Origin of the sequence: Zobellia sp. OII3 (assembly GCF_002211465.1) — a bacterium.
GTDB classification, from domain to species: domain Bacteria; phylum Bacteroidota; class Bacteroidia; order Flavobacteriales; family Flavobacteriaceae; genus Zobellia; species Zobellia galactanivorans.
In genome coordinates, this window is the sequence record NZ_MWRZ01000005.1 from 1 (window position 1) to 57,671 (window position 57,671).

Below are 57,671 nucleotides of genomic sequence, written 5' to 3' on the forward strand. Positions count from 1 at the left end.
AACCCCTTTTCGGTAAAGGTATATGTGGGACTATCTCCAATTCTATGGTATCTTTGTCAAGTACTTTGTACATGGGCTATGGTATTTGCGTGTGGTAACACAAATGTCCGTAGCCCTATCTTTCGATCCAAAAAAAGTTTAAATCACTTCATTATCAATATGGGTTAACGGCTACCCCTTTTCGGAAAAATAATGATGAAAAACTATTGTTCGTCTATTTGGGAAATATCATTTCTGAAATCAAGCCCCAAGAAATTGAACATTACAAAAAAGCACGGGTTGTAATTCGGGAAACCAACCTTAATGTTCCCTTTAACTCAAAAACTGACCATTTTGAAACCCTTTCCAAAATATTGGTCCACGATTCCGAAAGGAATAAACTGATTTTAAGCGATGTTCAAGATGAACTGAACAAAGGTAGGAAAGTAGTAATAATCACAGAGCGAAAGGAACACATCCAAACGCTGTATCAATATTTGAAAAATCAATATGAGGTTATTCCGATTTCTGGTGATGACAATGCAACTTCACGTGCCATAAAGTGGAAAAATATTGAACAGGGCAACTATCAAGCTATTATCACTACGGGGCAATTTTTTGGGGAAGGAGTGGATATTCAAAGTATATCCTGTTTGTTTTTGGTCTATCCGTTTGCCTTTAAGGGCAAATTAATTCAGTATATCGGGAGGGTGCAGCGTTCAGAATTAACACCTATTATTTATGATTACAGGGATAAGCATATCCCATATCTGAACAAGCTCTTTTTAAAACGGAACACTTACTACCGAAATCTGGACCGACAAGCTACCTTATTTGAGGATTTACAGGAAACCATTGAAAACAGAATGCCTCTAAGTGACATTGATAAGATTATCAAAGTCGCAATCCACGATTTGGATTTTCATTACGGGATGGTTTGTTTTTCATACAAATTATCAAATGGTGCTTCACTTGAATTTGAAATCGAGAATGAAGAGGTTCAACCTGAATATGAGGTATTAAAACCTTACTTCGCTAAAGTTTTAAATTCAAAATCCATTACAGTCCGTATCCAAATAGGGTTTGAAAATGATACAGTTGTTTCACAACTGGCCACTTCGGAAGATATTGACCATATCAATAAAGAAATAGTGGATAGCGTAAAATTTCAGTTTATTGAACAGAAGTTTATAAGGAGTGGAAAGTTCGGCAACAAGGAAGATATAGAAGAGGGCTCTAAAACAATAGGTTCTTTCTTCGGCTCTGAAGAAAATCTATTGGAAAACCTTTTGAAAAACAGCGATTATGTTCATCACAAGCAGTTATTATACTTGTCAAATAAGCATTTGTATGAAAAACTGAAAATTCGATTTGTTCTAAATCCATTTTCATTCGTTTTCCTTTTAGAAGGAGAACAAAAATTTCACATTGTTTTGGAAACATTAGACACCAAAGAGGCGACCTATGTTTGGCATCTTTCAAAAGAACATTCTTTTTTCAAAATAGAATTGGAACACATCAACCGGAAATTGAACTGGATACGCAACAATGGGCGCCAATCATTTTTGGAAACCAAAAGAGAAAATTTCAGTAGGATAATCCATGACTATAGCGAAGATAAAAAAGGGTTCTATAAATGGAAGAATGCATTGGAGGAAAGGTTAGTCTAATAATTATGCGCTTATAAAACTTACGGTTAAATAGATTGTTTTAATATTTAACAAGTTTTATCTTTGTAGGGTCAGAAAGTAAAGCGATTTACTTTGAGTTCATTTAAGTACCGTCAACAAATCGGATAACAGTTGTTTCTTTAAAACTGTAACTGATTGATATATAAATTATTGCGTGATAGGGTTCAAACCCTGCCACCCCGACTTTAACATTTTGTTAACATTTTAACCCTGATAATCAATTGATTATCAGGGTTATGTTTTTTAAGAACTTTTCTTAAAATTTACTTTTTCACTCTAAAATCACCTGAATGAGTTAACAAATCGGTCAACAGAATTTTATTATGTTTCTTAACCCTCGGTAAATAGGTTGCTATAGAAATAGGTTCGTCGGGCAACTCGGATTAGAACATTTGCCCAAATCACTTTAATCAATAGTGTTTTTGGTAACCTTTAACTATTTTAAATTTATCATAAACAAAATTCTAAGCAGTAACAATTGATTTTTGTTAACTTACCTATACATTGATTTGATTTTGCAGGCAAAGGACAAACTCATAGCGCATTTGAGGGGAATCATTCAATTATCCCCTTCAGACGAAGTTATTGTAAGAAATAGCTTCAAGGAGACACTTCTGGAAAAAAAAGAAGTTCTCTTGTTTGCAGGAGAAACCTCCTCGCACATGCAATTCATTGCGGAAGGCTGTCTACGGGCCTATTATATGGATAAAGAAGCCAAAGAGCATATTGTTCAATTTGGTATAGAAGGGTGGTGGGTGAATGACCTATATAGCTACCTTACCAATACCCCTGCCAAACAATTTGTACAAGCTTTGGAAAAAAGCACCATAGTGCAAATACATCGGGACACCTTAAATGGCCTCTATAATGAGGTTCCCGCAATCGAACGTTTCTTCAGATTGAAATTTGAAAAAGCATATGTTGCTTTTCAATATCGTACCATTGATGGTATGGCCAAAACAGCGGAGGAACGTTATTTAGAATTCCGCACAAAATACCGTGATATTGAACAACGGGTTCCTCAATATATGGTTGCTTCCTATTTGGGTATAACCCCTGAATTTTTGAGTGCCCTTCGAAAAAAATTGCGCTAAAAACCCTTTCTTAATCCACCTTAAGATTATTAAAATTGGTTCCTACTAGGTTTGTACTGTAATTCGTAAACACAGTACAACATGAAAAAAATAATTGCATTTACAGGCAGCAACAATCCGGCTTCTATCAACGAGAAATTGATAAAATACATTATTAAGGAATTTCCGAATAGCCGAATTGAGTTCATCGATCTTAAAAAATACACACTGCCTATTTACAGTCAGGAAGTCGAACTAAAAGGCATCCCCAATCAGGCGAAAGAACTATTTCAACGATTTACCTCTGCTGAAGGTTTTATTCTAGCCTCTCCTGAGCATAATGGTCTTCCGTCGGCTTTTTTAAAAAATACCATTGACTGGCTTTCAAGAATAGATCAACGTTTCTTTGGGGACAAACCCATTCTTCTTTTAAGCACCTCACCAGGAGCAACTGGTGGCAGCACACATTTGGAAATCTTGGCCAACTTGGTGCAGCGATGGGGAGGACAACTCACAGGTAGATTCTCTTTGGGCAGCTTTCAAAGGAATTTTGATGAAGACTCGAAAAGTCTTACTAATTCAAAAGAAGAATACGTTTTGAAAAATATTGTAGAAAGCTTTTTAAGGAATCAACCTGTTAGTGAGTAAAATGACGCCAAGGATGTAGAAAATCTAATGAATAAAATTACCACTCAATTCAAATCAAAAGGGTTTTTATAGTTAAATACCAACTCCCTTCGAATTTAAGTTACACGATTTAAAAAACACATGACAAAATGAACAAAAAAATAATTGAACATTTATTCGAGTTTTGGAAACATATAGGCCATAATGGTGGCTTTCTCAAAAAAGAAAAGGGTTTTGACAGTACCGATCCTTCTGAAAACTCATGGCCCAATAAAATTTTCAATGTCAACGTTGAAAAGTTAGACCTAAAAGTTCTCCAACAAAATATACAGTCCAGAAAGCTACCCAATTCAGTAGCGTTTTATGAACAGGAGTTCCTTGAAAAAATACTGACATCCAATGGGTTTGGATTGACTTCTACATTAAAGGCCATGGCATTGACAACTAATAGAATTTCATATGAAAACATTAAGGAATCCGATTTTCTAGAGGTTTGTTCGGAGTATGATGCTGGGCTATTTGCACAAGTAGCATCCGAGTCCTTTGGATACCCCGTTAAAACGTCCACAATCATTTCGCTATATAATGACCCCGCATTTAAACTTTTTTTGGGGAAACACCAGAACTCCTTTCCAAGCTGTGGGATGGTCTATCTGGACAAAAACGGCATTTCGGGTATCCACATGATTGGTACAAAAGCTGGCTATAGGGGCTTGGGGCTTGGAAGAAAAATGACACAGCTTTTAATCAACGAAGCCTTAAAGAACCAAAGCAAGAAAGTATACTTGGTTGCTTCGCAAGCTGGAGAAAGAATATATACGAAAATGGGGTTTGAAACTTATGGAGTTTTGGAAAGTTACTCGTTGCGAATGGATTGAATACGAGAAGTGATTTTAATATGACTGGGTAATTGTTTGACTAAATAAGTAGAGGACAGTTATCCTTTTTTTATACAATCAGCCGAATGGGTCTTAAAGATTTCTTTTAGCCCTTCACATTTCTTAAGATACCTTAATCAACGCCTAATTACTTGACTATAAATTTGTTGTGAATAAAAAATAGCAACAATGCTTAGAAATACGACTTTACTCATTTTGATTTATATGACCGTTCTAAGCGCTGCGGGTCAAGAATTGAACTTCTCACCGGATTTAGTACTTGGCAACCGATCTGTTGCCTACAAACATCTTATTAAATATTCGATCAGCCCAAAATTATCTTTGGACAATCTGACACTATTCGATACTGAATATGAAGAGGATACCAACAATATCTATTTTGTCCGAAATAATATCTCTTATCAATTCAATCAGAAAATTAAACTCAATACAGCGATAGGGATTAAAAACCCTGGGGCATTCTGCACTATATCCTTAGGGTTTTCTTCCAAGACGACTAATTTTTCCTTCGCCTACACAGCCGGCAGTACATACCAAAAAGGGTTTTCATTTGAGCAATCCTTGGTATTAAGTTATACCCCCAATTTAGGTCGTAATCATAGCGGTTATATAAATCTGCTTGCAACCGCCAATATCAATTCGAATGGTTATATAAGGGGATTGCAACAGCTTAAAATCGGAATACGGAAAGAACAGTTGATAACCGGATTGGCTGTAAATCTGGATCAGTTCAACAACGCTCGAAAAAAACTACAAAACATGGGCGTATTTCTAAAGTATAATTTTTAACCTTAAATATTCAATACAATGAAAAGAAACAAAAACCTTGCAATTTTTATATTAAGATTGGCAATACCATTTACCATGTTGATTTATGGTATCAACAAAATAATTGATGGTACTGGATTTATTGGAAGTCTCTTAGAACAATATGGTTTGCCGAAGATGATGGCAAATGGGGTATTTATTGGCGAGATAGTGGCACCTTTAATGCTCATGATAGGATATAGGACCAGATTGGCCGGATTGATTTTCTCCTTTAATTGCTTATTGGCGATTGTAATGGCGCAAACCCAAAATTTATTTAAATTGAACCAATTTGGGGGGTGGTCTTTGGATTTATTATTTATTTATCTCATCGCTGGAATCGTATTTTACTTAAGTGGCGCTGGCAAATATGCCTTGTCAAGATCCAATCATTGGGATTGACCCTTTGCTTAAATAAATTTTGTTAACTATTAAAATAAAACAATGCATGCTGTAATCTATAAGTTCAATGTTACCGAGGGTTTTGAAAGTGACTTTGAAATTGCCTGGAAAAAATTGACCGAAGCATTTATGACCTATTCAGGTGGTCTAGGCTCACGACTTCACAAAGATGAAGTAGGTAATTATATGGCTTACGCGCAATGGCCCGATAAGGAAACGTGGGAGAAAGCACCAAACAAGCTTCCCGAAACCACCGATGAACTTATTCAAGCAATGAAGAAAAGTTGTGAAAGTACGGATGTACTTTTCCATTTGGATGTTACAAGAGATTTGTTGAAAAAGGACTAAAAAATAGGGTACTTAAAAAGATTCTATAAATTCTTAATTTAGTGTCCTATGGAAAATGAGATAGTAAAACTGATTTCAAGATTTCTCGAACTTATTGACGAAGAGGCACAAGCCTTTGCTGAATGTATTCCGATAAGATGCTTTAAAAAAGGTCATATACTTTTAAAGGAAGGACAGATTTCCCGGGATTCTTATTTTGTTATTGATGGCTGTATCAGAAAATATTACATTATTGACGGTGAAGAACGAACAACGGAGTTTTATGTTGAAGACGAATCCATAGCGTCGTTACAAAGTTATAAGAACAAAACACCGGCAAACCACTATTTTGAATGTGTTGAAGATAGTAGATTGGCTGTTTTAAATGACGAAAAGGAACAAGAGTTGTTTAAACGTGTTCCTAGATATGAAACCTTGTGCAGGATGTCAATGGAAAGTGATTATGGTGAGCAACAAGAAGCCTTAGCTAAATTCATAATCTCTAGCCCAGAGGCACGTTATAGGAATCTACTAGAAACCCGCCCCGATTTACTACAACGGGTGCCACAATATCATTTGGCCAGTTATTTAGGGGTAAAACCTGAATCTTTGAGTAGAATTAGAAAACGATTAGCTAAAAAATAGGTTTTATTATAAACGATTTTACCTGTCTTTAGTCAGACCTTTCTAAAAAGAATGCCCCAGAAATGAATCCCAGGGCTTCGAAATAGTTGAGATTAATTAAGTGTTGCTATTTATCTCTTTCGATTACTTTTACAGTTTTATGATCTACCATTCCCAATGAAAGAATACGAAGCCATAAACTAGACTTTGTTTCAATGGTGTACTTTTCAGCATCCAAATCCGTAACAAGTGCTTCTACATTACTTTCCTTAACATTAATTCCAAGTAAATGTAGATCACTTGTTTTTTTAAAGGTTAACTCCCTTGTCTTTTCTCCAAAAACTTTTCCTCCATTTTCAAATGGTTTTGTTTCTGTATTCACTGCAAATTGTTGCACTGAGCAGGATGATATTGATGCGAATACCAACACACCTAATATTACTTTTTTAATATTCATAATGTTATTTTTATTATGAAACAAAAGTATTTTAGAATTAAACCTTATTCATTGACTTTAGTTAAGAACCATTTTCTATTCAACTACCATGGTCTAATCTTTCCCTGATGCCAAAACTTTCCAGTTTCTACTTCATTGTTTAATAAGTTCAAAATATCTTCAGCTACATCTTTAGGCAATCGAGGTGCAATTTTACCTCCCATGTCGGTTTGTGTCCAACCTGGGTCTATCGACGATACCGTTATGTTATTACGCTCTAATCGCTTTGCCAACAATTTTGTGTACATATTTAAAGCAGCTTTAGACATTTTATAGTGAGGCTGAAAGGCATCAAAGTTTTGTTCGCTAAATGAGCCCCAATCAGACGTGATATTGATAATATGAGCATTAGATTTAAATAATGGCAATAGTTTTTCGGTGAGTTTAATAGTACCAAAAACATTGATATCGAATGTCTTTTTCAATTGTTCCATATTGATTTTTGAAGCATCCCATTTTTCTAGTAATATGCCTGCATTGTTGATTAAAAAATCAAGTTTTATATCTACTAAAGTCTCAACGAATTTGTCAATGGAATCACTACTGGATAAATCGAGTTTTAAACATTGAAAATTAGGTTGGTTTAATGTTTGGTTTCCAGAGGTTGAACTTCCTATAACATGTGTATCTGCATTTTTAGTCAAAAACTCTGCCGTTGCCAAGCCAATACCTCTACTGCTTCCTGTAACTATTCCATGTTTCATAAGCTTTTTGTGTTAATTTTTGATATAATCCCCTTGAGTTAATACATTAGACAACCAACCATTTTTTTCTAATATTGGTGATACGCCTAGTACTTCTCTATTGGAAGATATCTTAAATTTTAAATAATCATTGGAAGTTGGTCCTTTGAAATCGAACATACGCTTAGAAATGGGATTCAGTTCAAAATAAAATGCACCTTCCTGTCTTGCAAATAGATTTCCCTCTTCAAAAACAATTTCAATTACTTTCGCATCTGCTAATTTGTAAATCCCAACATAAGACATAAATTCGTTATGTGTTAATTTATAGCCTTTGCTTAAATCTACTTCCAACAACTCTTGTATTTGATATTTTAAATAAGGTTTTAAAATAGGGTAAGCCTCTAAGTCTTTTACGATATCATTCAGTGCAGCATCCAATGACATCTCTTCTGCATTTAATCCATTTTCATATAATTGGCCAACACGGCTAGCAAATTTGGCATAAATTTCTCTATTGGTTATTAGTCGATTTTTGTTGCCATAATAGAAACGAGGGTTTTTTGAAGTGTTTCCAGAAACAATAATGGTATTTTTATCGCTAAATGTAAGAGCCTTATCTATTCCTGCTTCGACGCCTTGTGATCCATTGGGACCCGTATAGGTAAGCCAATTGGTTCTAAAACCATCGCTCATAAACAACACATTGCTTTTTTCTAAATGAATATCAATATGATCAAGGGTATGTGATGGTGTATGGTATGCAGTAACCACCTCATCACCTATAGGAATAGATATAGAATCTTTAAAAAGGATGTCGTGATATGCTGTTGAATACTTCATATTGTAATGCGATACTATTGTAGCTCCTTTATCTGCAAAATAGGTATTGGCATGATGGTTATATGGATCTGAATCACCATTAATGATATACGTTATAGGCAAGTCGGTAATTTTTCGGATTTCCTTTTCTAAAGATGATGCACTATTCATCATCATAGAATTAATAAGCAACACTTGATCATTACCTATAACCATACCTAAATTTCCATTGGCATTACCTTCCCATAGTTCCGTTAAAATATAGACGTTCTCATTTACTTTTTTGACATCGTATTTAGCTTGCGCAACTAATTGTGGAGCAAACAAAAAAGCATAATAAATACTTAAAATATGTGCCAATTTCATAATTATATAGTCCTTTTATTAAGTCTAAAATCCATATGCTACCAATATTCTTTAATCATAAATATTTTCCCATTCTTAAATTCAAAAAGTGCCATTTGTTCGTCACCTTCAACCATTTTAACATTTTCTTTTGTAATGAAGCGTTTGCTTACTGTAATGGCATTTAAGCCATAAATAATGTTCTCAATTTTTATGTCAATAACACTCCCATCATAGCCTCCATTCTCTTGGTTACGTTTGTAGCCTTTATAGAGGTCTTCACGTGTATAAACGCCACCATAATTTGGATGTACATAGGTAAAATCATCGGTAAACAGTTCAAAGATTTTACCGATGTCTTTTAAGGTGGAGTTTTGTTGAAATACTTTTAGGTTGAGCTCATAATACTGATTCAAAACATAGTTGAGCGAATCTTTATGGGTATTTAGGTTGTTTTCTTGTGCCTGAGCCAAATGAAGACCAATAAACGATAGCGTTATTAAAAGTGCAGAATTGAATTTCATGCTTTCTGTTTTTTTAATTTCATGTGTAAAATCGGGTAGGGTTTTCCGGAAGCATCCAATTGAGATTTCCCAATGATTTCAAAGTCAAAATGTTTATAAAATCCAACAGCTTGTTCATTCTGTTCATTGACATCTACTTTGGTTACATTAAGGCTATTAATTGCGTATTCCAATAAAGTTTTACCGATGCTTTTTCCTCTATGTGTTGGGTGAATGAACAGCATTTCTAAGTTTTGATCAGCCACTCCTAGAAACCCAATAATTGCATTATTCTCATCCCTATAACATCTCAATTCAACAGCATCTAGATATGTATTTAGAATTAAAGGCTTGAAATAGGCGATGTCTTCTTCTTTCAAGAAGTGGTGCGTAGCCCTTACAGATGCCCCCCAGACACCTGCAACTTCTTTATATTCAAATTTGTCTATACAGTCTATTCCATGTTTCATTTTAAATTTCCTTTAATAATTTATGATTTCCCGAGGATCCAATTAGAAATCCCATCTAAAAAGCCATCCACAAATTTCCTGTCAAGTGTTGCATACTCATCCCTGCTCCCAGTTGTAGCCTTTTGGAAAAAATGATTGGCCTTGTCAAACGTTATAAAATGATAATCGGTACCAGATTTAAGAAAGGCATTTTCCATTCTATCCTTGTTTTGGAAAATAGGCACCTGAAAATCCAAACCTCCAAACAAACCCAATACAGGTACTTTTAGTTGTTCGTAATCTTTTGAAGGGTCTTGATAGAGAAATGAGGTAAGTGAAGGCAATCCATATATTATTTTGAATTCATCAGCTTTTGCAATTGCTTGTTGTTTTATTTTTAAAGAGTCTACATCATGTGACGAACTCATTTTAGACAAAATGTTTTCGGTTGTTTGTTTGAATAAATGGTATACTTCATCAATATTCTTATCATCTTCAATTGCTCTCATCAATTTATTGTGTGCTGACACATCAGCTTCAATTAAATATTTTGGTAAATCTGTATGCTCATAATCTTGTCTCACCTGGTAAGTAACAACCTCTATTAGCGGTACGGCCGGTGCACCCATTAAAATCACTTTTTTTACAGACATATTTCCAGCAGCAACCTTTCCAGCAAGAATACCCCCTTGACTGTGCCCAAATAATATGAAATCATAGAATGGATGCGCTGCTGAAGATTTAAAATAAGCCATAATATGCTCCAAATCCCTTGAATGATCTTCGAAGGTACTATTGACAAAATCACCAGTACTTACGCCTACTCCTCTATCGTCATAACGGAACGAAGCAATTCCCTTTGATGCCAAATGGTGGGCAATAACTTTAAAAATTTTGAAGCCTTCTAATGTTTCGTCTCTATCCTGGTCACCACTTCCTGAACTCATAATAACTAAGGATGATGCATTTAACTTTGTTGGAATCGATAAGGTTCCTCCAATTTTAACATCATCCGCTTGGATGATTAAGTCAATCTCTCGCGAATTTTGATCATTACTGTCAATTTTCTGGGCAATTGTATTCTGATGCCACAGAAGAAAAATAATTACTATGGTTATTAATTTTTTCATTTTTTTATTTATCGAATTCAATATCTTTTGCATAGGACGCTAAACTTAGAAGGTCATAAGATTTTTTTAAATCTCCCTGTATTACTGATACCGCACTATGATCAACTAGCAATGATCTAGAAACGGATTGTTTATTTCCCTGAACAATTTGTTTTATTGCTGCTTTAGCATCTTCTTTGCCTTTTGTTTCGTAAGCAAATAAGACTTTAACAGCGTTTTCTTCAGCAGTTATGGCTCTATGTTTAGGTGTGTATCCTATTTGCTTTACCATGGCTTCTGCCATTGCCCATACGGACCAAGGATTTTGACCAGTAATTACATTATTATCGTGACTTATTCTTTCAAGATACATTATGCCTTCGTTAAATACCGCTCCTTGAGATATCAGTTCGTCTTGTAATAAAAAAGGAAATATGGATACTGCATTTGGAATTAGTAATAACTCTTCCTTATTGGTAAAGCTACTTACCTGCTTATTTTTTAAAAAGGACTGTCCATCATCTAAGGTAATATTTACAAATGCTGCAGGTCCATGACAGACTGCACCTATTACTTTGTTATTCTTATGGAAATCTTGTATTAGAGATTGTATAAATCTATTGTTTGGAAAATCAAACATCGCTCCTTTTCCTCCAACAAAATAAACAGCTTCATATATTTCGGGATTCACATCTTTTAATGATATACTATTATTGGTTTTGGATTGTGCAATTGAATCATTCAAAAATGCATAATCGAATATTCCCATATCATCATCATCTAACACCACAGGCGGTTTACCTCCCAAAGGACTTGCTACATCAACATCAAAACCATTGGCTTTAAAAACATAGTAAGCTCTTGCTAATTCTGTTAGTTCATATCCTGTGCCTTTACCACTTGTACCCATTGTATCCGTGCTGGTTACAACGGCCAGTATTTTTCCACGATAAGCTGGTGCATCTTTAGTAATGTATGTGATATCACTTGCTCGACTATGAACTAGGGTTTCATCTACTGCTGGCAATAGACTCGCTATATAGATTCCAATAACAATAAGGATAGCCACAATGAGGGATAGCGTGGTGAGTATCCATTTAATAATTTTGTATTTTTTAAACATGATTTATTTTTTAAATTGAATTTTACAGTCTTTAATTTCACATTGTTTTAAACAACTCGTCAATTTTAGATTTAGCGCTTTCATCTGGTGCGACTTTATATAATTCCTCAAGTAAATCTAAGGATGTTGGCTTTTTGGGATATTTATTGTTTTCCAAGAAATTTTTAAGCGCTTGGTTTACTTGTTGCTCCCCTATTAATTCGCTCAATTTTACCATGGCAATTGCGCCTTTAGAATAAGCAATATGTGTATATCCAGGCTTTACTTTATAAAGTGGTTGGTTGTCATACAATCCTTTCTCGTTATCATAAATTTGCTGATGAATCTCTAATCGCTCTTTCATTTTTTCATGACCATGCATTTTCTTATACAACATCATTTCAGTGTACATAGCCAAAGTCTCAGTGAGCATTATAGCACCTTCTCTGTAATCAGGATTTATTTGGCTATTACCCCACCAAAGGTGTGATAATTCGTGTCCTGCCAATTCATTAATGACATCTTGTTTTTTATTACCTTCTAGGTTGGTATGAAATATCATATCTTCCGTCATAAATATTGCAGATGGGTAAGCTGTTGCCGCAAAACCTTTTGTGAATGCCGATATTTCAACAAAACTGATGGTTTTAAAAGGGTATTCACCAAAATTATCAATACAATAATCAAGGGTTATTTTAGCATTTTTGATAAGATGATCTACATTCTCAAAATGATTTTTTGAATAGTAGACATTAATAGTTTTGTCTTTATGTTGAATCGATTTATACTCATATTCAGCAGACGCCAATGCAAATCGAAAAGGTATAGTATCAGCACTATATATAGCGTAATCTCTGTTGTTTTCAGACCATTGCTTTATCAAGTCTCCAGTACCTAAAGCTGTTTGAAATTTTTCTGTAGAAATGGTCATTTCTAAATTGATAAAATCATTTTTGAATACTTGTGGACTTTCTAATGCTTTCAATTCTGAAGCTTTTCCCAAATCAAATTCACTACGCTTCTCTGCATCATCAATTTCTCTATCGATTTGATACCCAAAAGTTGGATAGTAATTACTGATTCTCAGAAAAGAACCGTTATTTACTATGGAATTAAAGGATTGGTGTCCGTTTACTGCAAACCATTTGTAGGATAAACTAAAGCTTAAACTAGCTACTTCGTTAGGCTGTAATGGTTTATCCAAACTAATTTCTGTGACATGTTCTTCAATTTGTGTTTTTTCAAAACTACTTTCAAACAAAGCTGTTTCAATTTCTAAATCCGGATGAAAATTGACTAAAACTTTATGAATAGCTTCATTGGTTTGGTTGCTTAAAACATAATGTCCACTTATTTCATAGGCGTTTTTAGAAGGGTAAAGATGAATATCTGTAGTTACATCTGTAATTGTTGGTTGTGGGATAGCTTCATATTTTCTATAAGACTTTTCATAATTCACCGCTTCTAAAATTGTTTGTTCTTCATTTTTGGGCATATAACCTTTCATGAAAAATATACCGCTAGTAGCACCTACAATTAGTAAAACTAAAACGAGTACGGACGTCTTTTTGTTTAACACTTTCGTCTTTATAAAACTGTTTATCAACCAGATAAACGCTATGAAGCCTAATCCAAACAAGAGGCGTTGCGAGAATGCTGATAAATAAATTCCATAGCCATTAAAATCACTATAAATACCATTATAACCTGAGAATATGTGCAATAATGGGTAAGAAAAAATATATTTTGATAAGGGACTAGCCAAAGCAAAAACGCTCAACGTAGAAACACCCAAACTAACATATCGGTTATTAAGGATATCATTTATTAATAGTAAAAACGCTGAAAATAGAATTAAAGGAATTACATTGAAGATAAAGACACCTAAATAGGCTTTCCAATCAATACTAAAATAGCCATAACTAAATTGAAAAATCAGTGCTTCAATAATGAGAACTATTGTAAAAAAACAGACTAGTACTATTGATGAAATAAAATGACCCTTTAATTTGCTCTTTGAAAAATAAATGCTTTTTTCAATTAATGTGAAATTTGACGTGTGACTTCTCCAATATAAATCATTAACGAAATAGGCTAAAATCAATAATCCAAATAGATGGAAGTTTGATGAAATGGAAGTCGCTAAAAGACCAGATGTTGCATATTTTTCTGGTAGTCGTATACCCTTATCAATATCAGCATACATTTCCATGCCTATATAAAATATGAGTAGCAAGGAAACAGCCGCAATAACAACGCTTTTAAAAAGATAAATTAAGTCTAATTTGGTAAAGGATAATGCCGATTTAAAATCCATTCTACCTCCAAAATTTAACTTTGGGGTCTTTATTGATTTTAAATTCACCACAGCATTAATGGCATTGACTTTTATACTCTTTTTAGATTTATGACTTTGTTTTCTTGAGAATGAGAACCCTCTATAACTAGACCATAAAAAGAATGCAGAAATAAACAGAAAAATCCCTCTGTTTAATAAAAACATATTGGTTAGTGGAACAATACCATCATTTTTTTGAAGTACGGAAAATGATCTCGATTCGAAAAAGTATGCTGATAATCCAAACGGATCCAAGATAGCAGAGATTTGTTGCACTTCTAGCGATTGTGGCATACTCCCAGACATGAACGGTGAGTTAGAAAACACCAATAATACCATGTAAAGAACATAAAGTAACAGTCCACCAATGACTACTACTAATTTTTTATGTGTTGAATAGGCAATAAAAAATAAAAAGCTACAAACAAATAATGCATTGAGTATTCCAAAAACAAGTAATGGATACACATAATACCATAAATTCAAACCCATCTGCATTTCGTCACCAGTTCGTAAATTTTGACCTATGACAAAACCTAAAATTAATAAGCTAAAACTTAAAAATGTTTTCAGGTAAAAAAACCAAAACTTACCAGTTAGGTAGGTCAATTTGGAAAAAGGAAGTGAAAAAATCACCAAATCGAACTTGGCATCCCATTCCTTAAATAAAATTTGATTGGAATATAGAATAGCCAGAAATATAATGGAAAGACTAAACATACCCATCATAAACCCAATCGTATATGGTGAGTTTAGGTATATGCCTTCACCAGCAGTCATATTGAATTTATTTCCGCAAAAAACGCCTAAAAGGAGAATGATTAAAATCATAGGATATAAGGTCCATCTCCTTGTGGTTTGATTTAACTCGTATTGAAATATAGCATTCATGATATATTAATTTTAGGCTAGTGTTTTAAAATACACATGCTCCAGTAAAGGTGTTACGGCATCAAATCCTTCAGGTTTTGTTTCAGAAAAGATGGTAATATTCAGTACACGCTCAATTAATTGCTTGCTAATAATCTGGTATTTTGATTGGTAATCTTCTAGTTCATCATTTTCAATAGCCTTTGACCAAATTTTATGTTCCAGTTCAGAAATAAGTTCTTTAGGTTTGCCTGTTTTTAATATTTGCCCCTTGTTCATAATGGTCATTTCTGAACATAGATTTTTTACATCTTCCACCAAATGTGTAGACAGAATTACAATTACCTCACTACTGATGTCGCTCAACAACATATTGAACCGGTTACGTTCTTCTGGATCCAAGCCTGCTGTTGGTTCATCCACAATAACAATTTTGGGCTTTCCAAGCAAAGCTTGCGCCACCCCAAAACGCTGTTTCATACCTCCTGAAAATGTATGTACTTCTTTATCTCTAAAATCCCATAGATTGACTTTTTCTAATAGATATTGAATTTGAGTTTCGCGTTCTTTTTTATTTTCCAAGCCTTTTAAAACAGCAATATGACTTAATAAATCATAGGCATTCACTTTAGGGTATACTCCAAAATCTTGCGGCAGAAATCCTAAATTCTTTTTGATGTAATCAGGATTGTTAATAATATCAACATCATTAAAATCAATACTCCCAGACGTAGGTTTTTGCAATCCAACAATGGTTTTCATTAGAGATGATTTTCCAGCACCATTAGGCCCTAATAAACCAAACATGCCATTCTTTATTTCTAAAGAAATATTCTGTATTGCTTGGTGACCATTTTTATAGGTGAGTTTGAGATTATTAATTGTTAAAGTGTTCATCTTATTTTTTTTTAATCGTGCTAATTGCTCTTGCTTTCTTTTTTAATAATTTTTCTGAATCCGGATACTTTTTCAGTAAAAGATTGTAAAAGTCAATTGCCTCTTTAAAGTGATTGTGTTTCTCATAAAATGAAGCAAAGTCAGAAACCACATATCCCATGTTACTATACATCAACTCATTAATAAATCCCTTTTTATTTAAAGCGTTTAACAGTGTTTCAAAGTGATAAAAATCGTCTGCACGCATGGCACTTCTGATAATGGTAAATTTAGACCATAGTCCAAGTTCTGGTGAAAAACCATGTCTTTTGGCTCTTTCTTTAGTGTATTGGTAGGCATAGTCAATACCACCAGCATTTATAAACTTTTGAAGGTTATTGACTTCAAATTCTTGATAGTATTTATAATAATTTCGAAGCCCATGATACAGGGTTGGGTAACCTGTTGAACGGTGTTGTTCTATATCAAGTTTTAAGAAAGACCATTGTAATCCTTCTATATTTTTTTGAGTTAGTAATGAGTCTAATTTAACGGCACTGTGTTTTACATCATATTCATCTGGGCTTACAGAAAAGTAGAGGTTTGTTGGTAATGCTGAAACATCGTTTAACTTGTCTATGGCATCCATTATAGGGAAGGCACTTGCCATGATATGGGCATCAAATAATGTTGGGTTAGATAGCATCGTGTTAAACACCAAACTTGCACCATACTCCCAACCAAAAATTAGGTTTTCATTATTCGTTCTAAAGCTTTTATTTAAATATGGGATCAGCTCTGCACTCAAGTATTTTATTAAAGTATCTTTTCCTTCACCTAATTGTTGAAATCGTTTGGGATACTCGGTATGGATACCGACCACAATAAAATCAGGCGTTAATTGAAATTGTTTAAAAGACTGACTCAAGCTAACGGCATAATTAAAAAGTCGTTGCCCATCTAACACATAAAGTACAGGGTAGTGTTCTTTTGAATCTTCATAATTAACAGGAAGATAGATTTGAATCTGCCTTTCTTCATTTAAAACTTTAGATTTAATCAAGTGGTTTGTGCCTACAATATTATGGGCGACGCTGTTTTGAGCATTACCGCAAATAACAGATAGATAGCAAATTATATATACAATGGTTCCTTTTTTCATTGTCGCTATTATTCTAATTGATCACTGTACGTTAAAAGGGCGCGGTATATTTCCCTAACTGATTGCATATCGTTTTCGGTCTCAGATGAATTGACAAAAACGATGATTCCACGTTTATTTTTCTTCATAAAATAGGCATGGGATATAACTCCAGGGTCGTTACCGCTATGCCCTATTTTTTCGTGGTCAATAGTCCAGAACATATTCTTTTTAAAATCATTATCACTAGGGTCTTTTAACATTTTTTCATAGCTAGAAGCTTGTATAACATTTTGTTCTCCACTATACCCCTTGATTACAGCAGACAAAAACTTACTAAAATCCTCAATATTTGTCATAAAACCGCCATCACCATAGGTGATGAACTCATAATTTGGAATGGGGTAACCATACCAATATAATGTTGACATATTTTCTAACGGATTGCTTTTTGAATGCCATCCTGAGTCATCCATTTGCAATGGGTTTAAAATATGCTTTTGAAGAAAATCTGTGTAGCTATCGCCGCTTACAATTTCAATGATATAGGCGGCGATATTAGCGCCCATATTACTGTACTTATAAGAAGTGCCGGGTGAATTGCTTGAAAAGTTTTCAGGAGTGAACCATTTTCCTGCTGTACTGTACTGATTTTTGATAAAGCGTGCTGCAGGAATCATTTTATTGTTGTTAAAACGATGGATGTCTTCTTTCACATTTGGCTGTATATTTTCAGGAAGGTGCTTATAAAAACGAGGTATTTTTTCCTTAAAAACATAGATTCTATTATAATATTCAGAATCCAAAATACTAGAGGTATGGTTGGCCAATTGCCGAATCGTAATGTGCTTATCTTTGAATTTCGGATTGTAAATTTTAAAAGGCAAATACGTATTAACAGCATCGTCAAGCTGCAATAAACCAAGTTCCTGAGCTTTCATTAAAGCCATTCCGAGTAATGTCTTAGAGATAGACGCTATAGGCTGTACAGTAGTAGTTGTATATTGTGTTTTTAGTTCTTTGTTTGAAAACCCAAACCCTTTTGCATAAACAATACTATCTTTATTTACAATAGCCACACCAAAACCAACCAAATTGCTATGGTTTTTTATTTGCTCTAACTCACTGGTAATTAAATCATTTGGGTTTTGTGATACACCGGAAACAACTATTAATAGAAAAACTATTAATACGATAAGATTTTTCATGCTTACTTAATTATGGATTTAAACCATCGATTTATTACAATAGGTAGCTTTCTCGAAATCTCGTATGTTTATAGAAATAATAGGTACTTCAGGAAACATCTCTTTAAGTTCAGTAACTATTCGTTTTGAAAGTTCTGCTTTCTGTTCTGTATTTCGACCTTCCATAATATTCGCAAATACATGGATAAAATGACCACTTGTATTTCCAGTCATATAGTATTGGAATGGATTAATACGAACTTTAATTTCCTCAGGAATGAATAATTCCGTCGATTTAGCCGTATCATATACTTTCTGTATAATCTCTTCCGGAGATTTTAATTGGATGACCTGTTCTGAACAGTCTATTACAAAATGTGGCATATATTTTCGTTTTAGTCTATGTAATGTTCAAGAGTTACTTTTGTGATGTCCCGGGTTACTTGTGTTGGTGAGTTACAATCGCAATTGCTAAAGCCAACCACATAAACATCTAGACTTGGCACATAAACACCCATGGATTTAAAACCAAAGATGCTCCCACCATGCTCTCTTGTTGGTATGCCATCAATATCTTTTAAATGCCAGCCGTACCCATAGTTAATATGTTCACCATTATTTAAGGTATAATTAGTAAACAATTTTTTCTTTGATGCTTCGGTTATTAGGGAATGAGTGTTAATGGCCTCTTGCCATTTCAACATATCATCAACCGTTGACATTAAAGAGCCTGAAGCATAAGGGTTACTTAGACTAACGTGCATTTTGTTTGTAAATTCACCTCGGTTGTGATAGCCGTAGGCTTTATTTTTTACAATATCCCTATCACTGGCGTAACGTGAATCATCCATTCCGATTTTTTGGAAAATTTGTTTACCAATAAAATTCTCGTAAGACTCCCCGGAAACAAGCTCAGTGATATAACCTAAGACTACATATCCTGAGTTGTTATACTCAAACTGTTCTCCAGGTTGAAAATTCTCAGGTTCTTCTTTGAAGAAATCCAACAACTCTTCAGGTGTAAGATCTTTTTTCGCGATGCTCATAATAGACTTCATTTTAGTGAAGTCTTTAATACCTGAAGTGTGGGTCAATAACTGATGGATGGTAATATTATTTCCGTTCGGGTAATCTGGAATATATTTTGAAACTGCATCATTCACATTTAATTTTCCTTGTTCTTCTAACTTCATGATAGCCATAGCTGTAAACTGCTTGGTCATGGATCCTATTTGAAATACGTTTTCGGGTTTCATAGAAACATCTAATTCAATGTTAGCTTGACCAAATGCTTTCCGATAAATAGGCTTTCCATCTTTGGCTACTAGAAACACTGCTCCAGGTTCATCAGAGGCTTTAAATAATGTAGTTAAAACACTATCAATTTGAGTTTCTAAGGATTGTGAATATGTGGCTTGCATCACTAAAATGGCAATGACAAAAGGCATGATATTTTTTAAATAGCTTAATTCCATAATGTTCGTTTTTTGATTGATTATTTACTTGATGTAGTATTAAATCAAACTTAGCCAGTTAAATAGCCAATAATCTTAAGGTATCTTAAGAACCCCCTTGAGTTAAGTTGAGAGTTCTCATTGATTAGGGTAATACCCTTAAATAGGCCTAAAACTTTTGTGGTGTTTCGATTGTAAAAGGTCTTCTTCTAAACCCTTTGATCAACAGCCAAATGGTAAACGAGAACTCACCGATTACCGAAGGCAGCACCACTATACTTTCGAAAATGGATTTATAATCGCTATAATTCGGCATCAAGAGTTTTGCTGTTCCATCTATGATGTAGCCAACGGCTGCAAGTATCAACAGTACCCCTAATGCATTTGGAATAGTGGTGGATTTCAAGATTAAATATCCCAATACAATCAAATGAATTCCAAAAAATATTAATCCGATAGTCCAAAATGTGTCAAAATCTAACAACAACTTCGTTACTAGTTGTTCTAATTTTATAGAGCTAGAGAGGTTACTTGTTAATTGATAAATGTGAAATAATTTTAATAGAGCAACACCAAAAAACAAAGCGTGTAGTAGTCTAAAAAAGGAAGCTAGATAAGATAGATTTTTGCTTATCGGTTTTGTTAAACCGAAAACTGACCAAATCAATACTACATCAAAAAAAAACATGATTACAAACCCAAGTATACCATTTCCGAATTGTGAATGATTATTAATAAAATTTGAAGTCGTAATTGAGGCGTTGTTACCCACTATGAGGCTTTCAAGCACTGAAAAGTTGGCGTAAAAACCAGATAAAAAAATCATCAAATAAGCGATTCCCGATATTTTTGCTAATTGTTTCATAATTGCACCTATTATTTTTGCACAAAATTATTGGTCCACAAAACAGATTTCATTGACTTTAGTTAAGAAATCATTTGTGTGTATTATTCTGATAACCAGATACAAAACTACCTCGAACTCTTAAATTGTTTCTTAAACTACCTTAAGTTTTCTAAGAAATCTTCTCGATATTTTTGTGCAATTATTTAGAGATATGAATCAAAACATCAATACCATATTGGCCATCATAGGGGGTGTATTTTTGGCCATGCAAGGTGGCTTTAATGCACAGCTTGGGGTTCAACTTAGAAATCCATTAATGGCGTCTTTAGTGGCCTTCTTTTTTAGTATGGTATTCGCTTTACTGATGTTGCTATTAAGCCTTAAAGGCTTACCGAAGGCATCGATATTAATGGGTATACCTAAATATTTGTGGTTTACAGGGGCACTTTTTAGTGTTTTTGGAATTTGTCTGTACTACTACACCATTCCAAAACTGGGAATGTCAACAATGATATCACTGGGTTTGTTTGGTCAACTTCTATTTTCGGCAATTGCAGGACACTTTGGATGGTTTGGAATGCCACAAGAACCTATGGAATTTAAAAGGATCCTTGGAATAGTGGCAATGTTTATTGGAATACTCCTGATCAAAGAAAATTGAGCTATAAGGTGATTATAAAATACGAATCTTAAAACCAGTATTATGAGACTATTAGAAAATCTAAAATGGCGTTATGCTACTAAAAAATTTAACCCATCAAAAAAAATAAGTGATATTGACCTTGAAAGGCTAAAGGAAGCCATACAATTATCGGTTTCATCATATGGCCTGCAATTATATAAGGTACTGGTCATTGAAAACCAGGAATTAAGAGCACAGCTTAAAAAGGCTTCATGGGATCAGTCGCAAATTACAGATGCGTCACACTTATTTGTTTTCTGTAATTATACAGATAGAAGTGAAAAACATATTGATGATTATATTCAAACCACTGCAAAGACCCAAGGCACTTCTTTGGATAAACTTTCTGCCTATAGTGAATTTATCAAAGGGAGTTTATCTCAAAAAACTTATTCGGAATGGATAAGTTGGTCGGAAAAACAAACCTATCTGGCATTGTCAAACCTTTTGATGGCCTGTGCGGAGTTGAAAATTGATGCATGTCCCATGGAAGGATTTGAATCGGACAAGTATAATGAAATTTTAGGGTTAAAAGAAAAAGGTCTGAATGCAGCTGTGATTGCCCCAGTTGGCTTTCGATCAGAAGAAGATCATACTCAATTCAGGAAAAAAGTTAGAAAGCCTAAAGAGCTACTTTTTCAATCTTTATAAACAATCTTTGTCTTTCAAAGAACCGGGTTAAAAAAATCAATTTCCATTTTATTGGAGTGGGAAATACAAATTAGGGTTGGGAATCTTTAGCCTTATGGCTTTTGAAAAATCTGAATTATAATATTGAATCTATTAAATCTTGCAAAGTGAAATTATCAAAAATACATAGTGTCATTATTTTTCTCTGCCTTCTCATTACTATCTTTAGTTTTATGAAAAATTCTCAAGGCAGAAATGCATCGCTTCGTTTGGAGCTATTCAGTTCTAATGTAGAACGATCAGTTAACTTTTATAGTAAAATTCTAAATTTTTCTATAGAAGGAGATTCAATTAATCAATCCTATCAGCAAGTGATAAATGGTGCTGTGATTTTGGGAATAGGACCTGAAGCTAAGTTGCCGGGAGACCATTTTTTAAAATTAAAAGACGGTGACTCACGCCGTGGCATCGGTGTAGAAATTGTACTGGAAGTTGATGATGTATTGTCCGTTTATCAGCGAGTAAAGCGAAGCGGATACCCAATACATGCAGAGATTAATGATAGACCTTGGGGGCTTACCGATTTTCGATTGATTGACCCCGATGGTTATTACATTAGGATAACTTCTAGAAAGGATTGATTTATTGTAGTCCCATTAGAATACGCAGTATTAGTTAGAAAGTTCAAATGAATGTAAGGCTGCTTTGATGTTAATTAATAAAATATGTTGGCGCTAAGTGGAATCTTTAATTAGGCAATTAATATCTTTAAACTATCAGAAAGTAAGTCATCTTACTTTAAGTTCATTTAATTTATCGTCAACAAATCGGTCAACAGTTAAGTTTATATAATTATAACTTATTGATATGTAATTGATTATGGGGTAAGGTTGTAATCCTGCCACCCCGACCAAGAAAATCCGATCACGAAAGTGATCGGATTTTTTGTTTTTAAGGGTGTAGTACCAACGGCACTTAAACCGGAAAAAAAATATGGACAGGCGATAGCCTGTGTCGGATTGTCTTGAGCACCGACCCTCTTTCAGGTTCAGCGCAGCTATTCCTGCCGGCCCGACAAATAGGGTGTTAATTTTTTTAAAATACGCAAATAAATGAAAACCGGCAAAATACACTTTTGCTGGTTTTTTTTGTGCCCGTTTGGCGGCAGATTCGAGTTCGATTGTCCATATCTAAGTTCTAAACCAAAATTAGTTTTTATTGCCGTTCCATTTTATAAAGCAATGTATTGTGGACGGCCCATTGCTTTGCAGTCAATATTACTGGTATTTTTTTGTTTAAAAGTATAATATCTCGTACAGGGTAGTAAAGAAGGATTAACTAAAAGGGTATTGCCAAACCTGCAATTTACTTGTTTAGTTGTGGTATGTGTTAACTAAAAAGGGAAGGACTATGGACTTTCTTAATAATTACATTTCAGGTTGATTTGTGCATGATTGACTTTAGTCGAACTAAAGTTGCCCTTTGCGTCGAAAAATACTTTATGTAGCAATAATGCTACAATTTTTCTGTTTTAACTATCTCTTTTATAATCGAGTTTACTTTAAATATTTTTGATGCTCAAGGCGCTATGCTTTTTCGTAAAAGTTAATTACTTCACCTTTAAGTTATCTATATTTAGACCTAACTAACGACGTAAATTTTTAAACAAGAGTCTATAAGCTTATTTTTTTTCTTTTAGATATTTGATTTTCAATTCAGTATGGTCAAGAGTTATAGATTTTTGGTGTATTTTTTTATGATGTTGGCCATCCTTATCGCGTGTACAAAGGAGGTTAATCTTGTAACTGAAGTAGAGTTCGATCTATTGGGGGACAATACGGAGGAAGGATATGTTAAAGAATCTCTTGCAACGGTATTAACTATATCTCCAGAGGAAATTTTGGAAGAAATTACCTATGGTTTTAAGTATACGGTAGAGGAAGGCGAAGGCTTTTTTGAGGATGATAACGGAGAACCCTTGGCACCGGGAGAAATGTATCTTTTTGAAGGGCTGTCCCAAAACCTGCATTATATAGGTTCTGAAGCCGGAGAGCATAAGGTTCTCTTTCAAGCAGAGGATTCATATGGTTTTGCCAAGGAACTTGAACTAGTATATACTCTTGAAAATGTGCCTGCAACATGGACGGCCACCGCTGCCGATGAGGAACTTCTTGTGGGAGACGAAACTACTATTACGGTTACCCTTGGTGATGAAGGGGCCGGGTATGCCTCATACGAACGTAATTATAAGATTACCGTTGGATCGGGGGAATGGACTAAGGAAGACGGTACGGGACTGGAAACTGACACCTTTGTTCAAATCGTTCCTGGCACTTACCAATATAATTTTATAGCACAAGAACTAGGCACGGTAGTTCTCACGTTTGATCTTCAGGATGGCAACGGACAGAAAATTACAACAGAGGTAGCGCTTGAAGTAGTGGAGGAACTCTCATCGGGAGAGAATAACATTCTAAGTTTCTCACTATCGGAACAGATTGGTACGGCTATAATCGATTCTGAAAACCACACAATATCTGTAACAGTTCCGGAAGGAAGTGAACGGAATATTGCACCATCGGTACTGACAGTGTCGGAGGGAGCTACAGTCTCACCAGGAGCTGAAGAGCAGCAAGATTTCATGAACCAGGTGGTCTATACGGTTACGGCAGAGAACGGTGATGAAAAAGAGTGGACAGTAACGGTAATGGAGCAAGCTATTGCTATTGAAATAACTTCGTTTAGTATTAATGGAGTAGAAGGGAGTATAACGGACACGGAAATCCTCCTAGAATTGCCATCTGGTACAGATGTTACGGCATTGATTCCTACGATAGGGATTGTTGGTGAATCTGTGAACCCAATGTCCGGAGTGGAACAGGATTTTAGCAATCCAATTACATATACGGTCATGGAAGGTAGTATGACTAAAGCGTATACGGTTACGGTCACTACGGTTGCCAACCAACCACCTACGGCCAGTGATGTTACGGTTAACGTTATTACAAATTCCGCTAACAACAGTATAGACATGGAACCCCATATTGGCGATCCAGAAAACGACAATATTACCGTAGGTATAGGAAGCGGCCCTACAAACGGCAATGCGACCATCTCCGGGACGATTATCAGTTATACCCCGAACAATGGTTTTTCCGGTGGGGATGAAATCATCTACACGGTCAATGACGGGAACAACCCTACAGAAAGCGGAACGCTAAGCGTACAGGTCAATGGGGTTGCGAACGAACCGCCTACGGCCAACGATTTTACGTTTACGGTAGATGCCAACTCCAGCAATAACGCTATTGAACTGTCCGGTGAAATCAATGATCCGGAAAACGACAATCTTACCGTAGGTATAGGAAGTGGCCCTACAAACGGCAATGCGACCATCTCTGGGACGATTATCAGTTATACCCCGAACAATGGTTTTTCCGGTGGGGATGAAATCATCTACACGGTCAATGACGGGAACAACCCTGCAGAAAGCGGAACGCTAAGCGTACAGGTCAATGGGGTTGCGAACGAACCGCCTACGGCCAACGATTTTACGTTTATGGTAGATGCCAACTCCAGCAATAACGCTATTGAACTGTCCGGTGAAATCAATGATCCGGAAAACGACAACCTTACCGTAGGTATAGGAAGTGGCCCTACAAACGGCAATGCGACCATCTCCGGGACGATTATCAGTTATACCCCGAACAATGGTTTTTCCGGTGGGGATGAAATCATCTACACGGTCAATGACGGGAACAACCCTGCAGTAAGCGGAACGCTAAGCGTACAGGTCAATGGGGTTGCGAACGAACCGCCTACGGCCAACGATTTTACGTTTATGGTAGATGCCAACTCCGGCAATAACGCTATTGAACTGTCCGGTGAAATCAATGATCCGGAAAATGACAATCTTACCGTGGCCATAGGAAGCGGCCCTTTTAATGGCAGTGCAACCATCTCCGGGACGATTATCAGCTATACCCCGAACAATGGTTTTTCAGGTAATGATGGTATCACCTACACGGTCAATGATGGAAACAACCCTGCAGTGAGTGGAACACTAACGGTAGAGGTAAATGGAGTGCCAAACGAACCGCCTACGGCCAACGATTTTACGTTTACAGTAGCTGGTAACTCCAGCAATAACGCTATTGAACTATCCGGTGAAATCAATGATCCGGAAAATGACAATCTTACCGTGGCCATAGGAAGTGGCCCTACAAACGGCAATGCGACCATCTCTGGGACGATTATCAGTTATACCCCGAACAATGGTTTTTCAGGTAATGATGGTATCACCTACACGGTCAATGATGGAAACAACCCTGCAGTGAGTGGAACACTAACGGTAGAGGTAAATGGAGTGCCAAACGAACCGCCTACGGCCAACGATTTTACGTTTACAGTAGCTGGTAACTCCAGCAATAACGCTATTGAACTGTCCGGTGAAATCAATGATCCGGAAAACGACAATCTTACCGTAGGTATAGGAGGCGGCCCTACAAACGGCAATGCGACCATCTCCGGGACGATTATCAGCTATACCCCGAACAATGGTTTTTCCGGCGAGGATGAAATCACCTATACGGTCAATGACGGAAACAACCCTGCAGTAAGCGGAACCCTAACGGTCACCGTTACGAATATTGCTCCGGAAGCGGTAGCTTCGGGCCCTAGTAGTGCTGCGCCTAATTCTGTGGTATTATTTACGGGCAGTGGCTCTTCAGACCCTAACGGAGACACTTTAACCTATTTATGGGATTTTGGTGATGGCAATACTTCAAGTCAAATGAATCCATCCCATACCTATACAAGTTCAGGGGATTATAATGTAGAACTAACGGTTAACGATGGTAATGGGGGAAGTGATTCAGTGATAATTAGCATAACAATAGAAACCCCAACGACATTTGATCCTCTAACGGGTAGGTATACTGCCCCAGCAGGTACTTCAATTAATGTGAATCTTGAATCGTATGGTACAGGCAAAGGTGGTGCCACATTAAGTGCACATACAGGCAGTAATCAGACGGGAACCTCTCTTCTTACTTTACAAACTTCATGGAACGAATCATCTAGTTCAACATTTTTTGATGATGACAATGGTAGTTTTATAATGCCTTCTAGCGGAGAGGTTTATTTTTATGGAAGACATACTTCTATTATTCCTATAGCGGATAGCTTTGTTGCTATAAATGATGGATCATCAACGAAATCACATAATTTGAGCAATACTCCAATACAGTAGTATGTATTTTTTTTAGAATAAAAACAGCAAAACTATAAAGTACTTCCCTTTTGAAAATAGGATTTTAGACGGATTTTTCATGAGTGGTTTGATACTGAAAACTAGTGCAATGCTAGCGCAACCGGACTCCATTAACAACAATGAGAGAGTCATCCCAATGCTCACCAGCTTGAAAATAGGCATCCATATGATTCAGGCCGACAATTTTATCAAAACCGATTATATTTTCTACTTGTGCCAGTACAGAGCATTCTCCAATAAGTAGGACAGCTTTAATACAAATCTCGGTTAATTTATGCTACTTTTTTAAACATGTCTATCGGTCTATGACAAGCTATGGATTCATGTCTTTTTTCCTTGTTGTAATGTTCAAAATACCCCGTTAGGAGTAGGAACGGTACCAGTCCATCACTTTGGTGGGTTCAGATATATCTTATATTGCCTCTTCCTTTTGGAGGTATGCCTTCCGGGCAATACGGCCCGCAGGCCCATAACATGGTAATATAGCCGCTTTATTCTGTTCTTGCTTACTTTGTATCCCTTTGTCATGGGTAAGTCATACATGGATCTATAATAGTATGACCAATGAGATTTAAAGCATTATTATATACCCTACCTTATCTTTATGGGACAGCAACAGCAGATAACCATCTGGCTATCAAATGAATTTCACTCTACTTAAATAATTAACAAGTTTAACAAGGTTGAAACAAAGTGGTTTTTAATAAAAAACCACCTATTTAGGTGCTTTCCGTATTTCTTTGGACCATGCCAAAAACCAACATTAAAATTGTCTCATACTTTTCCCCCATCTTATCTCTTAAAATACGGAAAGCTTTCGTTATTTGGTTCTCGACAGTTTTCTTAGAAAGGTTCAGGCATTGAGATATCTCAATATTGGTAAGTCCTTCTTTTTTACTCATTAGAAAAATTTGTTTACATTTTGGGGGCAACTCTTGAATTGCAGCGAAAAGGACATTCAATACCTTTTGTTCCTGGACCTCGTCTTTTTCTTCAACAGCAAGTTCTAAAGCTGTCAAGTATTTTTTCTCTAAAGCCATAACGGCTTTACCTTTTCGATATTCATCAATGAATTTATTATGAACAGATTTATACAGGTAACTATCCAAAGAAAGTTCATGGTTTAGTTTTTTCCGTTTTTCCCAAATCTGGACAAATACATTTTGCACTATATCTTCTGCCAGCAAATCATCACGCATAAGACTGTTGGCATAAGCACATAATCGGTTGTGGTAGTTCTCTACCAGGTAAACATATGCCTCTTCGTTCCCTTTTTTTAAACCCTCAATCAATAATGATTGATCATTAAAATGTCTTTTCATATGGTGGTTTGGTTGTTGTTGGTCTATGGATTATAACAAATATTAAAAAAAAATGTGAAAAAAGTAGGGGTATCGTAATTTGAGTTCGTATTAATGTGAATTGTATAATGAATGAAACCGAAAAAACTACATAGACTGATTGTCAAATATATTACAGCTGCAATTTCGAAATCGGAATTGGATGAATTGGAAATTGAACTCAAACAACCTTCCAATATTCAACTTTTTAATGAATATGTAAAACTAAATTATAGAATTGACAGTAAAATGAAAATCTACGATACGGAGAAATCAAAACGTCTTTTACTGGATAAGATAAGGGAAGATAAAAGGAAGCCCAAAAAAATCAAACTGAATAATTACCTCAAGTATGCTGCACTTATTGTGTTATCTATGACTATTGGATACTTGGTAAAAGAAGTAGCTTTTGAAAAACCGAAGGAGGCCGAATTTACTCCAACGGAGAACTTTATAACTCTAGAACGAGAAGATGGAAATATACAAGTTATTTCAGAAGATGGCTCTACTGAGATATTGGATACCAAAGGAAATGTAGTCGGCTCTCAAGTAGGTAATCAATTAGTGTATAAAGATAACAATGAGTCTGAAACGAGTGAACCGGTTTATAACACGTTACATGTGCCTTATGGAAAACGGTTTGAGCTTAAATTGGAGGATGGTTCCATAGCATACTTGAACTCGGGGTCATCCTTAAAATATCCAGTAAGATTCCAAAAAGGAATGGACCGAAAAATTTATTTGACGGGAGAAGCTTTTTTAGAGGTAGCAAAGGATAAGGAAAGACCATTTATTGTCAATGCATCTGATTTGAACGTTAAGGTGTATGGCACAAAGTTCAATGTGTCAGCCTATCCTGAAGACAGCATGAAACAAGTTGTTTTGGTCGAAGGGTCAGTAGGTATGTATTCAAAAATAAAAAGTTCTGATGTAATTAAAGAAACAGTATTAACACCAGGAACCTTAGGGAGTTACGACAATGCTCTTGGTGATGTATCTACTCAACCGGTTGTAACAAGTATTTATACATCTTGGGTTCAGGGAGTTTTGGTGTTTAGGAATATAAGTTTTGAAGATATTCTCAAAAAGCTAGAACGGCACTACGATGTTAAAATAATAAACCAAAATTCAAAAATGGCATCGGAAACATTCAATGCTAGTTTCGGTGATATGCCAATCGAAAAAATACTAGAGTATTTCAAGAGTCAATATGATATAGATTACATCATTAATAAAGAAACAATAATTGTAAAATGAAAAAATTAACCGTTTAAAATCCCAGCCAATGAAGAACTAGATTAACCAATTATTCACTTTTTTGTTTATTTCTCAACTGGGCAAAAAAAATCGGAAAATGTGTCACCATTTCCCGATTGGTAGAAGTGATTAGCCAATTTGTATAACCACAATCAAACATTATAAAAGTATGAAAAAATTTCTTGATCAAACAAGAAGGGGACTCCCATTGCTTAAACTCAATTTGAAGATGAAAATTAGTATGTTGTTTATGTTTTTGGTCCTGTTTACCATGCAGGCCAAAACATCATATTCGCAGGGGACAAAGATTACACTAGATTTGAGCAATGTCACTGTTATAAGGCTTATTGATGAAATTGAAAGCCAAACCGAATTTCATTTTGTGTATCAAATCAAAGATGTTGATTTGAATAGAATAATAAGTGTAAAAGCGAAGCAAGAAACGGTACCACAGATTCTAACTAGAATTTTCGCAAAAACAAGAACTACTCATCGGGTAGTAGATAAACAAATATTTCTTAAGCAACGTGCATTATCTAATAATGTCCAAAACAGTAATATTTCTATTATTGAGGCGGAGATTCAAGAAGTAGTGTCCGGAACGGTTACGGATACTAACGGTCAACCATTACCAGGTGCAAACATTGTCGAAAAAGGAACAACTAATGGTGTTACCGCAGATTTTGACGGTAATTTTTCGCTTGAAGTTGGCCAAGATGCAATAATAGTGGTGAGCTATATTGGATTTGCGGCTAAAGAAATTCCTGTAAATGGACAAACTACTGTGAATGTTTCATTGGAGGAGAGTGCGGCTGGTTTAGAGGAAGTTGTAGTAATTGGTTATGGTACAACCAAAAAGCGAGACTTGACCGGGTCTGTAGCTTCGGTTAAAGGATCGGATATAGAGGGTTTTGCAGGAAGTCGAGCCATAGAGTCTTTGCAGGGAAAAGCTGCGGGAATAAACATTGTCAAGGCTTCTGGAACTCCTGGTGATGGTGTTAAAGTCCGTATTAGGGGTATAGGTACAATTAATAATTCTAATCCATTATATGTAATTGACGGAGTTCCGGCCGATAATATGGATAATGTGGATGTAAACGACATTGAAAACATTGAAATATTGAAGGATGCGTCAGCAACTGCAATTTATGGTTCTAGAGGGGCTAATGGTGTAGTTATGGTCAGTACGAAGTCTGGTGATAAAGCTACAAAGCCTATTTTTTCCTTTAACCAGTATTATAGTATAGACACAATTGATCAATATGATTTAACTGCTGGTTATGAGTTTGCCGAGCTTTACAAAGAAGCTATGGAAAATGATGGAACCCCTTTTACGGGTAATAAATTAGAGCTTTTAGATGATGCAATAGCCAATAGAACTGTTGGTACTAACTGGCAGGATGAAATCTTTCAGACAGGGAGCCAAGAAAATTATCAGTTTTCCGTAACAGGAGGAATGCAAGGAAAAGAAAATCGAAAAATTGACTACTATATTTCTACGTCATACAATGAAGTAGATGGTACAGTAAAAAATACATCGTTTAATCGTTTAAATTTAATTGGAAAATTGAATCTTAAGTTCAATGATTTTGTAAGAGCTGGAATTGATTTAAGATATACTTCAGAAGAAAGAAGTGGGCAAAGAGGGCAACAGGATTTTTGGGGATCTCCTATCTCTCAAGCCTTGACTGCGCATCCTTTAATGCCTGTATATATGGAAGATGGTAGTTGGGGAGATATGTGGTTCAATGAACAACAAAGTAATCCTGCAGCGAAAGCTGATTTCGATAAAACCCAAAATTTGATCAATGCTAACTTTAACCCACGAGCATGGTTAGAACTCGGGATTTTTAAAAGCTTAAAATTTAAAACGATTTTTAGCTACTCAAACAGTTTTAGTAAAAGAAAAGATTACCTACCCTCTTATAGAGTAAACTCGGTTCAAGTAAATGAAAATAGTACTTTAACGCAGGCCAGAACTAACTCTCAGTCCTGGTACTGGAATAATGTACTAACGTTCAATAAAAGTATTGCTGAAAAACATGACCTGACATTAACATTAGGTCATGAGGCTCAGGGAAGTAAAAATGATGGTATTTCAATCACTGCCACGGCCGGTGTTCCTGAAGATGAAGCTTTGCGTTACATTAACCGTGGTACCGAATTCGGAAATCCATTGTCTACGGTTGGGCAGTCAGGATTGGAATCTTACTTTGGAAGGTTAAATTATGTATTTAACGATAAGTACATACTTACAGCAACCGTTAGAACGGACGGCTCCTATAAATTTGCGCCCGGTAACAAATGGGGAACTTTTCCATCGTTAGGTTTTGCTTGGAGACTTTCAGATGAAGGATTTATTGAAAACCTCAATCTATTTTCCAACCTAAAATTTCGTGCCGGATGGGGCCGAGTAGGTAACCAGTCCAGTGCTGCGGCATACACTTATCTTTCTACAGTTAATAGGGACAATATGTATTATTCTATTGACGGAACAAATGCCATTCAAGGTGGTATACCAACTGCAACCGTAAATCCAGAGTTGAAATGGGAAACAGTGGAGAGTACCAATTTTGGTTTAGACTTTAGTTTTTTGCAAGGTAAGTTGGGATTCACGGCAGACTATTTCCTTAAAGAAACAAGGGATATGATTGTACAGGTACCAACGCCGCAATACACCAGTAATACAGATCCATTTCAAAATGTCGGAAAAATGGAAAATGAAGGATATGAGTTTTCAACATCATATACTAGTAGCATTGGAGACCTTAATTTTAATATTGGCGCAAACATCTCATTCTTATCGAATGAAATAACCGATTTAGGTACTAAAGATTTTATTCAAGGCGGTAGGACCAATAATAAAATAAGCCCTGAGTATATCACAAGGACCGAAGTAGGTGAGGAGTTTGCCTATTTTATAGGTTATGAAGGAGATGGTATATATACCTCTCAAAATCAAATAGATAATAGCGGTTTAAACAATACTGAAAATATTACAATTGGTGATGCTCGCTTTGTGGACAAAAACAATGATGGGGAACTAAATGAAGAAGATTATATTAAATTAGGTAGTGCTATTCCAGATTATACATGGGGTTTTAATGCCGGGTTAAATTACAGGAGTATAGATTTTGGATTTACCCTCATTGGAGTAGAGGGAGTAGAGACTGTTAACGCATTACGTCCTCACCTATTATCAGGGGAAGGGTTTCGAAATCTATTACCTTCAAGATTAAATAGATACCATCCGGTAAACAACCCCAATGGAACGGAACCTAGAATGACGGTACAAGATCCAAATGAAAATTTTTCAAGAATGAGCGATCGTTATGTAGAAGATGGGTCTTTTCTAAAAGTAAGAACTATTCAGCTGGGTTATACTTTGCCCCTCGAAATAATCGAAAAAATCCACCTGAGTAAGTTTAGGGTCTATGTAAGTGCTCAGAATATGTTCACTATTACTAATTACTCTGGATTTGATCCGGAAATAGCAGAACTGACAACAAACAACAGCAACTCTTCGCTCGCATCAGGTATAGATCTTGGTAATTATCCAATTCCTAAGTCCCTGATTTTGGGAGTAAATCTATCTTTCTAAGACAATTTTTGTCAATTCAAATATTTAATAGTTCGAAATGAAAAATATTATATACAAGTTAACTTTTTTGTTGTTCATTGCTGGCCTTTGGTCGTGTGAAAAACAAACCCTGGACCTAGAGCCTTTAAACAGCGAAAATTCAGAAAATTATTACGAAAGCGATGAAAATGCTTTAAAAGCGATAATTTCTGTATACCGATCGAACAACAGTGATATGCTTCTGTTATCTTTTGGGGATTTGCCAAGTGACGATGCCGTTAAAGGAGGCAGTGGAGTAAGTGATGGACTTCAGTTTCAAGAAATAGCCGACTTTACCGCAACCTCTTCTAATCCTTTGATAGGACCTAAATGGTCACAGTTGTATGAGGTTATTACACGTTCAAATGAAGTCATTGGAAGTTTAGAAGCGCAAGCCACATTATCCGATAGTAAAAAAATAATTATCGGTGAAGCTAAGTTTCTTAGGGCATTCGCTTATTCTAAACTAGTTGAAATTTTCGGTAAAGTTCCACTGTTGGATCATGTGCCACTCTTTGCAGAGTTTGAGACCATTACTAGGTCCAATACAGAAAAAGAGGTTTACGATTTTATAAAGAAGGACCTTGATGATGCAATTGCTATTTTACCCATCAAAGGTAATATTGATATAGGGCGTGCAACCAAAGGAGCGGCACAGGCCCTTAAGGCCAGGGTAGCCCTGCGAGAAACGGGTTATTTTTATAATAGTATAATGCAAAACCGCGCACCGGAGTATTCTAGTAGTGGTTTAAATGTGAATGATTTATGGAAAGAAGTATATGATCAAACACTGGCGGTTATGAATACTCCAGGGTATGCATTATTACCAAATTATGCCGAAGTGTTTGAAATAGAAGGTGAAAATAAATCCGAAACTGTGTATGATCAGCAGTACGTAAACGATTTGACGGTTACAGGATGGAATGACTTGCCAGGCAATGAGGTGCCTGTTAGATTAGGAGTACGTGGTTTTGGAGGTTGGGGGTTTAATCAGCCTAAAGACAATTTGTTCCACGAATTCTCTAGAAATGATGATGTTGACCCTAGAAGAGAAGTTACCATGCTAAGTGAAGAGTGGCCTGTTGGTTGGGGTTATAATATTGTTGAAGATATTATGGCCGGATCACAAATTGATGAATATGCATGGATAAAAGCTGACCCTAAGTACGATTATTCTATTTTTAAAACCTTAAGAAAAGCCGTTCCGACTACAAAGGTTATGCCCGGTGGCAGAAGGCAGATACCCACTAATATAAGAGTTATTAGATATTCTGATGTTCTTTTAATGAATGCAGAAGCCGCGTTTCATTTAGGAAAGGAGCAAGAAGCTAGAGAAAGGGTCAACGAAATTCGTGAAAGGGCTCGTAATTCAACTTTCCCAACAGGATCACAAATAGGAGATGTAGATGCAGATGGTTACCCTACGGAATATAGACCGTTTACTGGTGCAAACTTGCCAGATGTATCAACAACAGGGCAAGCACTTCTAGAAGATATTAGGCATGAGAGACGTGTAGAATTAGCATTAGAAGGGCTACGATATTTTGATATAATTAGAACAGGTGAATTAAGCAAGCTTAACAATGAGGAGGGTTATATAGCAAAAAAAGGCTTGTGGCCTTTGCCGGACAGTGAGGTAACGATTTACAACCTAGAACAAAACGAGGGATATTAGTTGGGTTAGTTTTTTAGGTACTGATGCGCATTGCGCATCAGTACCTAACCTATTATTGGACAGTAAATATATCTGTCAGACTTCCAGATGTTAACTCAATATGATTTCAATTTATATAAATTTAGAATGAAAAAAAGTCTTCAATTAATAGTTTTTACTATAGTTTTTCTAGTGTCCGGTAGTAAGTTACGAGGACAAGAATCAAAAAAGCCCAATATTATTTTTATTATGTCAGACGATATGGCGTCGCACGCTGTAAGTGCATATAATGGGCTATACAGCAAAGTGGCCCCTACGCCAAATATAGATAGGGTAGCAAAAGAAGGTATGATGTTCAATAACGCTTTTGCTACAAATAGTATATGCGGGCCAAGTAGAGCATCCATACTCACGGGAAAATACAGCCATAAAAACGGATTCTATAAAAATGAAGGGGGCGACCCTTTTGATGGTAGCCAGGTTACTTTTCCTAAAATATTAAAGAACGCGGGGTATACTACCGCAATCATTGGAAAATGGCATTTATGGAGTGAACCTACGGGTTTTGACTATTATAAATATCACACGCTTAATGGCGAACAAGGAAGTTATTGGAATCCAGTTTACAATGAAAATGGCAAAAAGATTCAAGAAGAAGGGTATGCAACTAATCTTACGGGGGACTTTGCCTTGGATTGGTTAAAGAATGAGCGAGATTCTTCGAAACCTTTTATGTTGATGTATCAGTTCAAAGCACCGCATAGACCATGGAGTCCCGATAAAAAATACCTGGATCTTTTTGAAGATGTAGAAATGCCATATCCTTTAACTTTTAACGATGATTATAAGACAAGGGAACTTACAGCTGGTGAAACTATGATGACCATTGAAAATCACCTGACTAATAAAGATTTAAAACTGACGCCGCCTAAAGGCTTGGTGGGAAAAGAACTGGCAAAATGGGAAAGGTTGGGAGATAAAGGAGAGCACATTTCTCCATCCCCAGAGCTAAAAGGTGAAGCGCTCAAAAAATGGAAATACCAAAAGTATATTAAAGATTACTTAGCATGTATAAAGTCTGTAGATGATAATGTTGGTAGGCTACTTAAGTATTTAGATAAAGAAGGTCTTGCAAAGAACACAATTGTCGTTTTTACTTCGGACCAAGGCTTTTATTTGGGTGACCATGGTTGGTATGACAAGCGTTTTATGTACGAAGAATCATTAAGAATGCCTTTGTTGATAAGATACCCTGATAAATATATCGGCGGACAAATAAATGATGATATCGTGTTAAATGTAGATTTTGCACCAACGATATTGGATATGGCCGGTTTGGAAAAACCCTTGGAAATGCAAGGTGAAAGTTTTGTGCCTGCTTTAGAAGGACAAAGTAAAAACGATTGGAGAAATGCCATGTACTACCATTATTACGAATTTCCAAAATGGCATAATGTTCAGCCCCATTACGGCATACGAACAGATAGATATAAGCTAATTCACTTTTACTATAATATGGATGTTTGGGAATTTTATGATTTGGAAAAAGACCCAAATGAACTGGTTAATGCTTATGCAAACCCTATGAATAAAGAAACTGTAGATGAGCTTAAGATAAAGCTATACGAGTTGCAAAAACAATTTGGTGATAATATACCCCTTGAGGATATGAGGGATATAACTAGAAAGGGTATGGTAAAGTATTAAAGGTCACGTGTCAATTTAGAATTTAAGTGAATCAAATTAGTTTTAAGTCAAATGATTTCAATTTACAAGTATAGTGTAACTGGTCTTTTACTATTCTTTTTGTTAGTGGCTTGCAACCAAAAAACCGTAGTAGAAGAGAAAAAACCAAATGTGATTGTTATTTTATCTGATGATCAAGGGTGGGGAGACTTTAGTCTTCACGGAAACACCAATTTAAGTACGCCCAATATAGATGACATGGCAAGGAGCGGTGCTCAGTTTAGAAATTTCTATGTTCAACCTGTATGCTCTCCTACCAGAGCTGAATTTCTAACAGGTAGGTACTCGCCTAGAGGCGGGGTGTATAGCACATCTGCGGGTGGCGAACGTCTGGACTTGGATGAGGTTACTATTGCGGACGTTTTTAAACATGCTGGGTATAACACTGCGGCTTATGGCAAATGGCATAACGGTATGCAATACCCTTATCACCCCAATGGACGTGGTTTTAACACTTTTTATGGATTTACGTCTGGTCACTGGGGAAATTACTTTAGTCCAGTTTTGGATTTAAACGGGAGTATAACCCATGGTAATGGATACTTAACTGATGATTTAACGACACACGCTATAAGTTTTATAAAAGAAAATAAAACGAATCCATTTTTTCTTTATTTACCCATGAATACGCCACATGCACCAATGCAAGTTCCTGATGTTTGGTATGATAAATTTAAGGATATAGAGCTCACTAATTTGGCGGTTGAGGAGTACGGTGAAAATATAGAGTTCACCAAAGCTGCTTTGGCTATGTGTGAGAATATTGATTGGAATGTAGGAAGAATTTTAGAAACCCTTTCGACATTAAATCTAGAGGAAAATACCATCGTTGTTTACTTTAATGATAATGGACCTAATGAGTATAGATGGAATGGTCGTATGAAAGGTAAAAAATCATCAACAGATGAAGGAGGTGTGCGATCACCTTTATTTGTAAAATGGCCAAAAAGAATAAAAGGAAAAAAAATTATAGACAACCTTTCTGGCGCAATTGATTTGCTGCCTACTTTGGTAGATTTGGCCAATATTCAATATAAGACCAATAAGCCTATTGATGGTGTAAGCTTGAAAGAAGTTTTACTATCTGAAGATAATATTTTGGAAGATAGAGTATTAGTAAACCAATGGAAAGATAAAATAAGTATCAGAAATCAAGAATTTCGCTTAGACCATAATAATGCTCTGTTCAACATTGAATTAGACAGAGAGCAGGAAAATGATGTGAGTAACCAGTATCCGGACATGGTAAAAACCCTAGTTGATGTCAAAGAAAAGTATATAAACGATGTTCTTTCCGAATTACCTGAATACGATACAAGGAGCTATCCTTTAGGACATCCTGAAACTAAGTTTACCCAATTTCATGCTGGAGATGCTAGGGGGCATGGTAATATTGTTCGCTCCAATAGATTTCCCAATTGTTCATTTTTAACTAATTGGAAAGATATAGAAGACGTTATTACATGGGATGTTGAAGTAATGGAAAGTGCTGAATATAAGGTTACACTATATTATACTTGCAAACAAGGAAACGAAGGCTCCGAATTGACATTATCTTTAAATGAAAGCCAATTGGGGTTTACCATAGAAGAACCTCATGACCCTCCTTTAGAAGGAATGGAAAATGATAGGGTAAAAAGAAAAAGTTCTTACGTAAAGGACTTTAAACCACTAGAGATAGGAACAATACCCTTACGAAAAGGATTTGGTGAGTTAGTTTTAAAAGCAGATAAAATGGCTGGAAGTGAGGTCATAGATGTTAGTTTACTCCTATTTGAGAAAGTAGGCGATTGATTATTGATATATCATTAATCATTCTTTTAGTGCAAAAAAATCTACTCTCATTATGTTTCTATGGCGGTTTTACCGATCATAATCTTTATTGATGTTGAGTAGATACATGTGCATACCATACTTGATGACATAATCATTATACAAGAAATCAAACAAAAAATTATTTAAAAATGAATATAAATATTAGTTCTAAAAAGAACCGAACATATGATGCTATTGTAATTGGTTCAGGAATTAGTGGGGGGTGGGCCGCGAAAGAATTGTGTGAAAAGGGCTTAAATACACTAGTTTTGGAACGAGGCAGAAACGTAGAGCATATAAAAGACTATCCTACCGCTAATACGCCTTCTTGGGAGTTTCCCCATCGTGGCAAAATTCCTTTGAAGACCAAGGAAGAAAACCCTATAATTAGTCGTTGTTATGCTTTTTATGAAGCAACGGAGCATTTTTTTGTAAAAGACAATGAGCATCCATATCAACAAGAAAAACCATTTGATTGGATAAGGGGATATCAGGTAGGAGGAAAGTCATTAATGTGGGCACGACATACACAGCGTTGGAGCGACCTTGATTTTGAAGCTAATGTAAAAGAAGGTATAGGCGTAGATTGGCCTATTAGATATAAGGATATAGCCCCATGGTACAGTTATGTGGAAAAATTTGTTGGTATTAGTGGGAATAAAGATGGTTTGCCTCACCTACCTGATGGCGAGTTTTTGCCTCCTATGGAAATGAATTGTATAGAGAAGTATGCTAAAGAGGCTATCGAAAAACATTATAATGATAGGCATTTAATTATAGCTCGTACCGCAAATCTTTCAGTTAGTCACATGGGTAGGGGACCATGTCAGTATCGTAGTCTTTGTAATAGGGGATGCCCGTTTGGAGGCTATTTTAGTAGTAATTCCTCAACCTTGCCAGCAGCTTTAAGAACGGGTAATATGACGTTACGACCATTCTCTGTTGCGCAATCAATTATTTATGATGACGAAAAAGGAAAAGCTACTGGTGTTAGGGTAGTAGATGCAAATACCAAAGAAACTATGGATTATTTTGCTGAAATAATCTTTGTTAACGGCTCAACGCTAAATTCTACATTGTTATTGATGAATTCTAAATCATCACGTTTTCCAGACGGCTTGGGTAATGATAGTGGGGAGTTAGGTCATAATCTTATGGATCATAATTACAATGCAAAGGTACGTGGTGAATATGATGGTTTTGAAGATAAATACTATAAAGGAAGAAGGCCAACTTCCTCTTATATGCCAAGGTTTCGTAATTTAGGAAAGGATGTTCAAACAAGTTTTAAGAGAGGTTATGCTTTTGGCTGTAGCGGTTCAAGGTCAGCCGGTTCGGAAATTAAGAAGACGGCTATCGGACCTGCATTAAAGGATGATTTAACTTCTTTAGGACCTTGGGAAATGACAATGCATGGTATGGGAGAGTGTCTTCCATATTATGAAAATAAGGTAAGTTTAAGTGAAAATAAGGTAGATGCTTGGGGAATTCCTCTTTTAAACATAGAAGCTGAGTATAAAGTAAATGAAAGAAACATGGAGAAGGATATGAGAGAAACCGCTATGGAAATGATGGATAAGGCCCATTTTAAAAATATTAAGGATTTGAAGGAAGATAGAAATTTTGGATTGAATATTCATGAAATGGGAACTGCAAGGATGGGCAAGAATAGAAAAACCTCAGTTCTCAATAAACACAACCAGGTATGGGGAGCAGAAAATATTTTTGTTACAGATGGGGCTTGCATGACTTCTAGCGCATGTCAGAATCCTTCTTTGACCTATATGGCATTAACAGCTAGAGCTGTTGATTTTGCAGTTAAAGAACTGAACAAAAGAAATATTTAAAAATGCAGAGAAAAGATTTTTTAAAAGGGATTAGTGTTATGGGAGGTGTGGCACTAATTAGTCCATTAACAATTTTACAATCTTGTGATTATGTCCCTAAGGTTAGAGTGCAGTTAACAAATGATGATATATCAATTTTGGATTATCTAGGAGAAACCATTATACCTACAACAGATAAAAGTCAAGGAGCAAAAGCAGCGGAAATTGGTAAGTATATGGTTCTTATGGTCAATGATTGTTTTGAGCCTGAGGAAAAAGAAATTTTTATTGGAGGCTTAAATAGTCTGGACCAGATTTGTGCTGTTGATTTTAATAAATCCTTTGTTGATTTATCAAAAGACCAACGTTTAAACCTTTTAACTGGTTTACAAGATGAAGCTATAGAATTTAAGTTGAAACAGAAAGGTCAGAAAAAAGTGCTGCCCCATTATTTTGACCTACTTAAAAGTTTGACGATTAGTGGATATTTTTCTTCTAAAGTGGGTATGACCCAGGCGAGGGAATATTTGCCCTTACCAGGAAGCTATGCATCTTGTATGGAAATTGGAGAAGGTCAAAAAGTTTGGGCCATATAGTTTTTAAGATAATTTAAACACGCATGTGAAATTCATAATCTTAGTTATGAATTAGATGAGAAAGCACGAAAGAGATAGTAATTGCCTACTATGGTAAATCGTGATGTAGTTACATGCTACAATCCTTTTAATAATAGAATAATTTTATGAAAAGTATTTTCACCTTTTTTCTCACGTTATACTTGGTTGGTTGCAACAGTCAAAGCAAGAGTAAGGTTGAAACGATGGCAGAAGTAGATCCACGTCCCAACATACTTTGGATAGTGGCCGAAGACTTAAGTCCGGTATTGCCATCGTTTGGAGACTCCACAGTGGTTACACCCAATATTAGCCGTTTGGCCGAGGAAGGTGTAAGATATACGAACGTGTATTCACCGTCTGGTGTCTGTGCACCTAGCAGGGCCGCAATTGCAACGGGTATGTATCAGAACCATATTGGGGCGCACCACATGAGGACCAGAGGAAATAGAAAATTCTTGCCAGAAGTAATTCAACCATATGGAGCAATGCCTCCCGCCGATGTAAAGATGCACAGTGAGCATTTAAGGCTTGAAGGTTATTATTGTTCCAATAATAGTAAAGAGGATTATCAATTTATGCCACCTGTCACAGCATGGGATGAAAGCAGTAAAAAAGCTCACTGGAGAAACCGTCGGGCAAATCAGCCATTTTTCTCAATATTTAATCTTGGCATTACCCATGAATCCCAAATATGGGTAAAGGCCAAAGATTCGCTTTGGGTGGATGAAAATTTAGATGTGCCTGTCCCTCCTTATTTACCGGATAATGAAATTGGGCGGACCGATATCAGAAGAATGTATTCCAATGTTAAAGAAATGGACCATCAAGTAGGTGAAATACTGGCCCAGCTGGAAGAAGACGGATTATTGGAAAATACGATTATATTCTGGTATACCGACCATGGCGGACCCTTACCACGGCAAAAGCGTCTATTATATGATTCGGGAATGAAATTGCCATTGGTGATACGGTATCCAAAGAAGAAGAATGCGGGTACAATAGATAACCGTTTAATAAGTTTTGTGGATTTTAAGCCCACTTTATTGTCCTTGGCGGGAATCCAACCGCCTAAAAATCTAGACGGTAGAGCCTTTGCTGGAGAATTCGAATCCAAGGCAAGGAGAAAGTATGTATATGGTGCAGCGGACCGGTTTGATAAGCAGTATGATATGATACGAGCGGTTCGTGACAATCGCTTTAAATATTTAAAAAATCTCCGAACCGAACAGGGCTATTATTTGCCCGTAGCTTTTCGGGAGCAAATGCCGATTATGCAAGAATTACTTCGAATGCGGGATAATGGAGAACTTAATGAAAATCAAGCGCAGTGGTTCCGGAAAAAAAAGGTTCCCGAAGAATTATTCGATACTTGGAATGATCCCTATGAACTTAATAATCTAGTAGATAATCCTGAATATGAAGATAACTTAAAGGAATTAAGAGCTGAATGTAGTCGTTGGATGGAAGAAGTAAACGATAAAGGCCTGATGTCCGAAAAAGAATATTTAGCATCCATTTGGCCTTCAGGAGAACAGCCTAAAACACAGGAGCCTCTAATTGAAAAGAAAGATAGTCGTGTAGTAATCAGTTGTAAAACGAATGGGGCATCAATAGGGTACCAAATCTTAAAGGATAAAGAAGAAGTGGGGAATGTATGGAAAGTTTACAAAGAGCCTTTTTCTTTACAACAAAATGAATGTGTCATAGCTTTGGCCCATAGAATAGGATACCTTCAAAGTAATCAAGTATGGTTTAATAAATAAAAAGCAGAGAAATCAACCTTTAAAGTAAAAGACTTTTCTAATAGTTGAGTTGTAAACTTCCCCTAATTAGAACTGCTTAGTTTTCTAAAACTTCATTAAAGTGACCTCCTCCCATCTTTAGGTACCGGTCATAACTAGGGAATCAGGGCTATTTTCATTCATTGTGATGTACTCGTAGGGAGAGGTCCAAATAAAATGGTATGGCTATATGAGGAAGCGCTGTGATGGTCAATGTCACCTTGCCCCGAGATTTTTAAAGGGCAGGTTTCTAAATGGCTAGGGTGGTGGTAATCCATTTCAGGCCTTCTTCCTGTCCGGTAGAGTCGCTCCGTTTCTTCACTTTTATAGATATAGTGTTACCAATCCAATTTTATACTACTATGATATTATAGGTAGGTGGGTTCACAGTGAAACGGGATTCTCTCCACAATGGTTTCTACGAAGTGAACTTGGGCGAAATACTAGGTAAGGGTACAAACATTGCCAACGGTAAAACAATTATTTTGATCAGGATAACGAAAAAATTGTGTAAACGGGACCAGAGGTGATACTTTTGTATGGCTGTATGTTTAAATGGCAAGGTATGTTATCCCAAATTACCTTAAAAACCTACTTGTTTATGAAATTGAAATGGATGTTTTTCATTTTGTTCATTGCATATACTACTGTGGCAATGAAAGCAAGTAATTTACCCATACCTGTATCGGTAAATGAAAGCATAACGATTACGTTATTTTTTCCTTCGGAAATCAAAAAGGTCGTAGAACCTGCTCCCCACTATAAGTTCGAGTATGAACCCAATGGAAAAATAGCGACCCTCGTAGCCAAGAAGGGGGCTACCAGTAACCTCACCGTAATTACCAAGAATGGATATATTTATTCGTTTTTACTTCAATATGATAACGAGGTCAATAGCTTTACCTATGTGCTGACAGAGGATCAAGCTATTGGGAAATTGAATGAATCTAGTGTTGCTGAGGTAAGTAACACAAATGGAGGGCTAGCCAGTCATGACGAAGAAACTGTCGTGGAGCAAACTGTCGAGGAGCAAACTGTTGGACAGGCCGAATCCGATACCTTTGAGGAGCCATCTTCGAATGAAAATAATGATACTGACAATAAGGTAGAAGCTGATTTAAGACCTAACGACCTAACCAGTGAGGAAACCCCAGAAACAATAGAAAGCAGTCTTTACGATTCGGATAGGGAGGGCTATTATCGGATTTTTTGTGAAAACAGTTATTTGCAAAAATCTAAGTTCAAAAAAATTTCCAATACGGTAAATTTAATCGGGCTACAGTTAAACAATATAATAAAAGATCATGATGATCTACACTTTGTATTAGAGGTTAAAAATGATTCTTGGAGCGATTATAAGGTAAAGTCGTTGAGATTCTTTATCAAATCCTTGGAAGGGAACCGCGAAATACAAATAAAGGATTTGTTTATCTACAATTTGCAAGAATCCATTCCTGCGCACAGTAACAATCATCTTGTATTTGTTTGCAAAAACTTTGTTATGGGCAAAGGCCAAAATATTTATGTATTGCTTGAAGAGGACGGGGGTAGGGAACGCTCTGTAATGTTAGGGCTAAGCTCACAGCAAATCAAGCGCGGTAGATAAGCGATAAGCTGCGGTATATAATGTATGGCAAAGCTTGTTTTAGTTTACTCCCTAGCTTTTATATTTTTGGTCCCATCCGGTAAAGCCACTTGTAGCAAACGAGTGGCTAGTCGGAAGTGAATTATATAGGGTATTAGGTGTTCTTTTATTGGCAAGTCTCTGCTAGTGCTTTTATATCTTCAACACCCATTTTTTGTGATTCTATCATGGTGGGATAGTTTTCCATCATTTTGTCAAGAATACAAGAGCATAATTCATTTGCTTTTTCTTCGGAAACTTTTCCATTGTTTGCACCAATGCAACCCTTTAGAAATCCGTTTTTATCATCTTCAGACCATCCTTTGGTTTCTTGGCAGGAAATTCCTAGAATTATGAATAGTAGTAAGACGAAACCTTTTACTTTTACGATTTTCATGTTAACATTTTATTTATAGATTATTTCTTACAAGTAACGGTGGGTTTGATGGTTTAGTACATATGCCTAATAGAAAAACAAGTATTTGTGTTTGATGGTTTCTTGTAGATTTTTGTAAGGGAAACTATAATTGAAAATTGCGTTTTCTCTTCTATTGGTGGGGCAGCTACCAAGGAGTGTTTACGTTCTTTTTACGGCGTTTTGATCTTTAGAGCCGAAAATGGCCGAAGAATAAGCCCAAATACCGACGAGCATTCCACCGACAAAGAACAGCACCAGAAAGGGTAGCCAATCGGGGTGGTCATCGGGGTTTTCTAAGAGGATCCATCTCTTGTACAAATAACTTAAGAGTCCTAAAGTAAAACCTAGCATCATCAAGGGTATGATAAGCTTGAGTCCCAAAATGCCCAAAATATTCTTGGGCCTGGCAGTTGGTTTTCCTATGGCGTAATTGTATCCCGCCCATAATAGTGCCAATAACCAGATACAAGTAAGCCAAGCCACGAGTTTTGTTGCAACAGAAATTATTCCGAGGGTAAGTACTTTGTCGTTTTTGGCATCGTAGTAGATGGTAATATTGCTTCCTATTTTTGCTCTATCCCCAGAGCTATAGTCGAGTTTGCGCTCCAGTTTTCGTCCGTTGTCCAATTCAATTTCTACAATGGGGGTAAACATTGCTACTTCTCGCTCATGGCCATCACTGTCCTTAACGGTATCGTAATGCATTTCTTCAAAAACAATGGGAACCTCCATTTTATTTCCTGTAAAAAGGGGGAAGAAAGAGTGGGGTATAATGAGTGTAAACGGAATAGCAAGGTTTGAAATAATGACGGTCAGGATAAAGATATAAATTGCGGAACAACCTGACTTTTCCCCTTTGTTCTTTGTTTTGCGTCGGCTTATGATGCCCCAGCCCAATACCAAGCCGAGAAGACTGCTGAAAATAAAAAGAGATGCATAAAGAGACATAGAATATATTTTTGGGTATCGGAGGTTTTATGAGTCCGAAAAAGCGACTCATTCCTCATTACTTATTTCTTTTACTCGATAATCGAGATTAAATGTTCCGAAGCTTGCCTCAAAATCAAGGTGTATTCCTTTTAATGCCTCGCGGGCTTGCACCGAGGTAGTTTACTTTAGTTTGATAAATCTTGTACAAGAGGGAATGATTGGTCAAAATAAATATGAGGTTAACGAAGGCTATAGCGGCCCAAACTAAAAACAATTTCAGCGTTGCTTGGTCATTGTACTGCATAATACCAATGATGATAGCACCGAGGAACCATGTAGCAATGAAATAGAGTAGGCCCAGGATGTTCATTTTGCCATCGGGTGCTTGTTTGAAGAGGCTAATCAAGAACCTGTAGGGTATATACAATACCAAAATACCGATATACGCCAAGGATTGAATAATAGCAATATTGTTGTTGATTCCTTTTAGAAAATCAACATACTCAAAACTGAACTCCATCGTACTGTTTTTCTTTTTCGGAAATCTGCAATAGTTGTTTTTTACCGTATCCCATGGGTTTGGCCAATAACAGGGCGGGAAATTCATTGATGCCTATATTGTACAGGTTGACGCTGTCGTTGTAAAGTTCCCTCCGGTCGGCCAAGTGGTTTTCGAGCTCCGATACCCTTTGCTGTAGGGATAGGAAGGAGGAATTGGCCTTTACATCGGGGTAGTTCTCCGAAACCGCCAATATATTCGCAAAGGCCTTGTTCAATTCATTGGCGGCCTTTACCTTGTTGTCGTTATTGGAAGCGTTCAAATACCTCGTTCTCAATTCGGTCACCTTGGTGAGCAGGCCTTCTTCGTATTCCATATACTTTTTGACGATTTTTACCAGCTCGGGAATCTCCTCGGCGCGCTGTTTTAAGAGGATGTCGATATTGGCGAAGTTCTTGTCGACGTTCTGGTTCAACATCACCAGGCGGTTGTAGATCTTAACGCCGCTGGAAACGATGTAAACCAAAATCAGGGCCAGTACTATAATTAAGATAATGTGGTTCATATTTTTATGTATTAAAATTCAAATGGTAAAAATTGTTTTAGGTCAAACGCCTTAAAAAGAGAAGTAAACCTTACGATTACCTTTTCACCCTCTATATCTATATCGCAAAGTAGTATAATACTGATTATCGCGATTAAAAATATAAAATGTCTTATAAGCGAATTACGTAGCGGTCGTAAGACGTTCCAACGTTGAACATAATCAAAGGGGGCGATTGCGAAGATGTCTTTCGAAGGTTCTTTTTCTATGAACACTTGCTGTCCCCTGTTGATAGCCTTACCTACCAAGAGTACGTGCATACCTTCTTTCAACAAAAATAGCTGATAACGTTTGCCATTGGATTCATAACTGTGTTCCGATTCGGGAAAATTCAATATACTTATGTCTTCTCCCTTAATGGTCACCGTGCCCGTATCATCGGCTATTTCAAAGGTATTGCATTGGGTTTCCATGGAGATATTGGTATAGCTTTTTTTGCCATCCTTATCCCTACTTATCGTATCGATTTTATAAACATATCCGATGCAGGGTTCTTTTTTTATTCTAGATATTACGGGGTCGAGCATTCTGGTTTTTCCGGAAATTTCTACCAAGCCCATGGCCATTGAACGTACCTTGGAGGTGGCGAGGGTGCCTTGTAAATCGTAAAAGACATTCTTCTTACTAGGTTTAACGATATCCAAGAAAAGAGGAACGGCAAACAACAGAAAAATACCCCAAGGCCATGTGAGCATTATTAGGGGCATTCCCAATAAAAAAAGAAAAATACCTAAGAGTGATTCCTTTTTACGAATTGATTTATATATTCCTCCGAAGATCATAAGGAGCAAAAGAAGGGGGAAATTGACCAAGCAAGCGAAGAGAACGTAACCAGGGTCGAAAAAAGCCGTAATCAAGACCACGGCAGGGGGAACGGCGAATAAAGGCCAGCCCGGTTTAACGGTGATCTTATAAATACCGTTTAATACCAAGAAATAAAAGATACCGAAAGCACTTGAAAATAATACCATAAAAATGATTATCGGGGTATCTATGGTATCTACTCTGAAGGTTTCCAGCACGGACTTGTTTTATTTTCTATTGTAGTAACGAAAGGTTGATTACATAAATTATTAAAAAAGCGACTATTTGTCGAAATGACATTTCTAATAACGGGTGTACTTATAGGATATAAGATGTAGCAAGCTATAAAAGAGGGCAAAAAAGTGACATATAAAATCTACAATGCCTGTATGTTTCGGAGTTTATACTATTTTGTCATAATTGATTTGATGTCAAGGCCTACTCGATTCGCAATTACTTTATAAGTGCTAGGAATCAAAGTGATTGATTTCTCCACCGAAACCTAAAATTAAAAAGGAGCTGAATTTTGGGGTGGGTATCGATATCGCTGAACTCTTGGACTTAATGCAATTTATGGCATTTAGGCTTACTATTGGCGCTTCGACCATGCTTTTTTAAGGTTGAAAAAGCTGAATATAATTCCCGCACCGATCAATAGGTACATGGCATATGACTCGATAAAAGATTTTGATGGCGTTTTGGCCAATTGCGGTGTCTCGGGGTTGTACAAGATGGTAATCTTATCGTTGACGGCCTTAGTAGTGCCGAATATCGGAATGGCCAGCAGTTCCACTTGGGTTTCATATTGATTGCCATCATTGGCGGTAAAAGATACCATGGCAAAAGCCCTAGTGCTTTTCGCCTTGACCTTATTGTGAACTTCAAGAATGGTAGCCTCTGTTTCGACCCAGTTTTCAGTGGCATCCTGAGCCATAAGAAGAAAGGGCGATACTAGAAATAATACACTAAGCAAGATTGATTTCATATGTAATGTTCATTGAATTATGTTCGAGATAGCTTCGTTTTTAACGGCTTTTCTTCATTCGATAGATGTTTAATACCTAAACGAAAATTTATAGGAATTCCCGATAGCAAGTTTACATATTTTTCTGTAATTAGGATATTCAATTCTTAAGTTTTGTCTTTTTTCTACATGAAAATCGAACATTTTTTGGGTTAGTGAAACTGTATAATACTCTGTAATAAAAAACCACTGCAATATGAATTGTAGTGGTTCTCTGCTTTCTTTATTTCTTGTTGTTTCTTACTCCGTATGGCACTCGTTAACGATCGCTAGCGAGGGTCTTATTCAATTTTTTTAAAACCTTCTTCGAGAACAATATCAGGAATTTCGGTTCTTAGTATTAGTGTACTTTGGGTTACTTCTAATATTGTACTGTTAAAAACTTTATTACCTGTCTCTTCATTTGTTATGTAAATGGTATCTCCTTTCAATTGGTATAATTTATCAACAACAAACTCTTCTTCACAATTTAAAAAGGCAAACTGTATGTATCTTCCGTTTTCGGTAAACTGGATATAATCTGGTTTAAAACCTGGACAAGCTTCGCCAGAATGTTTAAACTGATTATTTATAGCTCCATTTATGCGACTAGATGAATAAGCCCACTTACCCACTAACAATTCTGCATTTTTATTTAATAAATCATCATCAGAGTCCGTGTCCGAATCACTACAAGAAAGAAATAAAAACGCTAATGTAAACAAAAGTGATTTTTTCATTTTAATAGTAGTTAATTACGGCAACAATACAATTTAAATAGAGTGCGAATTTACAGATTAGCGTAAATTGGAAAATTTGTATTTTTATGGAAGTGCAGCTTGGTCATTCGTATTTTTAAAATTAGAATTTTGATTTAATGGTGCTATCGGGAAAATCTATTTTCTAATCGCTCGATTATTTTTTCTTTCTGTCCATTAGGGTAATTTATTTCAGATTTTCCATCAATTATATAGATGAGAACTGAATTTATTCGCCGAGAATCAACATCTCCTACGCCAATTGCCGAACCATCGGTAAATTGAGATAAGATTAGAGAACGATTATCGCCAATACCTCTCCAAATGAAATTTTCTTTTTCTTTGAGTGCATTTATAGATTCATCATTATTTAGATTTTCTGCAGCTCCTAATAGCTTTTTAAGTTCATTAAAGATTAAGTCTTTATCACCAATAAAATTATATCTTAAGTGTAATGTTTCTATTAAATCGCTATCTCCATTTTGCCTGCTTAATGAAATATAACTATCATTAGGGATTTTGACGCCATTGATTTCATAAGTAGATAAAAGTTCAATATCGCCCAATTTAAACAAGTTAACATTTGTAGTCCGTTCAGCCTTTATATATTCGGAGAATTCACTTTCTTTGACTTTAAAATCAGCCGTTTTTAAAAGTTTACCAAGGTCAGTTGAGAAATTAATTTTTAATATATCAATTTTCATATTGGTAGGGTCTACTGTTTTATCGTCACCTGTTTGCTTTTTAGTTTGACAGCTTATGTTTAATGAGATAGAAATCAGGAAAATCAGAAATATAGTTTTCTGTTGCATAGCTAGATTATCTTTTAATTTATTACATCTAATGGGCCTAAATATTTCATCTATCCCATTATCCTTTTATTCCATTAAACAGAATGATAGCGAAGGTAATAATGGTTAAAAGTGCAAAATAAACAAAACCCTTGACTCCTGTTTTTTTAAGATATCCGGTGTCTTTGCCAATTATAACAAATATCAAATAGAGAATAGGGTAGAACAAGAGGATGCACAGTAAGACAGTGCCTGCCAAAAAGAGATACCCCTTTTTGGAGATTTCGTATATGACGTTGTTCTTATAGGCAACCTCTCTAATACTGCCAATTTCAGGTCTTTCCGACGATGCTATGTCCAATGGCATTTTAAGATGTACCTTACTGTTTTCCGGTTTAAAACTAACAATTGGGGTATGCATAAGAACCCTACGCTTGCTTCCGCTTCTGTTTATCCAACTAGATTCACTTTTTAGGTCAATTATTTCGGCCTCGTATCTGGGATAGGCAATGAAGGCGTAGCCAGTTTTTACCAATTCTGGAGTTAAATAAAAAAGTAGTAAAAAGACCATATTCACCCATAAAAAAGTAAAGCCTTTAAAGGCTTTACTTGTCTTATTCCGGGATTTTTTTTTCTTCAGAAAAAGAAAACTTAAGATTGAGGCCAATAAGACGGGGATTAGCAAGTAGGTCATTGATTCAGTTGTTTGCTCACTAGCTTAATTCGATAGTAGGAAAGACTCACTGATTACGAAAGCCGTTAATTTGCCAGTATAATATTACTTGAGGCAAGTACCTCGCTATAAAACACCTTATCATCAATATTTTCTCTTTGGTTTCCAGATGAACTTAGGGTGATTTTTAGTTTTTCGTTTTGCCATTGTTGCGACATGCCATAATCATTCTCGTAGATTTTTTTCCCGACACCATACATTTGTTTTGAATGTTCCTGCCATTTTTGTTTTTCCTCAATCTTTTCAGAAGTAATGGTGTATCCTACAATCTTACCATTTTCACAATAAACATAGGCTTTGTCTCCTTTTATATTGGGGTGAACAAAATCACCCGGCTCAAGTATGTAGAATGAAAAATATTGATCTCCTTGATGGGGAAATTCCTGAAGTAATTTTTCTCCTTTGCCCATAAGGGTATTTAAATGAATATTACCTTTTTTGGAGCAACTTGCCAAAAGGGGAGGGGAACAGAGACCTATAATTGTAACCAAGGTACTTTCGATAAATTGTCTTCGTTTCATGAATAGTTTTATTAATCAAAACGGTTTAAAAATAATGGACCGGTTTCAGTTATCCTGTTTTCAAGAATTCTATTTTCCCCATCCAGAAAATGAACAAGTAAATCCCTTGTGTCGATAAAGTTAATTTCCCTTATGCAGGTTGAGAAATCGGTCACAAGTTTTTTATCGGCACTTCCGAAAAATTGTTTCCATTTGGGTACCTCCACCATTTTCGGTCTGCTATATTCAAGCGAAAACCGCAAATCGTTTTCCAAAAAAGAATCGTTAATTGCAAAGTTGGGCACAATTAATAGTTGTGATTTTTGATGTTTTACATCGGAGTAGGAGATGTTGAAATACCAAAAATCGTTTCTCGGGTCTGCCTCTTTTTTTTTCGTATTTCCATCTTGGTTTCCAGAGAAGGAATCCTTCACCAGTTCGTGCCAATTTATTTTTTCAAAATCGGCTAAAACTTGTTTTTTGGAGATTCCTTCTTTTACAAGTTCCTTTTCCATGAAGGGATCCAAAAATTCATATTGTAGATTTCTCATAATTCTAAGAGCTAACTATATGATAGAGAATCCTTTTGAAAGATCCCGTTTGTGAAGCTTTACTTCAAATTCAATATCGCCTTGGCTCTCTGGGTCTGGACTTTTGAACTTAAGGGCTTCCGTACCATCAAGGCGTACCAGACGCACTAGTTTACCGTGTCCCATGACCTGAACGCGAAGTTCATCTTTTTTCATGGGCAGCATTTGCAATTTTTGTCCAAAAATTTGCATGGCTCCTTTTTGAAAATTCGCTTTTCGTTCTTCGGAAAAGTAAAAGGCTTGCTCTTGCAATCTCATTTTTTCTTTGGAAAGTTCTAAATATTTTCCCGCATTATGAGATTCCATCACTAAATATAGTTGGTTATAAAAGGCAAAAACCTCTTCAAAAAGTTTTTCTTCTTTAATTTTTGAGAGGTCGACCGAGTTTTGCCAACCATCAAGAACAAAAGGTAATTCAACTTCTATTTCTGTTGATATTTCAAATACAGGATAATTAATATTTTCGCTAAGGCCATCCCAAGGTTGTTCTATACGGGGGTGAAATTTATACCTTGTTTTTTTCATTGTCCCCAATGGCCCTTCGGTCTCGGCTACATGAAAGTCAAGAGACATATATTCTTCTTCCGTAATGGCTTTTTTACCATATCTAGGAAGCATTTTGCCTACGACTTTATATTTGCCACTTTCTAAAATCACATTGTTGATAGGCACTGCCCCGGTAGAACCACCTTCCTGTGTCTGGTCTCCAAAAAAGCTGTATACCAATACGTCGTTCACATATAGTTCACCGGAACATCCAAGCCTTTGATATAAGGAATAATAGGGCTTTAAAAAATTATGTTGCATAAATTATTGTATTACTATAATAAATACTATTCCGCAAATCGTTCCTCGTCATCGGGTATTACCCTTTCTTCTATTTTACCAATGACCATAACGCCAGAAAATTTAAGTACTGGTTGTACGAATATACCATTATCACCTGAGTCAATCTCAATATCGCCACCGAAGTAGCCATCTCTCGTTAACAGATTATGCCGGTCTTAAAATTCGCGACAATAGGTGTAGTTTTCACACCTGCCAACTTGTAAGCTCTATGTCAATGCTGAGTTCTATAGAAATACCGAACTTACCTCCAATGGTGGTTTTGCCACCGAGTGAAAAACCATTCAGGGTATCAAATTTCACCGCTAATACTTCAAATTTAAGCTCACCATAAAAAGTAGCCATAAAAGCGACGTTTGCTCCCAATTTGTCCGATCCACCACCAAAATTGTTTGTCAGCATTACGGCGGCTGGGTAGCCAGTAATGCCCTATTGTTGGTACATTAACCAATAATCATCGAACAAGTAAATCCATCTATGGGATTTGCCATCATATAAATATTCTTTTCCTTTGCCGAAGGACGACCCCCGCTAGCGCTCGTTTGCAACGAGTGCCGTCCCAGTTATTTTTTATTCTAGAAACCAATATCGTCAATTGTTAATATAGTATGATCCTCTGCAAAGTTTTTAGCGCTACTATATTTCCAACCTATTGAATTACTAACAAAATCAGTAATAATACTTTCTAATATACAGTAGCAAAAGAAACAAAATATGCAGTTGTTGGATTATGGAATTTGTATTTTCTGCTCATTGTTTAAAAATACGAAAACCTATCTGGAAATATAGATAGGTTTTATTGTTTAGCGTTATTTGTATAGCATACGGCTTACTCTGTAGGGCACTCGTTGCAAACGAGCGCTAGCGGGGGGAAATAAAATAACTATAAATTATGTTGTTTCTATTTTCCTCCAGATGGTCAAGTGGCTCGATTCTCGCAAATTTGAAGTCCGATTTAAGGTTGATTTCTCTTTTTTCTTCAATTTTGAACGATGAAATGGTTTTTTCAAAATTAGCATCAAAGTTTATGTTTGCCAGATTAAGATTATTTGAGCAACTAGAGCAAGAAAACAATATTACTAGGCTCATGAATTTTATTATGCGCATATTTGAGTTTCTTAATTTAAGTAGTAATCTTTTTTTCCAATACGATTGTAGAGTTCCTTCCCAATTAACAGGGCGGCTTTTGTACAGAACCAAAACGAGTAACAAGTCTCTTTCTTGATTAAACATCAGGGAACTGTCTTAAAATAATGCCCGCCTCTTGGTAGGCATGTGCCCGTTTTTACCGATCCCGTTTCCATTATAACCGTTCCATCCTGTTTTTAGTATGCTCAGGGAGCGAGCGTTGTAGGGTTTGCTTTGTTCGTAACCTTCCCGACACCTAAAAAACAAAAGCTACTTAATACATTAAACTAAATAGCTTTTGTGATGGGTTTTATTGATAAGGTCTATCTTTTTAGTCTGAATGGTACTTTTATAACCGATTCATATTAATAAAGGTTAAAAGAAAGAAAAGGTATTGGAGCCCTTTTTTCTGTAAAGTCCAATCATAATCGTAATCTCTTCTTGGTTAGCTTCTCCTTTATTTATAAAACTTCTCAATACGGGACCCCTCGTTCCTTTTTGTACGAGATATGCAATTTTACCTTTGGCGGCATATTCTATCTCAAATTCTTCTATAGGTTCCACTTTTGCATTTAAATCAAAAAGACTTTTGAAATTAGACTCTCTTTTGTGGTATTGGTCTTGGGTCAAATAAAAGGCGGTTGCCACGGCGTAATTACCTTCTCTGCGTTTATCTATGAACCATTGGGCATCCAAGTTTTTAAAGGCTTTATGTGCATTTTTGTATTCGCCGATGATTTCTTTTTCTATATTGTCCTGACCTTTTAAAATTTCAGCATTGTCTAGTATATATCCAAGGTCAAAAGGTACTTCGGCTTTAAATGGAAGCTCAATTTCAAAGTAAGGTACTTTTGTAGTCTTTGTTTCTTCGGGAAGATCGAATTTTAAAATAGATCGATACTCACTTGCTGGATCATCTACATCGGCATATAACCGCACATCAATGTTGACGTATGAATATTCATCTAAATAGGTTTTACCTTTGTCGGGATATACTTTTAGCTTTAGTTCATGAGTGCCACTTTTCATTAAGGTAGCGTTAATTGGAACATTCACAGAAAGTCCACCCTGTTCCAAATAGCGATAAACGATGATATCGTTTACAAATAGCTCTACAGTACTTCCTCCCTTTGCTATCTGAATGGTATAATACGGGCGTGTATCAAATTGCATAGGTGCATACTTATTCATGTTTGATTTCTTTCTTTCTAAATTTAATTGGGCATTCTTTTGTTTGCACGTTAAAAGCGCTAGGCCCAATAAAAAATAACCCACTATTTTCATACGATATTAAATGTTTATTTTTTCGAGTTGTTTCGATAAAGGTATTACCATATTACTTATTGATAAAATAGTGTTTTGCGTTCAAAATGTCCGGTTTCTGTTTTGTAGATACCCCAAAATTTAGGAGAGTAAGTTTAATTATTAAATCTATTTTATTGTCCCGATTAAAATTGGGCTTGCCGATATTTTAAAATAACGATCGGTTTTCCCCTTTGTTCTTTGTTTTGTTGAACCGGCTTGTGATACCCGGCCCCAATACCCGGCCGCAAATACGATTCATTCCAGACCAGCCATTTCTTGTATGTTTTTGTGGTAAACCTTGTACAGGCGGGAGTGATTGTTCAGCACAAAAATGAGGTTGACCGTGATGATAGATATAAAAACAAGGAACAACTTTATTCCCGAGGTTTCATCTTGGCATAGGATACCTATGGTAAAGCCACTCATCAACCATGTCAAAACAAAATATAATAGTCCTAGGGAATTCATTTTCCCGGTTGTATCCTGCTTGAACAGTTTCAATAGTAGCCAATAGGGAATATATAATAATAGAATACCGCCATAGGCCATAAGCTTAATACTGCCGATGTTACTGTTTATGCTTTTTAAAATATCGAAATACTCAAAACTGAACTCCATCGTATCGTTTTTCTTTTTCGGATATCTGCAATAGTTCCTTGTTTCCATATCCCATGGGTTTGGCCAATAACAGGGCGGGGAATTCCTTGATGCCTATATTGTACAGGTTGACGCTGTCGTTGTAAAGCTCCCTGCGGTCGGCCAAGTGGTCTTCGAGCTCCGACACCCTTTTTTGTAGGGAGAGGAAGGAGGCATTGGCCTTTACATCGGGATAGTTCTCTGAAACCGCCATGATATGGGCAAAGGCCTTGTCCAGTTCATTGGCGGCCTTTACCTTGTTCTCGTTATTGGAAGCGTTCAAATACCTCGTCCTCAATTCGGTGACCTTGGTGAGCAGGCCTTCCTCGTATTCCATGTACTTTTTGACGATTTTTACGAGCTCGGGTATTTCATCTGCACGTTGTTTTAAGAGGACGTCGATGTTGGCGAAGTTCTTGTCGACGTTCTGGTTCAGCATCACAAGGCGGTTGTAGATCTTGATGCCGCTGGAAACGATGTAAACCAAAATCAGGGCCAGTACTATGATTAAGATTATGCTGTTCATATGTATGTGTTAAAAATCATATTTAAAGAGCTGTTCCGGTTCTGATTTAAAAAAGGGAAAAAAAGCTTATCACGATTTTTTCGCCGTCTATATTGATGTTACAGAGCAGAACAATACTGATGATTGCTATTAAAAATATAAAATGTCTTATAAAGGAATGATATAAAGGGGTCGATTGGTTATATTGATAAACATAATCCAAGGGTGCGATGGCGAAGACATTTTTCGTTGTGTCTTTTTCAATGAACACCTGCCCGCCCTTGTTGGTCGCCTTACCTATTAAGAGTACGTCCATGCCTTCTTTTAATAAAAATTGCTGATAACGTCTGCCCTTGGATTCATAGCTGTGTTCCGATTCGGGAAGATCCAATAGGCTTATGTCTCCTCCCTTAATGGTTACTGTGCCCGTATCATCGGTTATTTGAAAGGTATTGCATTGGGTCTCCGTTAAAATATTGTCATAACGTATCCTGCCTTTTTTGTCCGTTCGGATTACATCGATTTTATAAATATAGCCGATGCAGGGCACTTTTTTTATTTTGGAGATTAGGGGTTTTAGCATAACGGTTTTCCCGGAAACCTCTACCAGGCCCATGGCCATGGACCGTATCTTTGAAGAGGGCAGTAGGGTCTGTAAGTCATAAAAGGTATCGCTTTTAGAGGGAGTTAAGGTGCTTAGGACTAGAATAAGCACTATTGAGGCTATTAAGCCATAGGGGCCGGCCATTATGGATATCGGGACAATGGCCCCTACGGTAAGTAACCAGGCTACGGTAGATAGTTGCACTTTGTTCTTTAGTATGCCATAGATGGGGGCAACAATGATCAAAATAAGAAGAATGGCGCAATCGATATATATAGCCGTGGGCGCATAACCGGGGTCGTACAGTACGGTGAGGATCATTAATACCAGGGGAAGGGCAAAAAGTGGCCGGACATGTTTTACCTTTAGCTTGAATAAGGATTTCAGAATAAAATAATAGGCCACACCAAACACTATCGAAGAAAAGGTCATGATAGCTATGATCAATGCATCTATATTATCCCAATAAAAAAGATTCAAGACGTTTTATTTTGGTGTAAAAA

54 protein-coding genes are annotated in these 57,671 nt (G+C 36.2%); 22 read left to right on the top strand and 32 right to left on the bottom strand.

Annotated features, from left to right (window positions below; genetic code table 11):
- Positions 1–218 precede the first annotated feature (218 nt).
- From B4Q04_RS14210 to B4Q04_RS14245, 8 genes are all read left to right on the top strand, one after another.
- Positions 219–1,649: a DEAD/DEAH box helicase gene (locus tag B4Q04_RS14210; protein WP_201723400.1), complete on the top strand. Its 1,431-nt coding sequence runs from the start codon at positions 219–221 to the stop codon at positions 1,647–1,649.
- Positions 1,650–2,155: 506 nt separating this feature from the next.
- The gene (locus tag B4Q04_RS14215; protein ID WP_236631026.1) at positions 2,156–2,764 is read left to right on the top strand and encodes a Crp/Fnr family transcriptional regulator; all 609 of its coding nucleotides are present in this window, start codon (positions 2,156–2,158) and stop codon (positions 2,762–2,764) included.
- Positions 2,765–2,845: 81 nt separating this feature from the next.
- Complete coding sequence (locus B4Q04_RS14220; RefSeq protein WP_088697180.1) at positions 2,846–3,391, top strand: NADPH-dependent FMN reductase; 546 nt, start codon at positions 2,846–2,848, stop codon at positions 3,389–3,391.
- A gap of 128 nt (positions 3,392–3,519) precedes the next feature.
- Positions 3,520–4,248 carry a GNAT family N-acetyltransferase gene (locus tag B4Q04_RS14225; protein ID WP_088697181.1) on the top strand — a complete coding sequence of 243 codons (729 nt, stop codon included), beginning with the start codon at positions 3,520–3,522 and terminating at the stop codon, positions 4,246–4,248.
- A 189-nt stretch (positions 4,249–4,437) separates the two neighbouring features.
- Positions 4,438–5,058: a hypothetical protein gene (locus B4Q04_RS14230; RefSeq protein ID WP_088697182.1), complete on the top strand. Its 621-nt coding sequence runs from the start codon at positions 4,438–4,440 to the stop codon at positions 5,056–5,058.
- A gap of 18 nt (positions 5,059–5,076) precedes the next feature.
- Positions 5,077–5,478: a DoxX family protein gene (locus tag B4Q04_RS14235; protein WP_088697183.1), complete on the top strand. Its 402-nt coding sequence runs from the start codon at positions 5,077–5,079 to the stop codon at positions 5,476–5,478.
- A gap of 42 nt (positions 5,479–5,520) precedes the next feature.
- Positions 5,521–5,826 (top strand): antibiotic biosynthesis monooxygenase family protein, encoded by a 306-nt coding sequence (locus tag B4Q04_RS14240; RefSeq protein ID WP_088697184.1) that lies wholly within the window; start codon positions 5,521–5,523, stop codon positions 5,824–5,826.
- Positions 5,827–5,874: 48 nt separating this feature from the next.
- On the top strand, positions 5,875–6,450 hold the full coding sequence (locus B4Q04_RS14245; protein ID WP_088697185.1) for a Crp/Fnr family transcriptional regulator: 576 nt from the start codon (positions 5,875–5,877) through the stop codon (positions 6,448–6,450).
- Positions 6,451–6,556: 106 nt separating this feature from the next.
- Here B4Q04_RS14245 and B4Q04_RS14250 read toward each other — a convergent pair whose 3' ends face one another.
- The 14 genes from B4Q04_RS14250 to B4Q04_RS14315 form a co-directional block, all read right to left on the bottom strand.
- On the bottom strand, positions 6,557–6,886 hold the full coding sequence (locus B4Q04_RS14250; protein ID WP_088697186.1) for a hypothetical protein: 330 nt from the start codon (positions 6,884–6,886) through the stop codon (positions 6,557–6,559).
- A gap of 83 nt (positions 6,887–6,969) precedes the next feature.
- A complete protein-coding gene (locus tag B4Q04_RS14255) occupies positions 6,970–7,629 on the bottom strand; it encodes an SDR family NAD(P)-dependent oxidoreductase (protein WP_088697187.1) in 660 nt (219 codons plus the stop codon).
- 12 nt (positions 7,630–7,641) lie between these two features.
- On the bottom strand, positions 7,642–8,796 hold the full coding sequence (locus tag B4Q04_RS14260; RefSeq protein ID WP_088697188.1) for a hypothetical protein: 1,155 nt from the start codon (positions 8,794–8,796) through the stop codon (positions 7,642–7,644).
- A gap of 38 nt (positions 8,797–8,834) precedes the next feature.
- Positions 8,835–9,299: a nuclear transport factor 2 family protein gene (locus B4Q04_RS14265; RefSeq protein ID WP_088697189.1), complete on the bottom strand. Its 465-nt coding sequence runs from the start codon at positions 9,297–9,299 to the stop codon at positions 8,835–8,837.
- Positions 9,296–9,748 (bottom strand): GNAT family N-acetyltransferase, encoded by a 453-nt coding sequence (locus B4Q04_RS14270; protein WP_088697190.1) that lies wholly within the window; start codon positions 9,746–9,748, stop codon positions 9,296–9,298. Before B4Q04_RS14270 ends, B4Q04_RS14265 begins: the two co-directional genes overlap by 4 nt.
- A gap of 20 nt (positions 9,749–9,768) precedes the next feature.
- Entirely contained in the window at positions 9,769–10,857 is a 1,089-nt protein-coding gene (locus B4Q04_RS14275) for an alpha/beta fold hydrolase (protein ID WP_088697361.1), read from the bottom strand.
- Positions 10,858–10,861: 4 nt separating this feature from the next.
- On the bottom strand, positions 10,862–11,959 hold the full coding sequence (locus B4Q04_RS14280; protein WP_088697191.1) for a type 1 glutamine amidotransferase domain-containing protein: 1,098 nt from the start codon (positions 11,957–11,959) through the stop codon (positions 10,862–10,864).
- Positions 11,960–11,996: 37 nt separating this feature from the next.
- The gene (locus B4Q04_RS14285) at positions 11,997–15,167 is read right to left on the bottom strand and encodes an ABC transporter permease/M1 family aminopeptidase (protein WP_088697192.1); all 3,171 of its coding nucleotides are present in this window, start codon (positions 15,165–15,167) and stop codon (positions 11,997–11,999) included.
- A 12-nt stretch (positions 15,168–15,179) separates the two neighbouring features.
- Positions 15,180–16,043 (bottom strand): ABC transporter ATP-binding protein, encoded by an 864-nt coding sequence (locus B4Q04_RS14290; RefSeq protein WP_088697193.1) that lies wholly within the window; start codon positions 16,041–16,043, stop codon positions 15,180–15,182.
- Between the two features lies 1 nt (position 16,044).
- Positions 16,045–17,184: an alpha/beta hydrolase-fold protein gene (locus B4Q04_RS14295; protein WP_088697194.1), complete on the bottom strand. Its 1,140-nt coding sequence runs from the start codon at positions 17,182–17,184 to the stop codon at positions 16,045–16,047.
- Between the two features lie 8 nt (positions 17,185–17,192).
- Positions 17,193–18,371, bottom strand: coding sequence for a serine hydrolase domain-containing protein (locus B4Q04_RS14300; RefSeq protein WP_088697195.1), 1,179 nt, complete (start codon positions 18,369–18,371; stop codon positions 17,193–17,195).
- A gap of 18 nt (positions 18,372–18,389) precedes the next feature.
- The gene (locus B4Q04_RS14305; RefSeq protein ID WP_088697196.1) at positions 18,390–18,734 is read right to left on the bottom strand and encodes a 5-carboxymethyl-2-hydroxymuconate Delta-isomerase; all 345 of its coding nucleotides are present in this window, start codon (positions 18,732–18,734) and stop codon (positions 18,390–18,392) included.
- An 11-nt stretch (positions 18,735–18,745) separates the two neighbouring features.
- Positions 18,746–19,825, bottom strand: a complete 1,080-nt coding sequence (locus tag B4Q04_RS14310) for a serine hydrolase domain-containing protein (RefSeq protein ID WP_236631027.1) — start codon at positions 19,823–19,825, stop codon at positions 18,746–18,748.
- Positions 19,826–19,973: 148 nt separating this feature from the next.
- Positions 19,974–20,669, bottom strand: coding sequence for a DUF4386 domain-containing protein (locus B4Q04_RS14315; RefSeq protein WP_088697198.1), 696 nt, complete (start codon positions 20,667–20,669; stop codon positions 19,974–19,976).
- Positions 20,670–20,862: 193 nt separating this feature from the next.
- On the opposite strand from B4Q04_RS14315, the gene B4Q04_RS14320 reads away from it, so the two are divergent.
- The 5 genes from B4Q04_RS14320 (at position 20,863) to B4Q04_RS22725 (ending at position 27,479) form a co-directional block, all read left to right on the top strand.
- Positions 20,863–21,312: a DMT family transporter gene (locus tag B4Q04_RS14320; protein WP_088697199.1), complete on the top strand. Its 450-nt coding sequence runs from the start codon at positions 20,863–20,865 to the stop codon at positions 21,310–21,312.
- 42 nt (positions 21,313–21,354) lie between these two features.
- Positions 21,355–21,984, top strand: a complete 630-nt coding sequence (locus B4Q04_RS14325; protein WP_088697200.1) for an NAD(P)H-dependent oxidoreductase — start codon at positions 21,355–21,357, stop codon at positions 21,982–21,984.
- Between the two features lie 146 nt (positions 21,985–22,130).
- A complete protein-coding gene (locus B4Q04_RS14330) occupies positions 22,131–22,604 on the top strand; it encodes a VOC family protein (protein ID WP_236631028.1) in 474 nt (157 codons plus the stop codon).
- A 1,079-nt stretch (positions 22,605–23,683) separates the two neighbouring features.
- Positions 23,684–27,214 (top strand): Ig-like domain-containing protein, encoded by a 3,531-nt coding sequence (locus B4Q04_RS14335; RefSeq protein WP_088697202.1) that lies wholly within the window; start codon positions 23,684–23,686, stop codon positions 27,212–27,214.
- Between the two features lie 109 nt (positions 27,215–27,323).
- A complete protein-coding gene (locus B4Q04_RS22725; RefSeq protein WP_161496074.1) occupies positions 27,324–27,479 on the top strand; it encodes a hypothetical protein in 156 nt (51 codons plus the stop codon).
- Positions 27,480–27,954: 475 nt separating this feature from the next.
- Here B4Q04_RS22725 and B4Q04_RS14345 read toward each other — a convergent pair whose 3' ends face one another.
- Complete coding sequence (locus B4Q04_RS14345; protein WP_013991845.1) at positions 27,955–28,557, bottom strand: RNA polymerase sigma factor; 603 nt, start codon at positions 28,555–28,557, stop codon at positions 27,955–27,957.
- A 111-nt stretch (positions 28,558–28,668) separates the two neighbouring features.
- On the opposite strand from B4Q04_RS14345, the gene B4Q04_RS14350 reads away from it, so the two are divergent.
- From B4Q04_RS14350 to B4Q04_RS14390, 9 genes are all read left to right on the top strand, one after another.
- On the top strand, positions 28,669–29,832 hold the full coding sequence (locus B4Q04_RS14350) for a FecR family protein (protein ID WP_088697204.1): 1,164 nt from the start codon (positions 28,669–28,671) through the stop codon (positions 29,830–29,832).
- A gap of 169 nt (positions 29,833–30,001) precedes the next feature.
- The gene (locus tag B4Q04_RS14355) at positions 30,002–33,433 is read left to right on the top strand and encodes a TonB-dependent receptor (protein ID WP_088697205.1); all 3,432 of its coding nucleotides are present in this window, start codon (positions 30,002–30,004) and stop codon (positions 33,431–33,433) included.
- 37 nt (positions 33,434–33,470) lie between these two features.
- The gene (locus B4Q04_RS14360) at positions 33,471–35,126 is read left to right on the top strand and encodes a RagB/SusD family nutrient uptake outer membrane protein (protein WP_088697206.1); all 1,656 of its coding nucleotides are present in this window, start codon (positions 33,471–33,473) and stop codon (positions 35,124–35,126) included.
- Between the two features lie 126 nt (positions 35,127–35,252).
- A complete protein-coding gene (locus B4Q04_RS14365) occupies positions 35,253–36,812 on the top strand; it encodes a sulfatase (protein WP_088697207.1) in 1,560 nt (519 codons plus the stop codon).
- 51 nt (positions 36,813–36,863) lie between these two features.
- A complete protein-coding gene (locus B4Q04_RS14370; RefSeq protein WP_088697208.1) occupies positions 36,864–38,645 on the top strand; it encodes an arylsulfatase in 1,782 nt (593 codons plus the stop codon).
- 170 nt (positions 38,646–38,815) lie between these two features.
- Complete coding sequence (locus B4Q04_RS14375) at positions 38,816–40,513, top strand: GMC oxidoreductase (protein ID WP_088697209.1); 1,698 nt, start codon at positions 38,816–38,818, stop codon at positions 40,511–40,513.
- A 2-nt stretch (positions 40,514–40,515) separates the two neighbouring features.
- A complete protein-coding gene (locus B4Q04_RS14380) occupies positions 40,516–41,088 on the top strand; it encodes a gluconate 2-dehydrogenase subunit 3 family protein (protein WP_088697210.1) in 573 nt (190 codons plus the stop codon).
- Positions 41,089–41,234: 146 nt separating this feature from the next.
- Positions 41,235–42,872, top strand: a complete 1,638-nt coding sequence (locus B4Q04_RS14385; protein WP_201723401.1) for a sulfatase — start codon at positions 41,235–41,237, stop codon at positions 42,870–42,872.
- A 673-nt stretch (positions 42,873–43,545) separates the two neighbouring features.
- A complete protein-coding gene (locus B4Q04_RS14390; RefSeq protein WP_161496075.1) occupies positions 43,546–44,496 on the top strand; it encodes a DUF4138 domain-containing protein in 951 nt (316 codons plus the stop codon).
- Between the two features lie 145 nt (positions 44,497–44,641).
- Here the strand turns inward: B4Q04_RS14390 and B4Q04_RS14395 are convergent, their stop codons facing one another.
- The 17 genes from B4Q04_RS14395 to B4Q04_RS14480 all read right to left on the bottom strand — a co-directional run bounded on the left by B4Q04_RS14395 (position 44,642) and on the right by B4Q04_RS14480 (position 57,648).
- Positions 44,642–44,911: a hypothetical protein gene (locus tag B4Q04_RS14395; protein WP_088697212.1), complete on the bottom strand. Its 270-nt coding sequence runs from the start codon at positions 44,909–44,911 to the stop codon at positions 44,642–44,644.
- 180 nt (positions 44,912–45,091) lie between these two features.
- Complete coding sequence (locus B4Q04_RS14400; RefSeq protein WP_013991835.1) at positions 45,092–45,880, bottom strand: hypothetical protein; 789 nt, start codon at positions 45,878–45,880, stop codon at positions 45,092–45,094.
- Positions 45,881–45,995: 115 nt separating this feature from the next.
- The gene (locus B4Q04_RS14405; RefSeq protein WP_013991834.1) at positions 45,996–46,382 is read right to left on the bottom strand and encodes a hypothetical protein; all 387 of its coding nucleotides are present in this window, start codon (positions 46,380–46,382) and stop codon (positions 45,996–45,998) included.
- Positions 46,366–46,926 carry a LemA family protein gene (locus tag B4Q04_RS14410; RefSeq protein ID WP_088697213.1) on the bottom strand — a complete coding sequence of 187 codons (561 nt, stop codon included), beginning with the start codon at positions 46,924–46,926 and terminating at the stop codon, positions 46,366–46,368. Before B4Q04_RS14410 ends, B4Q04_RS14405 begins: the two co-directional genes overlap by 17 nt.
- Before the next feature lie 11 nt (positions 46,927–46,937).
- Positions 46,938–47,936, bottom strand: coding sequence for a hypothetical protein (locus B4Q04_RS14415; RefSeq protein ID WP_123772376.1), 999 nt, complete (start codon positions 47,934–47,936; stop codon positions 46,938–46,940).
- 422 nt (positions 47,937–48,358) lie between these two features.
- Positions 48,359–48,754 (bottom strand): DUF3592 domain-containing protein, encoded by a 396-nt coding sequence (locus B4Q04_RS14420; protein WP_088697215.1) that lies wholly within the window; start codon positions 48,752–48,754, stop codon positions 48,359–48,361.
- 320 nt (positions 48,755–49,074) lie between these two features.
- Entirely contained in the window at positions 49,075–49,512 is a 438-nt protein-coding gene (locus B4Q04_RS14425) for a lipocalin family protein (protein ID WP_088697216.1), read from the bottom strand.
- 143 nt (positions 49,513–49,655) lie between these two features.
- Positions 49,656–50,342 (bottom strand): hypothetical protein, encoded by a 687-nt coding sequence (locus tag B4Q04_RS14430; RefSeq protein WP_088697217.1) that lies wholly within the window; start codon positions 50,340–50,342, stop codon positions 49,656–49,658.
- 58 nt (positions 50,343–50,400) lie between these two features.
- On the bottom strand, positions 50,401–51,015 hold the full coding sequence (locus B4Q04_RS14435; RefSeq protein WP_088697218.1) for a hypothetical protein: 615 nt from the start codon (positions 51,013–51,015) through the stop codon (positions 50,401–50,403).
- A 65-nt stretch (positions 51,016–51,080) separates the two neighbouring features.
- Complete coding sequence (locus B4Q04_RS14440; RefSeq protein ID WP_123772377.1) at positions 51,081–51,464, bottom strand: hypothetical protein; 384 nt, start codon at positions 51,462–51,464, stop codon at positions 51,081–51,083.
- 122 nt (positions 51,465–51,586) lie between these two features.
- Positions 51,587–52,105: a hypothetical protein gene (locus B4Q04_RS14445; RefSeq protein ID WP_088697220.1), complete on the bottom strand. Its 519-nt coding sequence runs from the start codon at positions 52,103–52,105 to the stop codon at positions 51,587–51,589.
- A gap of 15 nt (positions 52,106–52,120) precedes the next feature.
- Positions 52,121–52,951 (bottom strand): hypothetical protein, encoded by an 831-nt coding sequence (locus tag B4Q04_RS14450; protein ID WP_088697221.1) that lies wholly within the window; start codon positions 52,949–52,951, stop codon positions 52,121–52,123.
- Positions 52,952–53,176: 225 nt separating this feature from the next.
- Positions 53,177–53,392, bottom strand: coding sequence for a hypothetical protein (locus B4Q04_RS14455; RefSeq protein WP_088697222.1), 216 nt, complete (start codon positions 53,390–53,392; stop codon positions 53,177–53,179).
- A 1,101-nt stretch (positions 53,393–54,493) separates the two neighbouring features.
- Positions 54,494–55,402, bottom strand: a complete 909-nt coding sequence (locus B4Q04_RS14465; RefSeq protein WP_088697224.1) for a hypothetical protein — start codon at positions 55,400–55,402, stop codon at positions 54,494–54,496.
- A gap of 276 nt (positions 55,403–55,678) precedes the next feature.
- Positions 55,679–56,041, bottom strand: a complete 363-nt coding sequence (locus B4Q04_RS14470; protein ID WP_046287290.1) for a hypothetical protein — start codon at positions 56,039–56,041, stop codon at positions 55,679–55,681.
- A complete protein-coding gene (locus B4Q04_RS14475; protein ID WP_088697225.1) occupies positions 56,025–56,585 on the bottom strand; it encodes a LemA family protein in 561 nt (186 codons plus the stop codon). Before B4Q04_RS14475 ends, B4Q04_RS14470 begins: the two co-directional genes overlap by 17 nt.
- A gap of 46 nt (positions 56,586–56,631) precedes the next feature.
- A complete protein-coding gene (locus B4Q04_RS14480; RefSeq protein WP_088697226.1) occupies positions 56,632–57,648 on the bottom strand; it encodes a hypothetical protein in 1,017 nt (338 codons plus the stop codon).
- Positions 57,649–57,671: the final 23 nt, after the last annotated feature.

Coding starts and splice junctions, on each gene's coding strand:
- B4Q04_RS14230 (WP_088697182.1), top strand. CDS start 4,438: ATGCTTAGAAATACGACTTTACTCATTTTGATTTATATGACCGTTCTA.
- B4Q04_RS14380 (WP_088697210.1), top strand. CDS start 40,516: ATGCAGAGAAAAGATTTTTTAAAAGGGATTAGTGTTATGGGAGGTGTG.
- B4Q04_RS14360 (WP_088697206.1), top strand. CDS start 33,471: ATGAAAAATATTATATACAAGTTAACTTTTTTGTTGTTCATTGCTGGC.
- B4Q04_RS14445 (WP_088697220.1), bottom strand. CDS start 52,105: ATGAGAAATCTACAATATGAATTTTTGGATCCCTTCATGGAAAAGGAA.
- B4Q04_RS14355 (WP_088697205.1), top strand. CDS start 30,002: ATGAAAAAATTTCTTGATCAAACAAGAAGGGGACTCCCATTGCTTAAA.
- B4Q04_RS14465 (WP_088697224.1), bottom strand. CDS start 55,402: ATGAAAATAGTGGGTTATTTTTTATTGGGCCTAGCGCTTTTAACGTGC.
- B4Q04_RS14335 (WP_088697202.1), top strand. CDS start 23,684: ATGGTCAAGAGTTATAGATTTTTGGTGTATTTTTTTATGATGTTGGCC.
- B4Q04_RS14220 (WP_088697180.1), top strand. CDS start 2,846: ATGAAAAAAATAATTGCATTTACAGGCAGCAACAATCCGGCTTCTATC.
- B4Q04_RS14430 (WP_088697217.1), bottom strand. CDS start 50,342: ATGCAACAGAAAACTATATTTCTGATTTTCCTGATTTCTATCTCATTA.
- B4Q04_RS14320 (WP_088697199.1), top strand. CDS start 20,863: ATGAATCAAAACATCAATACCATATTGGCCATCATAGGGGGTGTATTT.
- B4Q04_RS14295 (WP_088697194.1), bottom strand. CDS start 17,184: ATGAAAAAAGGAACCATTGTATATATAATTTGCTATCTATCTGTTATT.
- B4Q04_RS14450 (WP_088697221.1), bottom strand. CDS start 52,951: ATGCAACATAATTTTTTAAAGCCCTATTATTCCTTATATCAAAGGCTT.
- B4Q04_RS14285 (WP_088697192.1), bottom strand. CDS start 15,167: ATGAATGCTATATTTCAATACGAGTTAAATCAAACCACAAGGAGATGG.
- B4Q04_RS14270 (WP_088697190.1), bottom strand. CDS start 9,748: ATGAAACATGGAATAGACTGTATAGACAAATTTGAATATAAAGAAGTT.
- B4Q04_RS14305 (WP_088697196.1), bottom strand. CDS start 18,734: ATGCCACATTTTGTAATAGACTGTTCAGAACAGGTCATCCAATTAAAA.
- B4Q04_RS14240 (WP_088697184.1), top strand. CDS start 5,521: ATGCATGCTGTAATCTATAAGTTCAATGTTACCGAGGGTTTTGAAAGT.
- B4Q04_RS14435 (WP_088697218.1), bottom strand. CDS start 51,015: ATGACCTACTTGCTAATCCCCGTCTTATTGGCCTCAATCTTAAGTTTT.
- B4Q04_RS14325 (WP_088697200.1), top strand. CDS start 21,355: ATGAGACTATTAGAAAATCTAAAATGGCGTTATGCTACTAAAAAATTT.
- B4Q04_RS14365 (WP_088697207.1), top strand. CDS start 35,253: ATGAAAAAAAGTCTTCAATTAATAGTTTTTACTATAGTTTTTCTAGTG.
- B4Q04_RS14470 (WP_046287290.1), bottom strand. CDS start 56,041: ATGGAGTTCAGTTTTGAGTATTTCGATATTTTAAAAAGCATAAACAGT.
- B4Q04_RS14395 (WP_088697212.1), bottom strand. CDS start 44,911: ATGAAAATCGTAAAAGTAAAAGGTTTCGTCTTACTACTATTCATAATT.
- B4Q04_RS14250 (WP_088697186.1), bottom strand. CDS start 6,886: ATGAATATTAAAAAAGTAATATTAGGTGTGTTGGTATTCGCATCAATA.
- B4Q04_RS14290 (WP_088697193.1), bottom strand. CDS start 16,043: ATGAACACTTTAACAATTAATAATCTCAAACTCACCTATAAAAATGGT.
- B4Q04_RS14255 (WP_088697187.1), bottom strand. CDS start 7,629: ATGAAACATGGAATAGTTACAGGAAGCAGTAGAGGTATTGGCTTGGCA.
- B4Q04_RS14410 (WP_088697213.1), bottom strand. CDS start 46,926: ATGAACCACATTATCTTAATTATAGTACTGGCCCTGATTTTGGTTTAC.
- B4Q04_RS14245 (WP_088697185.1), top strand. CDS start 5,875: ATGGAAAATGAGATAGTAAAACTGATTTCAAGATTTCTCGAACTTATT.
- B4Q04_RS14260 (WP_088697188.1), bottom strand. CDS start 8,796: ATGAAATTGGCACATATTTTAAGTATTTATTATGCTTTTTTGTTTGCT.
- B4Q04_RS14225 (WP_088697181.1), top strand. CDS start 3,520: ATGAACAAAAAAATAATTGAACATTTATTCGAGTTTTGGAAACATATA.
- B4Q04_RS14345 (WP_013991845.1), bottom strand. CDS start 28,557: ATGAAAAGACATTTTAATGATCAATCATTATTGATTGAGGGTTTAAAA.
- B4Q04_RS14315 (WP_088697198.1), bottom strand. CDS start 20,669: ATGAAACAATTAGCAAAAATATCGGGAATCGCTTATTTGATGATTTTT.
- B4Q04_RS22725 (WP_161496074.1), top strand. CDS start 27,324: ATGCTAGCGCAACCGGACTCCATTAACAACAATGAGAGAGTCATCCCA.
- B4Q04_RS14420 (WP_088697215.1), bottom strand. CDS start 48,754: ATGAAATCAATCTTGCTTAGTGTATTATTTCTAGTATCGCCCTTTCTT.
- B4Q04_RS14475 (WP_088697225.1), bottom strand. CDS start 56,585: ATGAACAGCATAATCTTAATCATAGTACTGGCCCTGATTTTGGTTTAC.
- B4Q04_RS14310 (WP_236631027.1), bottom strand. CDS start 19,825: ATGGAATTAAGCTATTTAAAAAATATCATGCCTTTTGTCATTGCCATT.
- B4Q04_RS14280 (WP_088697191.1), bottom strand. CDS start 11,959: ATGTTTAAAAAATACAAAATTATTAAATGGATACTCACCACGCTATCC.
- B4Q04_RS14275 (WP_088697361.1), bottom strand. CDS start 10,857: ATGAAAAAATTAATAACCATAGTAATTATTTTTCTTCTGTGGCATCAG.
- B4Q04_RS14300 (WP_088697195.1), bottom strand. CDS start 18,371: ATGAAAAATCTTATCGTATTAATAGTTTTTCTATTAATAGTTGTTTCC.
- B4Q04_RS14385 (WP_201723401.1), top strand. CDS start 41,235: ATGAAAAGTATTTTCACCTTTTTTCTCACGTTATACTTGGTTGGTTGC.
- B4Q04_RS14350 (WP_088697204.1), top strand. CDS start 28,669: ATGAAACCGAAAAAACTACATAGACTGATTGTCAAATATATTACAGCT.
- B4Q04_RS14370 (WP_088697208.1), top strand. CDS start 36,864: ATGATTTCAATTTACAAGTATAGTGTAACTGGTCTTTTACTATTCTTT.
- B4Q04_RS14265 (WP_088697189.1), bottom strand. CDS start 9,299: ATGAAATTCAATTCTGCACTTTTAATAACGCTATCGTTTATTGGTCTT.
- B4Q04_RS14390 (WP_161496075.1), top strand. CDS start 43,546: ATGAAAGCAAGTAATTTACCCATACCTGTATCGGTAAATGAAAGCATA.
- B4Q04_RS14415 (WP_123772376.1), bottom strand. CDS start 47,936: ATGGTATTATTTTCAAGTGCTTTCGGTATCTTTTATTTCTTGGTATTA.
- B4Q04_RS14440 (WP_123772377.1), bottom strand. CDS start 51,464: ATGGGCAAAGGAGAAAAATTACTTCAGGAATTTCCCCATCAAGGAGAT.
- B4Q04_RS14405 (WP_013991834.1), bottom strand. CDS start 46,382: ATGGAGTTCAGTTTTGAGTATGTTGATTTTCTAAAAGGAATCAACAAC.
- B4Q04_RS14425 (WP_088697216.1), bottom strand. CDS start 49,512: ATGAAAAAATCACTTTTGTTTACATTAGCGTTTTTATTTCTTTCTTGT.
- B4Q04_RS14400 (WP_013991835.1), bottom strand. CDS start 45,880: ATGTCTCTTTATGCATCTCTTTTTATTTTCAGCAGTCTTCTCGGCTTG.
- B4Q04_RS14235 (WP_088697183.1), top strand. CDS start 5,077: ATGAAAAGAAACAAAAACCTTGCAATTTTTATATTAAGATTGGCAATA.
- B4Q04_RS14455 (WP_088697222.1), bottom strand. CDS start 53,392: ATGCTGACAAACAATTTTGGTGGTGGATCGGACAAATTGGGAGCAAAC.
- B4Q04_RS14375 (WP_088697209.1), top strand. CDS start 38,816: ATGAATATAAATATTAGTTCTAAAAAGAACCGAACATATGATGCTATT.